41 protein-coding genes are annotated in these 56,729 nt (G+C 66.1%); 18 read left to right on the forward strand and 23 right to left on the reverse strand.

Annotated elements, in window-relative coordinates:
- On the forward strand, positions 1–1,327 hold a 1,327-nt coding region (locus HMPREF0975_RS03515; RefSeq protein WP_009232759.1), incomplete at its 5' end, for an L-serine ammonia-lyase.
- A 114-nt stretch (positions 1,328–1,441) separates the two neighbouring features.
- On the opposite strand, the gene HMPREF0975_RS15430 is transcribed toward HMPREF0975_RS03515, so the two are convergent.
- The 6 genes from HMPREF0975_RS15430 to HMPREF0975_RS03540 all read right to left on the reverse strand — a co-directional run bounded on the left by HMPREF0975_RS15430 (position 1,442) and on the right by HMPREF0975_RS03540 (position 9,738).
- On the reverse strand, positions 1,442–3,694 hold the full coding sequence (locus HMPREF0975_RS15430) for a hypothetical protein (RefSeq protein WP_156808159.1): 2,253 nt from the start codon (positions 3,692–3,694) through the stop codon (positions 1,442–1,444).
- A gap of 139 nt (positions 3,695–3,833) precedes the next feature.
- A complete protein-coding gene (locus HMPREF0975_RS03520; protein WP_009232761.1) occupies positions 3,834–5,627 on the reverse strand; it encodes a carbohydrate-binding domain-containing protein in 1,794 nt (597 codons plus the stop codon).
- Positions 5,628–5,689: 62 nt separating this feature from the next.
- The gene (locus HMPREF0975_RS03525) at positions 5,690–6,688 is read right to left on the reverse strand and encodes a polyphosphate polymerase domain-containing protein (RefSeq protein ID WP_049939415.1); all 999 of its coding nucleotides are present in this window, start codon (positions 6,686–6,688) and stop codon (positions 5,690–5,692) included.
- 60 nt (positions 6,689–6,748) lie between these two features.
- Positions 6,749–7,582 carry a DUF4956 domain-containing protein gene (locus HMPREF0975_RS03530; RefSeq protein WP_009232763.1) on the reverse strand — a complete coding sequence of 278 codons (834 nt, stop codon included), beginning with the start codon at positions 7,580–7,582 and terminating at the stop codon, positions 6,749–6,751.
- A 361-nt stretch (positions 7,583–7,943) separates the two neighbouring features.
- Complete coding sequence (locus tag HMPREF0975_RS03535) at positions 7,944–8,765, reverse strand: polyphosphate polymerase domain-containing protein (protein ID WP_009232764.1); 822 nt, start codon at positions 8,763–8,765, stop codon at positions 7,944–7,946.
- Positions 8,766–8,853: 88 nt separating this feature from the next.
- Positions 8,854–9,738 carry a DUF4956 domain-containing protein gene (locus tag HMPREF0975_RS03540; protein WP_009232765.1) on the reverse strand — a complete coding sequence of 295 codons (885 nt, stop codon included), beginning with the start codon at positions 9,736–9,738 and terminating at the stop codon, positions 8,854–8,856.
- 675 nt (positions 9,739–10,413) lie between these two features.
- Here HMPREF0975_RS03540 and nrdH point away from each other — a divergent pair.
- The 3 genes from nrdH to nrdE are packed head-to-tail and all read left to right on the forward strand — an operon-like array spanning position 10,414 to position 13,227.
- Positions 10,414–10,659, forward strand: coding sequence for a glutaredoxin-like protein NrdH (gene nrdH, locus HMPREF0975_RS03545; RefSeq protein ID WP_003788409.1), 246 nt, complete (start codon positions 10,414–10,416; stop codon positions 10,657–10,659).
- Positions 10,660–10,675: 16 nt separating this feature from the next.
- Positions 10,676–11,086, forward strand: a complete 411-nt coding sequence (gene nrdI / locus HMPREF0975_RS03550) for a class Ib ribonucleoside-diphosphate reductase assembly flavoprotein NrdI (protein WP_009232766.1) — start codon at positions 10,676–10,678, stop codon at positions 11,084–11,086.
- On the forward strand, positions 11,071–13,227 hold the full coding sequence (gene nrdE, locus HMPREF0975_RS03555; RefSeq protein WP_009232767.1) for a class 1b ribonucleoside-diphosphate reductase subunit alpha: 2,157 nt from the start codon (positions 11,071–11,073) through the stop codon (positions 13,225–13,227). Before nrdI ends, nrdE begins: the two co-directional genes overlap by 16 nt.
- A 364-nt stretch (positions 13,228–13,591) precedes the next feature.
- Here nrdE and HMPREF0975_RS03560 read toward each other — a convergent pair whose 3' ends face one another.
- Together HMPREF0975_RS03560 and HMPREF0975_RS03565 are read right to left on the reverse strand one after the other, a co-directional pair.
- A complete protein-coding gene (locus HMPREF0975_RS03560; RefSeq protein ID WP_009232768.1) occupies positions 13,592–14,689 on the reverse strand; it encodes a bile acid:sodium symporter family protein in 1,098 nt (365 codons plus the stop codon).
- Positions 14,690–14,873: 184 nt separating this feature from the next.
- Complete coding sequence (locus tag HMPREF0975_RS03565; RefSeq protein ID WP_009232769.1) at positions 14,874–15,587, reverse strand: NB-ARC domain-containing protein; 714 nt, start codon at positions 15,585–15,587, stop codon at positions 14,874–14,876.
- Positions 15,588–15,971: 384 nt separating this feature from the next.
- On the opposite strand from HMPREF0975_RS03565, the gene HMPREF0975_RS03570 reads away from it, so the two are divergent.
- Complete coding sequence (locus tag HMPREF0975_RS03570) at positions 15,972–18,578, forward strand: DUF7926 domain-containing protein (protein ID WP_009232770.1); 2,607 nt, start codon at positions 15,972–15,974, stop codon at positions 18,576–18,578.
- 365 nt (positions 18,579–18,943) lie between these two features.
- Entirely contained in the window at positions 18,944–20,431 is a 1,488-nt protein-coding gene (locus HMPREF0975_RS03575; protein WP_009232771.1) for a sugar porter family MFS transporter, read from the forward strand.
- A gap of 13 nt (positions 20,432–20,444) precedes the next feature.
- Here HMPREF0975_RS03575 and HMPREF0975_RS03580 read toward each other — a convergent pair whose 3' ends face one another.
- Together HMPREF0975_RS03580 and HMPREF0975_RS03585 are read right to left on the reverse strand one after the other, a co-directional pair.
- The gene (locus tag HMPREF0975_RS03580) at positions 20,445–21,515 is read right to left on the reverse strand and encodes a HigA family addiction module antitoxin (RefSeq protein WP_009232772.1); all 1,071 of its coding nucleotides are present in this window, start codon (positions 21,513–21,515) and stop codon (positions 20,445–20,447) included.
- A gap of 29 nt (positions 21,516–21,544) precedes the next feature.
- Complete coding sequence (locus tag HMPREF0975_RS03585) at positions 21,545–21,838, reverse strand: type II toxin-antitoxin system RelE/ParE family toxin (protein WP_009232773.1); 294 nt, start codon at positions 21,836–21,838, stop codon at positions 21,545–21,547.
- 299 nt (positions 21,839–22,137) lie between these two features.
- Here HMPREF0975_RS03585 and istA point away from each other — a divergent pair, with 299 nt between their 5' ends.
- Together istA and istB are read left to right on the forward strand one after the other, a co-directional pair.
- Positions 22,138–23,805 (forward strand): IS21 family transposase, encoded by a 1,668-nt coding sequence (gene istA, locus HMPREF0975_RS03590; protein ID WP_009232774.1) that lies wholly within the window; start codon positions 22,138–22,140, stop codon positions 23,803–23,805.
- Positions 23,802–24,617 (forward strand): IS21-like element helper ATPase IstB, encoded by an 816-nt coding sequence (gene istB, locus HMPREF0975_RS03595; protein ID WP_009232775.1) that lies wholly within the window; start codon positions 23,802–23,804, stop codon positions 24,615–24,617. The genes istA and istB overlap by 4 nt, the downstream gene beginning before the upstream one ends.
- Positions 24,618–24,642: 25 nt before the next feature.
- On the opposite strand, the gene HMPREF0975_RS03600 is transcribed toward istB, so the two are convergent.
- From HMPREF0975_RS03600 to HMPREF0975_RS03630, 8 genes are all read right to left on the reverse strand, one after another.
- Complete coding sequence (locus HMPREF0975_RS03600) at positions 24,643–26,955, reverse strand: copper-transporting P-type ATPase (protein ID WP_009232776.1); 2,313 nt, start codon at positions 26,953–26,955, stop codon at positions 24,643–24,645.
- 45 nt (positions 26,956–27,000) lie between these two features.
- Complete coding sequence (locus HMPREF0975_RS03605) at positions 27,001–27,294, reverse strand: hypothetical protein (protein ID WP_009232777.1); 294 nt, start codon at positions 27,292–27,294, stop codon at positions 27,001–27,003.
- 187 nt (positions 27,295–27,481) lie between these two features.
- Positions 27,482–28,966 carry a multicopper oxidase family protein gene (locus tag HMPREF0975_RS03610; RefSeq protein WP_009232778.1) on the reverse strand — a complete coding sequence of 495 codons (1,485 nt, stop codon included), beginning with the start codon at positions 28,964–28,966 and terminating at the stop codon, positions 27,482–27,484.
- 56 nt (positions 28,967–29,022) lie between these two features.
- On the reverse strand, positions 29,023–30,078 hold the full coding sequence (locus HMPREF0975_RS03615) for a sensor histidine kinase (protein ID WP_049939419.1): 1,056 nt from the start codon (positions 30,076–30,078) through the stop codon (positions 29,023–29,025).
- A 50-nt stretch (positions 30,079–30,128) separates the two neighbouring features.
- A complete protein-coding gene (locus HMPREF0975_RS03620; RefSeq protein ID WP_003780993.1) occupies positions 30,129–30,845 on the reverse strand; it encodes a response regulator transcription factor in 717 nt (238 codons plus the stop codon).
- 31 nt (positions 30,846–30,876) lie between these two features.
- On the reverse strand, positions 30,877–31,596 hold the full coding sequence (locus HMPREF0975_RS03625) for a DUF6803 family protein (RefSeq protein ID WP_008733373.1): 720 nt from the start codon (positions 31,594–31,596) through the stop codon (positions 30,877–30,879).
- A gap of 265 nt (positions 31,597–31,861) precedes the next feature.
- Complete coding sequence (locus HMPREF0975_RS15435; protein ID WP_156808160.1) at positions 31,862–32,308, reverse strand: hypothetical protein; 447 nt, start codon at positions 32,306–32,308, stop codon at positions 31,862–31,864.
- Positions 32,301–37,373 carry a DEAD/DEAH box helicase gene (locus HMPREF0975_RS03630; protein ID WP_232212448.1) on the reverse strand — a complete coding sequence of 1,691 codons (5,073 nt, stop codon included), beginning with the start codon at positions 37,371–37,373 and terminating at the stop codon, positions 32,301–32,303. The genes HMPREF0975_RS15435 and HMPREF0975_RS03630 overlap by 8 nt, the downstream gene beginning before the upstream one ends.
- A 366-nt stretch (positions 37,374–37,739) precedes the next feature.
- Between HMPREF0975_RS03630 and HMPREF0975_RS03635 the strand changes: the two genes are divergently transcribed.
- On the forward strand, positions 37,740–38,774 hold the full coding sequence (locus HMPREF0975_RS03635; protein WP_232212449.1) for a hypothetical protein: 1,035 nt from the start codon (positions 37,740–37,742) through the stop codon (positions 38,772–38,774).
- A 40-nt stretch (positions 38,775–38,814) separates the two neighbouring features.
- Here the strand turns inward: HMPREF0975_RS03635 and HMPREF0975_RS03640 are convergent, their stop codons facing one another.
- The 3 genes from HMPREF0975_RS03640 to HMPREF0975_RS03650 are packed head-to-tail and all read right to left on the reverse strand — an operon-like array spanning position 38,815 to position 41,002.
- Entirely contained in the window at positions 38,815–39,588 is a 774-nt protein-coding gene (locus HMPREF0975_RS03640) for an ABC transporter permease (protein ID WP_009232782.1), read from the reverse strand.
- A complete protein-coding gene (locus tag HMPREF0975_RS03645; RefSeq protein ID WP_009232783.1) occupies positions 39,588–40,397 on the reverse strand; it encodes an ABC transporter ATP-binding protein in 810 nt (269 codons plus the stop codon). Before HMPREF0975_RS03645 ends, HMPREF0975_RS03640 begins: the two co-directional genes overlap by 1 nt.
- Positions 40,394–41,002: a TetR family transcriptional regulator gene (locus tag HMPREF0975_RS03650; RefSeq protein WP_232212451.1), complete on the reverse strand. Its 609-nt coding sequence runs from the start codon at positions 41,000–41,002 to the stop codon at positions 40,394–40,396. Before HMPREF0975_RS03650 ends, HMPREF0975_RS03645 begins: the two co-directional genes overlap by 4 nt.
- 185 nt (positions 41,003–41,187) lie before the next feature.
- On the opposite strand from HMPREF0975_RS03650, the gene nrdF reads away from it, so the two are divergent.
- The 4 genes from nrdF to HMPREF0975_RS03670 all read left to right on the forward strand — a co-directional run bounded on the left by nrdF (position 41,188) and on the right by HMPREF0975_RS03670 (position 45,594).
- Positions 41,188–42,162, forward strand: coding sequence for a class 1b ribonucleoside-diphosphate reductase subunit beta (gene nrdF / locus HMPREF0975_RS03655; protein ID WP_009232785.1), 975 nt, complete (start codon positions 41,188–41,190; stop codon positions 42,160–42,162).
- Between the two features lie 210 nt (positions 42,163–42,372).
- The gene (locus tag HMPREF0975_RS03660; protein WP_009232786.1) at positions 42,373–43,128 is read left to right on the forward strand and encodes a hypothetical protein; all 756 of its coding nucleotides are present in this window, start codon (positions 42,373–42,375) and stop codon (positions 43,126–43,128) included.
- Positions 43,129–43,297: 169 nt separating this feature from the next.
- A complete protein-coding gene (locus tag HMPREF0975_RS03665; RefSeq protein WP_009232787.1) occupies positions 43,298–44,749 on the forward strand; it encodes an LssY C-terminal domain-containing protein in 1,452 nt (483 codons plus the stop codon).
- The gene (locus HMPREF0975_RS03670) at positions 44,746–45,594 is read left to right on the forward strand and encodes a hypothetical protein (protein WP_009232788.1); all 849 of its coding nucleotides are present in this window, start codon (positions 44,746–44,748) and stop codon (positions 45,592–45,594) included. The genes HMPREF0975_RS03665 and HMPREF0975_RS03670 overlap by 4 nt, the downstream gene beginning before the upstream one ends.
- A gap of 25 nt (positions 45,595–45,619) precedes the next feature.
- Here the strand turns inward: HMPREF0975_RS03670 and HMPREF0975_RS03675 are convergent, their stop codons facing one another.
- Positions 45,620–46,606: a LacI family DNA-binding transcriptional regulator gene (locus HMPREF0975_RS03675; protein ID WP_009232789.1), complete on the reverse strand. Its 987-nt coding sequence runs from the start codon at positions 46,604–46,606 to the stop codon at positions 45,620–45,622.
- 246 nt (positions 46,607–46,852) lie between these two features.
- Here HMPREF0975_RS03675 and HMPREF0975_RS03680 point away from each other — a divergent pair, with 246 nt between their 5' ends.
- Positions 46,853–50,020 (forward strand): glycoside hydrolase family 2 TIM barrel-domain containing protein, encoded by a 3,168-nt coding sequence (locus HMPREF0975_RS03680; protein ID WP_009232790.1) that lies wholly within the window; start codon positions 46,853–46,855, stop codon positions 50,018–50,020.
- Entirely contained in the window at positions 50,017–51,567 is a 1,551-nt protein-coding gene (locus tag HMPREF0975_RS03685) for an MFS transporter (protein WP_009232791.1), read from the forward strand. The genes HMPREF0975_RS03680 and HMPREF0975_RS03685 overlap by 4 nt, the downstream gene beginning before the upstream one ends.
- Positions 51,568–51,828: 261 nt before the next feature.
- Here the strand turns inward: HMPREF0975_RS03685 and HMPREF0975_RS16045 are convergent, their stop codons facing one another.
- Positions 51,829–51,972 (reverse strand): hypothetical protein, encoded by a 144-nt coding sequence (locus tag HMPREF0975_RS16045; protein ID WP_198009137.1) that lies wholly within the window; start codon positions 51,970–51,972, stop codon positions 51,829–51,831.
- A 526-nt stretch (positions 51,973–52,498) separates the two neighbouring features.
- On the opposite strand from HMPREF0975_RS16045, the gene efeU reads away from it, so the two are divergent.
- The 3 genes from efeU to efeB are packed head-to-tail and all read left to right on the forward strand — an operon-like array spanning position 52,499 to position 56,346.
- Positions 52,499–53,428: an iron uptake transporter permease EfeU gene (efeU, locus tag HMPREF0975_RS03695; RefSeq protein WP_009232793.1), complete on the forward strand. Its 930-nt coding sequence runs from the start codon at positions 52,499–52,501 to the stop codon at positions 53,426–53,428.
- 49 nt (positions 53,429–53,477) lie between these two features.
- Positions 53,478–54,806, forward strand: a complete 1,329-nt coding sequence (efeO, locus tag HMPREF0975_RS03700; RefSeq protein WP_009232794.1) for an iron uptake system protein EfeO — start codon at positions 53,478–53,480, stop codon at positions 54,804–54,806.
- A 34-nt stretch (positions 54,807–54,840) separates the two neighbouring features.
- Positions 54,841–56,346 carry an iron uptake transporter deferrochelatase/peroxidase subunit gene (efeB, locus tag HMPREF0975_RS03705; protein WP_009232795.1) on the forward strand — a complete coding sequence of 502 codons (1,506 nt, stop codon included), beginning with the start codon at positions 54,841–54,843 and terminating at the stop codon, positions 56,344–56,346.
- The last annotated feature ends 383 nt before the right edge of the window (positions 56,347–56,729 follow it).

Consider the following 56,729-nt stretch of genomic DNA (forward strand, 5'->3'; position numbering starts at 1 on the left):
ACAGGTCCCCGGCGCCGGCCTGCCGCAGCCCACCCGCATCACCGTCGAGCTCTACGGCTCGCTCGGCGCCACCGGCCGCGGGCACGCCACCGACCGCGCCGCCGTCATGGGAATGGCGGGCTACGAGCCCGAGACCGTTCCCGCCGTCGTGTGCGAGTCCCTCATGGAAGAGGTCGAGGCCGCAGGTGAGCTGGTGGTCGACGGCGTCGGCCCCGTCCCCTTCAGTCCCGGCGCCGACATCCACTTCCTGCCCGGCCGGGTCCTGCCCTACCACGTCAACGGCATGACCCTGACCGCCTACTGCGCCAGCGGTGCCGAGATCTTGCGCCGCACCTACTACTCCGTGGGCGGCGGCTTCGTCATGGAGGACGTCGGAGCTCCCGGATCGCCGTCGATCCAGGCCCTGGCGACCGCCTCCGCCAGTCAGGCCCACGCCACCCCCGCGCCCTTCCCCTTCACCACGTCGGCCGCGATGCTGGCGATTTGCGAGCGCGAGGGCCTGGGCGTGTCCGAGGTCGTCCTGGCTAACGAGCTCTCCGCCCGCAGCCGGGAGGAGGTCATGGCCTACCTGGACCGCCTGCGCGCCACGATGCGTGCCTGCATCGAGGCCGGCATGAACGCCGAGGGCATCCTGCCCGGCGGGCTCGGGGTGCGCCGCCGCGCCAAGGCCCTCCACGAGCGGCTGCGCGCCCAGTCGACCGGCCCGGCCGCCGCCTTCACCATGGCCGACCCGTTGCGCGGCATGGACTGGGTGGACCTGTTCGCGCTCGCGGTCAACGAGGAGAACGCCGCCGGGCGCCGCGTCGTCACCGCCCCCACCAACGGTGCGGCCGGGATCGTCCCGGCGGTCCTGGCCTACTACGAGCGCTTCATCCCCGGGGCCGACGACGATGGCGCCCGCCGCTTCCTACTCGCCGCCACCGCTGTGGGCGGGCTCATCAAGACCAACGCCTCGATCGCGGGGGCCGAGGTGGGCTGCCAGGGCGAGGTCGGCTCGGCCTCCTCGATGGCGGCCGCCGGCCTGGCCGAGGCCCTGGGCGGGACGCCGGCCCAGGTAGAGAACGCCGCCGAGATCGCCATGGAGCACAACCTGGGGCTCACCTGCGACCCCGTGGGCGGACTCGTCCAGATCCCCTGCATCGAACGCAACGCGGTGGCCGCCGTCAAGGCCATCAACGCAGCCCGCATGGCCCTGTGGGGCGAAGGCCGGCACGCGGTCAGCCTCGACACGGTCATCGAGACAATGCGCCAGACCGGCGAGGACATGCTCGCCAAGTACAAGGAGACCTCCCGCGGGGGACTGGCCGTCAACGTCGTGGAGTGCTGAATAGGTCGTGCTGCGGAACGTAGGGGCGATCACAGGGGTGCGGGCAAGTGCCTGGTTCGTCGGGGACGCACCTTAGGTCGCACGGGCTGTACCCACGAGGTGCGTCGTCGGGAGCTAAAGTGCGTCCTCGACTCCTTGGACGTCACTGCGTCCGATATTCTTCGGGGTAGGAACACCAAAAGAATACCGCAACTTGTCCGCCTCCCTTTTCTTTCCAAGACTATCGAGAACCTTTGCGGCCCGCCCAGATTCTTCGCGTAGATGTGCCAATTGGTAGTCCTCGATATCTGGGTTAGCGTCCTGTACGTGCACCGGTGGGACAGGATTGAAATCATCGCCCGCCATGATTCTCCAGAGCAGAACCGTGCTGAATTCCACACGTATTCCTTTGACGTCCCACAGCTCTAAGTATCTAGAGTAAAAGCGACAGTCGACATCCTCCTCCAGGATGCTAAATAACCAGTCAACGCCTTCTGAACCCAATCCAGTCAGACTGGAATGAAGGTAGTGTTTGAAGTGTTCGAGATAGTGGTTTTCCGAGATTTCTACAGAGATCGAGTAATATGAGTGACGCGTTAAGTGCTCGTCAAAAAATGACAGAATATCCAGATCTAGTCCACGCCCCTGATAGGTGTTAAATGTTAGAAAATGTAGGAAAGTTGGACGCACATCACTGGCAGGGATCATCCTCAATAGTTCACCATAAACTTCCACACACATATCAGGGTATGTGGCGAATGCACTCCACACATGATTGAAGACAATATGTTTAAGAGTGTCCTGGGATGCGTCACCATATTCGTTCTTGGTCGCATTATCTGTCAACCGTGATACGTGATATCTGGGTCTTCTGCTTGCTCCGGCAAGAATGCGAAGCGACAATCGCGAGTCTTGGTTAGAGCTGGAAACTGCCGCATGCGTGGAGGCCTCTATTACCTTATTGACAGAGTATAGGCGTGTCGCGGGGTGTGAGATGTTATCGGCGTCGTCAATGATAGTCTTGACGTATTCTGTTGATGAGTCGCTGTCAGTTAAGCCAACTCGCTTGCGAATCAAGTATGCGAGATCTCTGAATGTGATTGCAGTTAGCGCTTCGAAGACCTCAGTACCGCTTTCTGCGTTTGTTCCAGTGGGGCGCGAAGCAATAAACTCTAGGTGACTTATTGAAACGGGATCAGGGAACTTACTTTCAGTCGAAAGCAACCTTGATTCGAGTAACTGTCGACGCTTTTCTCTCTTAATGTTTGACATTGATTTTGACAGTAAAACTGCCTCGTTTATTAAGGTCTTGGTGAGTGTGGAACGAAGGGAAACGGGGAGTTCAGGATTGCACAATGCCCTAATCATTTCGGCGTTCCGCGACTGCATCACTGAGTATATCATACTTAATGAACGTGAACAGTAACATTGTATAATTTTCTGTGAAATTGTCCCAAATAATGTATTATCGCGCGGCAAGATGTATTTGAGTGTAAGTGCCCGATTAACTGATTTTATTCGATTTCTGAGGGAGCCTCTCAAAACCAATGTATCGAATGCGCTGTGAATGTAGTCTTCCTGTTGCTCTTTAGGTAGACACTGCATTTCCTGCAGGCGATCGTGAACCCACTCTCTAGCAGAAACGGCCGTATCTTCAAATATTCCGAGGAGAGGCGAGAAATGTCCTTGAAGCTCGCTAGCAGAACGACGCCGTATTGCTTCCCCGATCATCCATTCCACGTCAGAGGGTTGAAGAAGTCGATTCATAGATGCTCTGAGTAGAGTTAATAGAGTAACTATGAGTGTGGCGCTAACAACAGTGAAGCAGGCACTCCACAAAGACGTTACGAAAAGATGTGGATTGATGCCCGTTTGCAATATTTCACGTGCAGTGATTGAGTTGATTACAAATGGGACTATGAATACAATCAGTGTGAATACAGAGAATTCTGAAGTCGAAAGCACTCTACTCACCAAGGACTCAGAGAAAATGTAAGTTGAGACAGATTTCCCCAGATACTCGGGGCTGTCGGTCTTTTCCTTTGCTGCACTCGCCATGCTCGCAGTGACGAAGGTCAGCAGCGCTATTATCGAAGTGGCTCCTATCATTGTGTTTTTTGGGCTTTCGTGAGACTGTGTAATATAACTCCAGAAACTCCAGGTTGGATGCGTAGTGATCCACATGGTCAGGAAACCTGTAGTTGACAGCATAAATGCTTGCTCGATAACTCCCTTGTGCGGTAAATGCTCTTCAATCTTCTCGAAAAGCTTTCTTGTGTGCGGATTGATAGTGAGCGCAATTTTCGCTCGCAGTCGTCTTATGAGGCAGCCAATGACTAAGAATATAGTGGCGCACGCTAGCGGGAGTGTCTGTGGATCCTTCAGCACATTTGTATTGTAGGGGTCAGTCCATAAGAAAGTGGGCGTTTAAGTCGAACGTATTGCTTTACTGGTTAGTGAGAGTAGTTCCAACAGGTGGGGGCTGCAGCGCAACGCTGCGGCCCCTGCCCTCAGTTCTTGGCCCGGTTCAGCTGCTCTGGGCAGTGCTCGACTGACTGCTCGACTGGCCGTTCTGGTTGCTCTGGTTGCCGGGCTGCTGGCCACCGCTGGGCGGCTGGCCCGGATCCCCACCGGGCTGACCGCCCTGCTCGCCGGGGCCTCCCTGACCGCCCTGGCCACCACCCATGGGGCCGCCCATTCCGGCGGACAGCGCCGAGGCCGTCCCCGTGGCCGAGCCACCCGACGACGTCGCCACCGTGTACTGCTGGCCTTCGGTGAGCCCCAGCACCGTGATCGCCGCGGCCGTGAAATCGACCTTGACCGAGGCCACTTGCGACCCGGAGGAGTCCGTGACGGTGAGCGTGTCGCCCGCGCTCACCGATGGCGACCCCGTCACCCCCACGAGCTGGGTCTCGCCGTTGGCGTCCACCGCCCCATCCATCTCGCCGGCCTGCCCCGAGACCACCACGATCCCGCCCTTGACGTAGGCCGAGCCGTTGGAGTCGATACCGTCGGAGGAGGCGTAGGAGACCTCGACCTCACCCCCGCTGATCGTGAGCACCGAGCCGTCGTCGGACTCGGAGTCGGCGTTCTCGTGGCCCTCGATGACGTGGTCGCCGTTGGAGGCGTTGATGCCGTCGTCGCCCGCTGCGATGGACAGCTCGCCGCCGGCAACGTTGATGAACGGCGCCTGCAGCCCCTCGTCGGCCGCGTTGATGGTGACCGTCCCGGAGTCCTGCGTGTAGCTCACCCCGGCGTTGATGCCCTTGGGCGAGGGCGTTGTGGAGTCCGCGGTGGACTCCTGCCCGGGCGGTGCCTGCTCCTCAATGGTGGCGTTGGCCTGACCGCCGCCGGCCGTGATCGTCAGGGTCGTGTCCTTGACGGTGACATCCGTGGTCGCGGCGATCGCGTCGTCGGAGGAGGTCAGCGTGATACTCGCCTTGCCCAGGGAGATGAAGCCCTTCGTCTCATCGTTGTCCTCACTGGACTTCAGCGCGTCGCCGCCCGCCTCGACCGTCAACGTCCCGGACTCGACCACCAGGTAGTCCTTGCCGCGCAGGCCGTCGTCGGCGGCCTTGACGTTAATGGTGCTGCTCCCGGTGATGATGAGGCCGTTCTTGGAGGAGATGCCATCCTTGTAGGAGCCGGTCACGTCCAGTTGGCCGGTCCCGGTGACGGTGAGCGTATCGGAGGAGAACAGGGCCGCGGTGGCCTCCTGCCCCGAGGCGTAGCTGGCACCGTCGGTCAGCGTGTTCTTGGAGTCTTTGGCCAGGACCACGATCGCGTCGCCGGCGTCCTGGATGTCGATGGCCGGGCCGTCCGAGCTCGTGATGCTCGCGCCACTGAGGACCAGGCGCACGTCGGCCTTGGGGGCGTTGACGACGATCCGCCCGTTGCTGAGCTCGCCGGAGATGACATAGGTACCGCCGCTGTTGATGGTCACGGTCCCCCCATCGACCTTCACGTTGCCCGACGACGACCCGCTGGCCGAGGCCGATGACCCCGACAGGGTGATCGTGGTGGCCGACGACGTGTCTGTGGTCCCGGCGTCGTCCTCGGAGCTGGAGGCCTTTTCCACGGAGGCGTTGGCGCCCAGGATGTCGGAAACGCTTGCACCGGTCGACGCCGTGGCCACGGTTGAGGAGATCGTCGTCCAGGTCGTTTCCGATCCGTTCGAGCCGGAGGCGCTCGCCTTGCCGGAGGCCGAGGAGGTCGAGCAGCCGGCCGCCAGGGCGAGCGCGGCCAGGAGCGCTACGGCTCCGGTCGCACGACGGCGGAGTCGGTTGAGGGGCTTGGTCGTCTTCGTCTTGGTGGGCTTCATTGTTCTGTCTTCTCTTCTTGTCGGGTCCGGAGTCGGATCGGTGAGCGGTCTGGGCGCCCAGCTCAAGCGGCGCTCGCGGTGGTGTGACTGGCGTTGATGCTTTCGAGGCTGGAGCGGTCGGTGCCGAACAGACCGGCCAGCTCGTGGGTCAGGGTTCGGTACCACCTGTTGGCGGGCAGTTCGGGATGGAGCAGTGCCATGCCGGTGGCGTACTTCGAGATGCGGGCCGGACGGTAGCCGGCGTCCCATAGGGCGCGGTCCGCGGGAGAGGGCGTGGCCGGGTTCTTCGTCTCGACGACGGCGACGCCCGAGACCTCCACCGGCTCGCCGCTGCTGATGGCCGCGGCCAGGTGGGCCGGACGCAGCGCCTGCGAGCCCGCAACCATCCCGGCGAAGGGGCCGGCGGAAACCACTGCGGTCCCCGGGCCTGCGACCGGTCCCAGGTGCTGCCAGGTCAGGGCCGTGTCGATGGTGGCCCGGGCCTCGGCGCGCGGCAGGTGCAGGGTGGTGCGCTCGTAGGTGGTGGCCAGCACCGGCCTCAGCGCGGCGGCGACCTCATGGGCTGCGGCCGAGCCGGTGACCCCCGTGCTTGCCAGGCAGGCCGCCACGAAGGCTCGTCCTGGACCGGTGAGGCGGGAGGCGTCGTCGGCGTGGTAGCCCATGCGCCGCTTGACGGTGGTGCCGCGCGCGCCGCGGGTCTTGACCTCCAGGAAGCACAGGCCGGAGTCCAGGTAGGTGCGGGTGCGCACCTTGAAGCGCCGACGCCGCTTGCGGGCCGCGAGCATGAAGGCCTCCAGCCCCGGGGTGTCGAAATAGGTCGAGGCGTAGGAGAAGCGGCGCTGTTCGTCAATGGCCAGAACCCGGGCGTCGGGCGCGAGCCCGTCCACAAGCTCCTGCGCGCAGTTCAGGGGTACCAGGTACTTGCGGTCCACGCGGGTGAGCAGGCCCGCGGCGCTGTTGAGCTCGGCGAGGGTGGTGGTGGCCAGGTGCTCCGTGTTCAGACAGATCGGGGCCGTCCCGTGGGGAGCCGACGCCGCAGCGCTCGGGATCGCGGCGGGCATCATCGTGCAGGTCGTGGAGGCGGTCGTCATCGCGGTCCTTTTGGTCGGTGCGGGCCGGCGTCAGCGCGCGGCCATGACTGTCTGAGTGGCCGGTTGGCTGCTGGACTGGGCCGCGGAGCGGGTGACGTACTGGGCGGCCGGTTTGATGGTGATGGGCTGGGCCTCGGCCCGGTCGGCGGGTGCGGTGGTCTGCACGGTGCTCTGGCGGGTGCCGGCCCAGGACTGGGCGGTCGGGGCGGTGGGTGCGCCGGCCGCCGGCTCGGTCGCCAGTTTCGAGGTGGGGACGTCGTCGTCGGAGAGCCTGGAAAGATCGGAGGTCTCGGGCTCCAGCTCGGCGGGGGTCTGTCGGGGCGCCCGGAAGCGGACGTCGACGATGGTGGTGTCGTTGACCAGATCGAGGCGCTGGACCTCGACCGAGCGGACCTGCCCGCCCAAGGTGTGCTCCAGGTGGGCGATGAGAGCGGTCTCGTTGGTGATGGCGTGGTCGAGGACAATCACCTGGTGGCGGTTGCGGCGCATGAGCGCGGGGTGATCGCCGATCCACAGGGCGGCGACGACGGTGCCCGTGAGGGCGGCCACCATCCCGATGGGTGCGGTCTGGATCCCGCCGAGCAAGCCGAGGGCCAGGGCTGCGAAGAAGTAGGCCACCTCGTGCTGGGCCAGCTCGGTGGAGCGCAGGCGGATGATGGACAGGACGCCGAAGAGCCCCAGGCCCAGGCCGGCCGCGACGCTCGCCGTCGACAGCAGCAGGGTGACTGCCAGGACGCCCACGTTGACGCCGATGTAGGCGGCCATGAGGTCCTTGCGGGCGTGGCGGGGGGCGTAGAGGGCCCCGACCAGGATGGTGAGGGCGATCAGGTCGGCGGCGATGTAGGTCAGGGTGGTCAGGCTCATCGGGAGGCTCCTGTCGGGGTTATTTCGGACCGGCGACGGGGCCTGCCGTGAGATGGGCGCTTAAAGACCGAGCATGTACTCGGGGCGCGCCGCGGCGGGTGACTCCGTCCGGTGAATAACAGTCAAAGAGCGCATTCCATGAGCCGGCTGTGAACGCGGCATGGGTGAGGCATGACTTGTTCCGCCACCGATGTGAAGCAGCAAACAGCGCCCCCCGGGGCCGGGCGGGGCCCGTTACTCCCGGAGGCGCTGGTGATGAGGCGAGGTCTCGGCTGAACGACCGAATGTCAATGGGCGCCGGCAGCCGATGAGATACAGACGCGGATCGGCCCGGCCGACCTGCGACCGGAGCGGCGCTCGCTCAGGCAGCCACCTGACGCAGTGGGGCCTGCCGCTTATAGCGGCCCAGGTCCCGGTTGATGGTGCGGTTCCACCGGTTGGTGGGCAGATTCGCGTACAGCAGTGCCATGCCGGTGGCGTACTTCGAGATGCGGGCGGGCCGATGCCCCCGCCTCCACAGCAGCCGATCCGTGGGGGAGGCCGTGGACGGGTTCTTCGTCTCGATGACATTGAGGTGCCCCACCGACACGCCCCGTTCGAGGCGCCGCCCGTCGGGGTCGAACAGGTCCCAGGTCAGCTCGGTGTCGAAGGTGGCCCGGGCCTCGTCATGAGGCAGGTGCAGGGTGGTGCGGCTGTAGGTGGAGTCCATGACCGGGACGAGGGCCTTGGCGATGGCGCTCGCCTCGTCCAGGGAGCAGGTGGAGGACTCGACCAGCCGCTCGATGACGAACAGATGACCGTCGGGCGTGATGCGGTCGGCGTCGTCGGGATCGTACTTGAAGCGGTCCTTGACGGTGGCCTCGCGCGAGCCGTTGGTCTTGACCTCCAGGAAGCACAGGCCGGAGTCCAGGTAGGTGCGGGTACGGATCTTGAAGCGCCGGCGCCGTTTGCGGGCAGCCAGGAAGTAGGCGTCCAGCCCCGGGGTGTCGAAGTAGGTTGACGCGTAGCGGAAGTGCCGCAGGCCGTCGATCTGGAGGACCTGCGCTCGCGGGGCGAGGTAGTCGACGACGTCCTGGGTGTCGCCTGGCGGCACCAGGTACTTGCGGTCCATGCGGGTGAGGAGACTCGCCTCGGAGTTGAGCTCGGCGAGGGTGATCGTGTCGATGCCTTCGGTGTTCGGCACGGTGCGGTCCTTTCCGGGGTCGGGAGTCGCAGGGTGGGGCGGGTCGGTTGCCAGTGGCGCGGCGGTGCGGTGGGGCCGTTGTGGTCGGTCAGTTGTAGCGAGGGTTGGCCACAGGAGGTGGTGGAGCACTCGGCTGGCTGTGCCGCTGGGGAGTGTGCTGCTGCCGGTTGCCAGTGATCCAGTCGTGCCGGGGCGGGGCGGTGGCCGCTGAGGCGGCGCTGTCGTGAGAGAGCGCCCCGGGCCAGGCCTGCTGCCCGACGGGCTGGATCGGAGTGGGAGTTTGAAGCGGGACTTCCTGAATCAGATGAGGAGCCTGAGGGGTGCTCTCCTGAGGAGCTTGCCGGACCTGTTGCGCCCCGGTCCCGGTGTCCTTCGGCTGGGCGGCGGGTGGTGCCGTGCGGGCCCGACGGCGCAGCCGGTAGTGCACCTCGACGATGGTGGTGTCGTTGACCAGGTCCAGGCTCTTGAGGTCGACACTGCGTATCTGGGCGCCGAGCAGGTCCTCGAGTTCGAGGATGAGCTCGTCCTCGTTGCTGATGGCCCGATCGATTACGACGGTCTGGTTGCGGTTGTTGCGCATGAGCGCGGGGTGGTCGCCGACCCACAGGGAGGCGAGGATGAGGACCATGAGAATGGCGACGATGATGAGGTGGCTCTTGATCCCGCCGAGCAGGCCGAGGGCCAGAGCCGCGAAGAAGTAGGCCACCTCGCCTTGGGCCAGGGAGGAGGAGCGCAGGCGGATGATGGACAGGACGCCGAAGAGCCCCAGGCCCAGGCCGGCTCCGACGTTGTTGCTCGATGACAGCAGCAGGGTGACTGCCAGGACGCCCACGTTGACGCCGATGTAGGCGGCCACGAGGTCACGACGCCCGTGGCGCGGGATGTAGAGCACCCCGACCAGGAGGGTGATGGCTAACAGGTCGGCGCCGATGTAGGCCAACGTGAGTGGCAGTTCTTGCAACGTTTGCTGCATGTCGAGTCCTCGTGGGAGATGGATGGGAACCGGGAGATAACGATCTTGTAACAATAACGATAATTCGACCGTTGTAAAAAATGCTAGAGCCAAGTCCTCTTGTCGGGTGTGAGACTGCGTACTCCTGCGGATTTTCCAGGCGGTGTCGTTCGTCCCGGATGTGCAGATGGGTCGCCTTCAGTCGCCTCTGATCGTCTCCTAACTTCTTGACGACTGCATGCTGATTGTTCGCTGGGAGGGGCGACACGCCGAGTGTGTGCGTGTTCGGAGGCGATTCTTCGTCCTCCGTCCCCAGGGCTGGGGGCGGACTGCCGGTCTTGGAGGGCGACCCCTGTGGTTAAGGGGGCCGGATGGATGTCACGCCCTTGTGAGACCATCGTCCTGCGGATCGGGGGGCCGGGCTCGAACGTCATCGCGGAGATGCTCGTGAGCCGTTTCCACCGGGCATCCACAGCCTAGCGGGTGTTTTCCACAGAAGGGAGGGGTGGTGTGCACAGGACCACGGCTGACACAGCATCTTGGGGTAGTGGACCCGGACTACCCCAAGGGGTAGTGTCTTGTTCTGCGGGGCCGTTCTGGCCTCCCGTGAATGACAAGCGTGTGGTGCCGCCGGTTCAGTCCCCCTTCGGGGACGGGCCGCAGTCACCGCCACCGGACCCTGAGGAAGAGACGGCCATGGCGATCACCATCTACAGCAAGCCCAACTGCGTCCAGTGCACGGCCACCTACCGCGCCATGGACAAGGCCGGTCTGTCCTACGAGACGGTGGACATTTCTCTGGACGCTCAGGCCCTTGAGCAGGTCAAGTCCTTGGGATACGCCCAGGCTCCCGTCGTCGTCGCCGGGGAGGACCACTGGTCCGGCTTCCGCCCGGACAAGATCAAGACCCTCGCGCTCGCCGTCGAGTCCGTCGCGGTCTGAGGCCGCGGGGCGCGCCGTGAGCAGCAGGCCCCTTCTGGTCTATTTCTCCTCCACCTCGGAGAACACGCACCGATTCGTGGGCAAGCTCGGCTTCCCGACGGCGCGCATCCCCCTGCGGCGCATGGACCCACCGCTGAGGGTGGATGAGGAGTACGTCCTGGTCGTGCCCACCTACGGTGGTGGCTCCGTCAAAGGGGCGGTGCCCAAGCAGGTCATCGCCTTCCTCAACAACCCGGACAACCGGGCCCTGTGCCGGGGCGTCATCGCCTCGGGCAACACCAACTTCGGCCGGGCCTACTGCCTGGCGGGTGACATCATCGCCGGCAAGCTGGGGGTGCCGTTCCTGTACCGCTACGAGCTGCTCGGCACCCCCACGGACGTCGCACGCGTCAAAGAAGGATTGGAACACTTTTGGCAGACACGCTGACGGACACCGGCTCAGAGACCGTGTCCTCCCCGGAGCTGGACTACCACGCACTCAACGCGAAGCTGAACCTCTACGACGCGGACGGCAAGATCCAGTTCGACGCCGACCACGAGGCGGCCCGGCAGTACTTCCTCCAGCACGTCAACCAGAACACCGTCTTCTTCCACGACCTGGAGGAGAAGCTCAAGTACTTGGTCGAGGAGGGCTACTACGAGGGCCACATCCTGGACAAGTACTCCCCGGAGTTCGTCAAGTCCGCCTTCAAGGCGGCCTACGCCCACAAGTTCCGTTTCGAGACCTTCCTGGGCGCCTTCAAGTACTACACGTCCTACACGCTCAAGACCTTCGACGGGAAGCGCTACCTGGAGCGCTTCGAGGACCGCGTCACCATGGTGGCCCTCACCCTGGCCGACGGCGACGAGCAGCTGGCCCTCGACCTCATCGACGAGATGATGTCCGGCCGCTTCCAACCAGCCACCCCCACCTTCCTCAATGAGGGCAAGGCCCAGCGCGGCGAGCCTGTCTCCTGCTTCCTGGTGCGCATCGAGGACAACATGGAGTCGATCGCCCGCGGCATCAACTCCGCCCTCCAGCTTTCCAAGCGCGGCGGGGGAGTGGCCCTGCTGCTGAGCAACCTGCGGGAGATGGGCGCCCCCATCAAGCGCATCGAGAACCAGTCCAGCGGCGTCATCCCCGTCATGAAGCTGCTGGAGGACTCTTTCTCCTACGCCAATCAGCTGGGCGCCCGCCAGGGCGCCGGGGCCGTGTACCTACACGCCCACCACCCCGACATCATGCGGTTCTTGGACACCAAGCGCGAGAACGCCGATGAGAAGATCCGCATCAAGACCCTCTCACTGGGTGTCGTCATCCCGGACATCACCTTCGAGCTGGCCCGCAACAACGAGGACATGTACCTCTTCAGCCCCTACGACGTCGAGCGCGTCTACGGCATGCCGTTCGCGGATGTCAACGTCACCGAGAAGTACCGCGAGATGGTGGACGACGGGCGCATCAAAAAGAAGAAGATCAACGCCCGCACCTTCTTCCAGACCCTGGCAGAGATCCAGTTCGAGTCCGGCTACCCGTACGTCATGTTCGAGGACACGGTCAACAGGGCCAACCCCATCAAGGGCAAGGTCGTCATGTCCAACCTGTGCTCCGAGATCCTCCAGGTCTCCGAGCCCAGCGAGCTCAACGAGGACCTCACCTTCGCCCACGTGGGCAAGGACATCTCCTGCAACCTGGGCAGCCTCAACATCGCCAAGACGATGGACTCCCCGGACTTCGCCCGCACGATCCGCACCGCTGTGCGCGGCCTGACCGCCGTCAGCGACCAGACCCACCTGCCCAGCGTACCCTCCATCGACCGCGGCAACCACGAGTCGCACGCCATCGGCCTGGGGCAGATGAACCTCCACGGCTTCCTGGCGCGCGAGCGCATCCACTACGGCTCCGAGGAGGGCCTGGACTTCACCAACGTCTACTTCGCCAGCGTCCTGTTCGCCGCTCTGACGGCGTCAAACGAGATGGCCGTGGAGCGCGGGGAGAGCTTCGTGGGCTTCGAGGACTCGACCTACGCCACCGGCGAGTTCTTCGAAAAGTACGTGACCCAGGACTTCGTGCCGGTCACCGAGCGCGTCAAGGAGATCTTCGCGGCCTCCAGCGCGCATGTGCCCACCCGTGAGGACTGGGCCGAGCTGGCCGCCAAGGTCAAGGAGGGCGGCCTATACAACCGCAACCTGCAGGCCGTGCCGCCCACCGGCTCGATCTCCTACATCAACAACTCCACCTCCTCGATCCACCCGATCGTGGCCAAGGTGGAGATCCGCAAGGAGGGCAAGATCGGCCGCGTCTACTACCCGGCGCCCTTCATGACGAATGACAACCTCGAGTACTACCGGGACGCCTACGAGATCGGCCCGGAGAAGATCATCGACACCTATGCCGCGGCCACCCAGCACGTGGACCAGGGGCTGAGTCTCACGCTGTTCTTCCCGGACACGGCCACCACCCGTGATGTCAATCGCGCCCAGATCTACGCGTGGCGCAAGGGCATCAAGACCCTCTACTACATCCGCCTGCGCCAGGCCGCCCTGACCGGTACCGAGGTCGAGGGCTGTGTCTCCTGCATGCTGTGAGCCGGTCGCCGTCGGCTGCCTGCCTATGACCGCCGTCGGGGTCAAGAGGACATGAGTCCTCTTGGCCCCGACGTCGTGCTGAGTGGAGGAGTGATCGGCCAGAACAATCCCGATGGTGCGCGAAACCCGGCTCGCCCACCGTCCGGAAGGCTGCCGGGTCCACTTCGCAGGGCTACTGCCCTGAGCGGGTTGAGCATACCCGATGACCAGAGTAGTAGCGGGTGCGACGCAAGCGCCGGGCCCACATGACGACACGGGTGCACCGGCGCTTACTTCCACTCCGCGCCGTAACGCGGCGGCACGTTAACTATATGCCAGCAATAGCGGCATGGGTCGCACGTCCCCGCCCCTCCTTGCGGTGCTGTCAGTCGCCTGCAGGTGAAGACTCCTCGGTGCGACGGCGCAGCTCGCGCATGGTGGCGTGCGGGTCCTCCCCGGCCGGGAACCCGCGCAGGCGCCAGTACATGGCCAGAAGGGAGCCGGTGATCGTGTGCCAGAAGGTCGCCACCGCACAGGGCGCAGCCACCGCCGCGCTCAGGTACTGCAGGGCGAGGGTCGAACCGAGCCCCGCGTTCTGCAGGCCCACCTCGATGCCGATCGTGCGCCGGTCGGCCCACGAGACCCCGAAGGCTCGTGCCACGGCGTAGCCCAGGGCGTAACCGGTCGCGTTCTCCAGAGCGATCGCGGCGAACATGAGCGGCCCGGCGGTGGCGATGAGTGGCTGACTCTTGGAGGCCACCGCTGCCACCACCGCAGCGATGGCCACGACCGAGACCCACGGCATCGCCGGCTGGATCCGGGCCACCTGCCTGTGGAAGAAGACATTGCAGGCCAGGCCCGCCCCCACCGGCAGCAGCACGATCTGCACGATCGACAGCGCCATCGACCCGGCCGGTACCTGCATGTAGGTTCCGGCCAGCCACAGGGTCAGCAGCGGGGTGATGATGGGTGCGAGCATCGTGGAGAAGGCAGTCATGGACACCGATAGTGCCGTGTTTCCCTTGGCCAGATAGCTGACTACGTTCGACGTCGTCCCGCCGGGCACGCAGCCGATGAGGATGATGCCCACCTTGAGTTCGGGGGACAGCGGCAGCAGGTTCGCCACGCTCCAACCCACCAGCGGCATGACCGCGTACTGGCTGAGCACGCCCAGAATGACTGGCTTCGGGTGACGGGCGATCATCGTGAAGTCCGGGATGGATAGGGTCATTCCCATCCCCAGCATCGTGATGGCCAGTAACGGCGTCATGTAACCGGCCAGTGGCACGAAGGTGGAGGGCGAGAAGAAGGCGGCGAGGAAGGCGCCAAACATGATGAGCGGGAAGACCGTCACCGCGATACGGGCGCTGCGATCCTGTCTCTTCTCGGAGGCTGCGTCGGCGGATGCCTCGACGCCGGAGGCCGCAACTGCGGTCGGCTTTTCGGAGCGCGGTGCGGTGGCGGCGTCAGTAGGGGCTGTCATGGGATGCCTCGGATCATCGGTGGAGCATCAGCGGGGATATGCCCGGCGACAATAGTCCGAGGAGTGAAAGATCGTCGTCTCAGTCCACCGTACGGACGCGCCTGAGGCCCCGGAGCAACCTGTCAAACGTGACGTGCATCTGTGAGCCCCGGGCCGCCGACGCCGGTGCGGACCTACCGAGACGCTACTCGAGCTCGTCGTCAGCGTCGACATCGTCGTCGGAGTCGGGGCCGTCCTCGGGCTCGCGCCACACCTCGTCACAGCGGTGGACGCTCGTGGCGATGAGCCGGGCGTTGGGCAGGTCCACCGTGCGCACCCAGTGACCGGCGTCGAGCGCGTTCTTGCCGAAGTCCTCGTGCCGGTTGATGAGCCGCACCACGAGTACCTCCTCGGGCACGTCGATATGGATGAGCAGGTCGATCCGCTCACGCACCGCACCCCAGCCGCGCGTCTCCAAGGCCAGGTAGTTCCCCTCGGTGATGACGATGCCGGTCCCGGAGACGATGCCCCCAGCCGCCACCGGCTCGTGCAGATCGCGTCGGTACACCGGGACGAGGACCTGATGGGCGCCGTCGGCTCGCACCCGGTCCAGGGTCGCCAGGTAACCCTCGACGTCGAAGGTGTCCGGTGCGCCCTTGCGGTCATGGCGACCCAGCTCGTCGAGGACGGCGTCAGACAGGTGGAAGCCGTCCATGGCGACGAGCCCGGCGAAGATGCCGGCCTCCTTGAGTTGGTCCTCCAGATCCGCAGCAATCGTCGATTTCCCTGATCCGGGCGCCCCGACGAGCCCGACGACGAAACGCTCGGGCGCGGCGTCGTCCGTCAACCGCTGTGAGAGCTGGTCGACGAGGCTGCTGACAAGGGTGGCGGTTTCGCCCACCCGCACCGTAGGGCTCATGGAACTATTATCTCAGTCAACTACCTGACTGAGATGCGGATACTGTATCTGTATCCATTGTGATGCCTTGATGACAGGGTGCCGGGGAGCAGATGCAGCGACGTAGGGAAAAAGGGGTGGGAGAGTGCTGGTTCGCCCGTGGCCTTGCCCGGGTGTGCGGTGCGGCGGTCATGTTCGTCGTCGTTGGGCTGGGGGCGTCGGGGTGGAGGTCTTTGACGGCGATGCGGGGGAGCCTGGAGACGGTGGTGCGCTTTAGCAGGTTGAGACCTGATGGCCGCACAGTCGTGACTGTAGATGAGACCTGTGCTACTGAAGCTCGGCCCCGGGGAATCTAGATTCAGGTAAACGCCAGCCTATCTTCAGAATCTTCTCGAAAGGTCGCCCGTGTCTGCTATCCCTATCCCCAGGGTGCTTGGCACTCCCGCGCGTGCGATAGGTGCGCTTGTCGCACTTGTCGCGCTCGTTGCCACGCTCCTGACGGTCCTGCCCATGCAGGCCCGTGCCGCCAACAACCCGTCGATTGCCGTCTCCGGCCTGTCGCTCGTGGTCTCCAACGCCAACGGAGTCGAGGAGCCGGACAACACCTCGGTCAAGGTCGATGACATCCTCAAGCTGAAGTTCGCCTGGGATGCCCGCAATGCCAAGGTCAAGAGCGGCGACTCCTTCCAGATCCAGCTGCCCGAGCAGCTCCGCAACCGCGAGCGCCTCTCCGAGCCGATGAAGGTCTCTCACCAGGGTGCGGAGCATACTATCGGTGAGTGCGCGATGGACGAGCGCACCATCACCTGCACCTTCAACGGCACTCTCGACACCATCGTTGGCCAGGGCTTTAATGAGCTGCGGGGTGACGGTTCGGCGCTGGTGGTGGCTTCTCAGGCTAGCGATTCGGCCAATGTGACCATCGATGCCAACGGCAAGCAGACCGAGGTGCCTGTGCCCGGCGGCAAAATCTCTGAGAACGTTGGCCTCAACTACACGCCGGAGAGGCTGCGCAAGTGGGCTTTCGACGTCACCAGCACCTCCAAGGCGGTGGACTGGGAGCTGACCTTTGGACCGGACCAGGTCAAGGCTGCCCTCGAGAAGAGTGGTGGCTCCCTGACGGTGGACGGCAAGACTCGCTCGACCGTCACCTTCACCGATCAGCTTGGCCCCGGCCAGGCCTATGTCCCGACTAAGAGCGAGTGGAAGCTGAGCGTCGGCACCTCCCAGGGGAGGAATAGGGTCTATGGCCAGGTCACGGATGCCAGTGGCACCGACCAGGACACCAGCCAGGGCGACTTCGACCTCGACGTCACCATCCAGGGCAACACCGCCACCATCACTGTGACCGGCCCCTTCGCCCCACAGACCAACTACCACGTCTACTACGCCTCGACCCCCACCACGGCCGACGGCGTCGTTCAGGCCGGCGTGGAGTACACAAACAAGGCCTCCGTGGTGGGTGCCGACATGGAGAGCTCCTACTCGGTGTACTACTCCAAGTCCTTCACCATCAACGTCGTCATGAAGCCGGGATTCGGCGGACTGGACATTACCAAGCTCCTCACCGGGTCCGAGACGGCCAAGGTGCCGGCCGGCACCACCTTCGAGGTGGGCATCAACTACACCCTGCCCGGCGGTGCCGACGTGGACACCTACCCGGGGTGGAAGGCTCCGGGGACCGTCAACCAGGCCCGCACCGGTGGCGACACCTCCATGACCGTCACCGTCGGTGAGAAGGCCGTGTACAACGGCACCTTCCCGGTCGGAACAGTCCTGGCCCTCAAGGAGGACACGACGACGGCCTCGACTACTCCTGCCGGCGTGGCCTGGGGCAGCCACACCTTCGCAGTAGGCGACCAGAACACCAACAGCCTGACTATCGAGGACCAGAAGTCCACGGCCGTGACGCTGCGCAACTCCGCCGACCCCGCCGCTGTGGAGGAGGGTGACTTTACGGTCACCAAGGCTCTGGCCGGCGACGGCGACTTCGGCAAGTCCACCTTCGAGTTCACCTACACCTGCACCGATGGCACCGAGGGATCGCTGACGGTGACCGGAGCCGCGACCTCGGAGAAGTCCAAGAAGGTCAAGGCCGGATCGACCTGCACCGTCACCGAGGACAGCGCCAAGGCCACCCAGGGCGGCTACACCCTGACCGCTCCGACTGCGCAGACCGTGACGATCGCCAAGGACCAGACGGCCCAGGTGACGATGACCAACACGTACGCCCGTGACATGGGCACCTTCTCGGTGACCAAGGTCGTCACCGGTGTCGAGTCGGTGGACAATGAGTTCGCTTTCTCCTACACCTGCGATAACAACGTGAAGGGCATGGTGAAGGTCAAGGCCGACGGCGCTGCGGTTTCCGGCCCTCAGCTGCCCGTGGGCACCAAGTGCACCATCGAGGAGGACGCACAGTCCGCCGCGGTCAAGGGGTACACCCTGGAGGCGCCCGCCTCCCAGACGGTGACCATCAGTGAGAAGAACCAGGTGGTGGCCACGACCTTCACCAACACCTACACGGCCAAGCCCTCGCCTTCTCCGTCGGCGAGCGAGTCCCCGACGCCCAGTGCCTCGCCGACCCCCAGCGAGTCGGCGACGCCGAGCACCTCGCCGTCCGCCAGCGAGTCGGCGACGCCGAGCGCCTCGCCGTCTCCGTCCACCAGTGAGTCGGCTTCGCCTTCTCCGTCGGCGAGCGAGTCCCCGACGCCCAGTGAGTCTCCGACGCCTGGTGACACTCCGGACCCGAGCGAGTCCTCGACGCCGTCGCCCAGCGAGTCGCCGTCTCCCGATCCGAGTGACTCCCCGAACCCGAGCGACCCAGCCACACCTGGCGACCCCTCCTCGCCGAGCGATACTCCGCCGGCCGTACCCAGCGATCCGGCGACGCCCGAGGATCCCTCTGGGGGTCCTCTGGCCAGTACCGGTGTCAGGATCGGTCTGCCGTTGGCGGTCGCCATACTCGCCGTCATGGGAGGTGCCCTGCTGGTGAGCCGCCGCCGCGCCTGAGGCCGGACGCCACCCCCCACCTCCCATAGGGGCACGCCCCCGAGTTCGCCTGAGTCCTAGGACCAGGTGGGCTCGGGGGTGTCGTCGGCAAGCCGCGACATCAATCGGACGCCTTCACCACAGGCCGGCGCCGGTAACGGCTCCGGTCCGAGTGAAGACTCCAGCCCCTCGAATCAATCGACCGAACGTCAAGGACTTGGGTCCCGGCCGTGCGCCGTCGAACCGGGGTGGAGGCGAGGGTGGGGAAGAGGGCGGCGAAACAGTCGCTGTGGCGTCAGACACGGCCGTAGCCTGAGAGGGCCCGCCATGCCGCACAGCACGAAACGAGTGCCGTGCGCGACTCTTCCGACGTCAGGAAACACACCATGGCAGAGCCTTCCCCGTCATCGCAGTCGTCATCCTCTCAGCCATCAACCACCTCCTCCCCAGCGTCGACGAACTCGGGCGATCCGGTTTCGACCGTCAGCCGCATCAACGCCCGGATCATCGGCATCTGTGTGGCCGCGGCCCTGGGCGGGTTCCTCTTCGGCTTCGACACCGCCGTCATCAACGGCGCCGTCGACGCCCTCTCCGACCAGTTCGCCCTCAGCGATGCCCTCAAGGGCTTCTCCGTCTCCTCGGCACTCATCGGCTGCACCGTCGGCGCCTGGTTCGCCGGGCCGGTCTCCAACCGGCTGGGCCGAGTGCCGGTCATGCTCATCGCCGCCGTCATGTTCCTGGCCTCCGCGCTCGGATCAGGGCTGGCCTTCGGCGTCATCGACTTCATCGTGTGGCGCCTAGTGGGCGGCCTGGGAGTGGGGGCGGCCTCCGTCATCGCCCCGGCGTACATCGCCGAGGTCTCCCCGGCGAGTGTGCGCGGTCGCCTGGGCTCCCTCCAACAGCTGGCCATCGTCATCGGCATCTTCTCCTCCCTACTGGCCGATGCCTGGTTCTCCGGACAGGCAGGCGGGGCTGCCAAGGAGCTGTGGCTGGGGATGGAGGCCTGGCGGTGGATGTTCATCGCCGAGGGGCTGCCCGCCCTCGTCTACGGACTCTTCGCCTTCCGTCTACCAGAGTCCCCGCGGTTCCTTGTGGCGCGCGGTGACTATGACAAGGCCTCCCAAGTGCTCTACGACTTCACCGGCATCATCAACGTCAACCTCAAGATCGAGGAGATCCGCTCCACCATCGACTCCGAGAAACGCGAGTCCCTGTCCGACCTGCGCGGCACTGCGCTGGGGCTCAAACCGATCGTCTGGGTGGGTATCCTGCTGTCCGTCTTCCAGCAGTTCGTGGGTATCAATGTCATCTTCTACTACTCGACGACGCTGTGGCGCACCGTGGGCTTCGAAGAGTCCGACGCCCTGACCATCACGGTTATCACGTCGGTCACCAACATCGTGGTGACGATCCTGGCGATCCTCCTGGTGGACAAGGTGGGGCGCCGGCCCATGCTGCTGGCCGGCTCGTTCTTCATGACCATCTCCTTGGGGCTCATGGCGCTGGCCTTCTCCTTCGCCAACATCAGCGGTGGCGAGGTGACCCTGGAGGCGCCCTGGTCGTCGATCGCGCTGGTGGCGGCCAACCTGTTCGTCGTGGCCTTCGGGGCGACGTGGGGGCCGCTCGTGTGGGTGTTGCTGGGCGAGATGTTCCCCAACCGGATCCGTGCCGGGGCACTGGCTGTGGCTGCCGCCGCCCAGTGGGTGGCGAACTTCTTCATCTCCACCACCTTCCCGACCTTCTCCAGCATCAGTCTGACCTTCGCCTACGGCTTCTACGCCGTCTTCGCGCTGCTGTCCCTCATCTTCGTCTTCTTCCGGGTGCCCGAAACCAAGGGCAAGGAGCTCGAGGAGATGGAGGACCTGGCGGTCTGAGGTGAGCTGGAATCTACGCAGCCAGGCCTGTGATCGTTACCTTCCGCTTGAGGCAGTGCCCCCAGGCGTAGTCACCGGTGCGATGCTGTGCTTGTCCCAGCACGATGCTGGGGGCGATCCCTAGCTCCTTGGCAAGTGCTTTCACCTCGTCGAGGTTGCGATGACGAGGGAGCCTGTCCTCGTAATCCTCCGGAACGAGGAAGCGGGAGGCGTAGGCGTTGGCCTCCTTCTCAAGGTTGTCATGGTCGTTGTTGAGGTAGAGACCATTTGACTCGTGGAGAAGGACGTGAGCGATCTCGTGGAAGAGTGTGAACCAGAGCTGGTCATCGCACTTCCACAGGTCCGAGAGCTGGATGAGGGGGTGTCCTTGGATCCAGCGGGTGGCACCGTGGGTGCCGAGCCCCGGCACCGCTGGAACCAGCGTGAGCGCCACCCCGCAGTCCCGCAGAAGAGCCTGGGCCTTCTGAATGGCCTGCACAGGATCTTCGACTGTGAGTGAGCGGAGCTCGGGAAGGGCTGCTTCCAGGTTTTCACGATCGTAGATGGGGAAGTCTCCTGGAGTACAGCTTCGTTCCGCGGCCCGGAGCCAGGTGGCCAGGCGGTGGGGGTCGTGGTGCCCGACGGCGGAGCGGCGATACGCGACAGCGCCCTGATTCCAGGTGGCTTGGAAAGCGTCCATCGAGGAGATGCCGAAGAACTGGAGTAGTCCTCGCACTGTCCCGGCTTTGTCGCTGGCAGGCGCGGTGATGAATGAGTGCTTGCGAAGGTAGCTCAGGGGGAACTCCTTGGCGCGGTCGTACTGGGTGACTAGCTTCGCGTCCGCAGCCTGGCGAGCCAGAGCCGCCTGGTATCCGGTCTCATGGAGGTTCCAGATGCGGGCAGGGACACCGGTGGTGTTCTCCAGCCTGAGCGCCATGTCATGGCTGAGTGGGGCTTTGCCTCGGAGCAGTTCGCTGACGTGCTTTCGGCTCACATCAAGTCGGCGGGCAAGCTCAGCGGCATTGATGCCCTCCTCTTCCATCCACTCCTCGATGAAGTCCCCGGTAGGCACGACGTAGTCGGGGTGTGCGGCGCACGTGGCCATGCCTGCTTTCCTTTCAGGTGCGTGGTGGTCTAGTGGTAATCGATGATCTCGATGACGCAGGCGACGACAGGAGTGCCACCTTCATCGGTGACGATGAGTCGCCAGTTAGCGGTGAGCCGGGCTGACCACTGACCTACGCGGTCGCCGCTCAAGGTTTCCCATCGGCCGGTGCCCTGGAGGAGGTCATCGAAGGACTCGGCGTTATAGAGCTCCGCGATGCGCAGTCGTAGCCGTTTGGCCACGTCCTGGCTCAGCTTGCGCTTCATCTCGCGCTCGTTGATGCAGATCTTTTCGATCTTGCGGTCGATGTACCTCACTTCCATGACTTTATGTTACCTGGTACGTAACAGTTACCTAGATCGTAACACTGTTTCCACCTGGGCAACGAGAGTGTTGTGAGAGTCATGTCATGTGGAGGCAGGGGTGGGGGCAGCGCAGTGCGTCTCAGCTTCGGAGTGCTTGGGGATTGGGGGGTGGTTGTGACAGCTTGGTTCGGCCCCGTTGTGACGGCCTGATCTGGCCCCGCGTGCGACTTGCCGGGGTGTTGACGGTCTGAACTGGCCCCACCCCTTCACGCTGGTCCCCATCACTGGGAACCAGTCGCGAGGGCAAGGGAGCCAAGATGGGATCACGAGTGCAGCTGTACGCCGACATCCGCCACGACGCGCGAGTCGATGGCCTGTCCATCCGCGAGCTCGCCCGCAAACACGGAGTCCACCGCCGCACCGTCCGCCAGGCACTCGCCGCAGCCGAACCCCCACCCCGCAAGAAACCGGTCCGCACAGCACCGCGCCTGGACCCGTACAAGCCGGCGATCGACGAGATGCTCACCTATGACCTGACCGCGCCGCGCAAGCAGCGCCATACCGCGACCAGGATCCTGGCCCGGCTGCGCGACGAGCACGGCGCCACCGACCTGTCCTACTCCACGGTGCGGGACTACGTCCGGGTCAGGCGCGCGCAGATCGATCTGGAGGCCGGGCGCCGGGTGGAGGCGATGGTGCCGCAGGACCACGCCCCCGGCGCGGAGGCCGAGGTCGACTTCGGCGAGGTCTACGTCATCCTGGACGGCGTCAAGACCAAGTGCCACATGTTCGTCTACCGCCTGTCCCACTCCGGCAAGGCCATCCACCGCGTCTACCCGACCGGCGGACAGGAGGCCTTCCTCGAAGGACACATCGAGGCCTTCCACGCCCTGGGCGGCATCCCCACCCGCCACATCCGCTACGACAACCTCACCTCCGCCGTCGTCCAGGTCATCCACGGCGGCGACCGGCTACGCGACGAGAACGAACGCTGGGTGCTGTTCCGCTCCCACTACGGCTTCGACGCGTTCTACTGCCAGCCCGGCATCGACGGCGCCCACGAGAAAGGCGGCGTCGAGGGCGAGGTCGGATGGTTCCGCCGCAACCACCTCACCCCCATGCCCGAAGTCGCCACCCTGGACGAACTCAACGACAAGATCCGCGCCTGGGAGCACGACGACAACACCCGCCGCATCACCGGCCACGCCAACACGATCGGGCAGGACCACCACGCCGAGCTGCCCCACCTGGCACCGTTGCCGGCCGACGACTTCGACCCCGGCCTGATCCTCCACCCCCGCGTCGACCGCTCCGCCCTGATCACCGTCCGCATGGTCAAGTACTCCGTCCCCGCGCACCTCATCGGCCAACGCGTCCGCGTGTCCCTGCGGGCCTCGTGCGTGGTCGTGTTCGAGGGCCGCACCGTCCTCGCCACCCACCCTCGCCTCGGCACCCGTGGCGTGACCCGGGTCGAGCTGGACCACTACCTCGAAGTGCTGCGGCACAAGCCCGGCGCGTTCCCCGGCTCCACCGCCCTCGCGCAGGCCCGCGCCGCCGGAGCATTCACCGCGGCCCACGACGCGTTCTGGGCCGCGGCCCGCAAGACCAGCGGCGACGTGGCCGGGATCCAAGCGTTGATCGACGTGCTCCTGCTCCACCGATCCCTCCCGTCCGACGCGGTGATCGCCGGCATCACCTCGGCCCTGTCGGTGGGCGCGATCAGCCCCGACGTCGTCGCCGTCGAAGCCCGCCGCCATGCCACCACCCACACACCCGCCCCAGCCAGCCAGACCAGGGGCGGGACGGTCGTGAACCTGCCACCCCGACGCCCCACCAACCCGCACCAGGTCATCGCGCACCTGCCCGAAGACACCCGGCCCCTGCCCACCGTCACCGCCTACGACGAACTCCTGTGCCGACGCCAACCCGATCCCGCCCCGGCCCCCGCCGAGACTCACCACCACACCCCGACAGGAACCCCATGACCACCACCAGCACCAGCCGTCCCGAGAGCCTTCGCCGTCGTCAGGGCCTCACCGAGCAAGCCGCGCAGGCCGCGATCGACCAAGCCTGCCGCCGGCTTCGGCTGCCCACGATCCGCGCCGTCGTCGACGACGCCGTGACGGCCGCCACCAAGGAACAACTCACCTACCAGGGCTTCCTCGCCGAACTCCTCCTGGCCGAGGTCGACGACCGCGACCGCCGCTCCACCCTGCGTCGCATCAAGAGCGCCGGCTTCCCCCGCGAGAAATGGCTCGCCGACTTCGACTTCACCGCGAACCCCAACATCAACCCCGCCACCATCAACGAGCTCGCCACCGGCGACTGGATCCGCCGCGGCGACCCGCTGTGCCTGATCGGGGACTCCGGCACCGGCAAGTCCCACCTGCTCATCGCGCTCGGCACCGCCGCCGCCGAGCAGGGCTACCGCGTCCGATACACCCTCGCCACCCGGCTCGTGAACGAGCTCGTCGAAGCCGCCGACGAGAAACAACTCACCAAGACCATCAACCGCTACGGCCGCGTCGACCTCCTCGTGATTGACGAGCTCGGCTACCTGGAACTCGACCGGCGAGGCGCCGAACTGCTGTTCCAGGTCCTCACCGAACGAGAGGAGAAGAACGCCATCGCGATCGCCTCCAACCAGTCCTTCTCCGCCTGGACCGACACCTTCACCGACCCCCGCCTGTGCGCAGCAATCGTCGACCGCCTCACCTACAACGCCACCATCATCGAAACCGGCACAAACTCCTACCGCCTCGCCCACACCCGAGCCCGGGCATCTGTGATGGGGTGAACAACGACCGGCTGGGCTCTTGGGGTCAGCGGTGACGGCGCAACCGCAGCGAGTTGGTGATCACGCTGACCGAGCTGAGGGCCATGGCGGCGGCCGCGATGACGGGCGACAGCAGCCAGCCAAAGGCCGGGTAGAGGGCGCCGGCGGCCAGCGGGATACCGAACACGTTGTACACGAACGCGAAGACCAGGTTCTGGCGGATGTTGCGCATCGTGTCGACCGACAGGTCGCGGGCCTTGACCAGGGCGGCCAGGTCACCGCCGAGCAGGGTCACGTCGGCGCTCTCGATGGCCACGTCGGTGCCGGTGCCCATGGCCACACCCACGTCGGCCACGGCGAGGGCGGGGGCGTCGTTGACGCCGTCGCCGGCCATAACGACCGTGTGGCCCTGGGCCTGCAGGGCCTGCACGTGGCCGTGCTTCTGGTCGGGCAGGACGTCGGCGACGACCTGGTCGATGCGCAGCTCGTCGGCGATGGCCCGGGCGGTGGTGGCATTGTCGCCGGTGAGCATGACGACCTTCATCCCGCGCCGACGCAGGTCCTCGATCGCGCCGGCGGTGGTCGCCTTGAGCGGGTCGGCGATGGCCAGCACACTGGCGGGCCTGCCGTCGACGGCCACGACGATCGCGGTCGCGCCACGGCGACGGTAGGCCTCCACCACGGCGTCCAGGGCATGGGTGTCGACGTGCTGGCTGCCCAGGAAGGCGGGGCTGCCGACGAGCACGTGCTGACCGTCGACGGTGGCGCTGACACCGCCACCCGGGTGGGCGGCGAAATCGCTGGCCGCCGGCACCGTGCGTCCCGTCTGGCGGGCAGCATCGACCACCGCCCTGGCGAGAGGGTGTTCGGAGCCGGCCTCCACAGCCGCGGCGAGCAGCAGTGTCCGGGCATCCTCGTGGCCGTCGACGCCCTGCTGGTCGACCAGGCTGGGGCGGCCCTGGGTGAGGGTACCGGTCTTGTCGACGACGACGGTGTCGACCTTCTGCAGTCGTTCGAGGGCCTCGGCGTTCTTGACCAGCACGCCCTCGCTGGCGCCGCGCCCGACCCCGACCATGATCGACATTGGCGTGGCCAGACCCAGCGCACACGGGCAGGCGATGATCAGCACGCTGACGGCGGCCACGATCGCGAACGGCAGCCGCGGCTGCGGCCCGATCGCCAGCCACAACCCGAAGGTGGCCAGGGCGACGGCGATCACGACCGGCACGAACACCGCCGAGATCTTGTCGACCAGTCCCTGGATCGGAGCACGGGACCGCTGCGCCTGGGAGACCAGGTCGACGATCCGGGCCAGGGTCGAGTCGGCGCCCAGGCCAGTGGCCTCCACCACCAGGCTGCCGCCCTGGATGATCGTGCCGCCGATGACCCGGTCACCGGGGCTCTTGTCGACCGGAACCGGCTCGCCGGTGATCATCGACTCGTCCACATACGCGTGACCATCGACCACGGTGCCGTCGGCCGGCACCTTCTCGCCCGGCCGCACCCGGCACCGATCGCCCAGCTGCAGCTCGGCGGCCGGCACGTCGGTCTCGGTGCCGTCGGCCCCGATGCGGTGCGCGGTGGCCGGTGACAGGTCGAGCAGGGTGCGGATCGCACCGGAGGTCTGGTCGCGGGCCCGCAGCTCGAGGACCTGGCCGAGCAGCACCAGGGTGATGATGACTGCCGCGGCCTCGAAGTAGGTGCCGACCCGGCCGTCCATCGCCCGCATCCCGGACGGGAACAACCCCGGCGCCAGCACCGCGACCACGCTGTACAGCCACGCGGCACCGACACCCAACGACACCAGGGTGAACATGTTCAGGTGACGGCTGACCACCGACTTCGCGCCGCGCACGAAGAACGGCCACCCAGCCCACCACACCACCGGCGTCGACAGGGCCAGCTCGAGCCACGGCGCGACGCTGCCGGGCAGCGCACGCCCCAGCACCATGGGAACCATCACCATCGCCACCAGCGGCACGCTCAGCACCGCCGCCACCCAGAACCGGCGACGCATGTCGACGAGCTCCTGGTTCGGGCCGTCGTCGAGCCCGGCCGAGACCCGCTCCAGCGCCATGCCACAGATCGGGCAGTCACCGGGGCCGTCGCTGCGGACCTCGGGGTGCATCGGGCAGGTCCAGTCCCCTGCAGCGACCGCACCGGCCACCACCGCCGGCTCGCCGGTGGGGTGCTGGTGGTCGTGGTGCTGTGCGGCCGGCGCGTCCCCACCGTCGGCGGGTTGCAGGAACATCCCGCACTTGGGGCAGCGTCCTGGGTGGTCGCTGGTCACCTCGGGGTGCATCGGGCACGTGTAGCGGGTGGTGTGGTCGTGAGTGGCGGTGGCTGCCGGGTGGTTCATGGGTTGCTCCTCGAGACGGTGCTGCCGGTGGATGGCGGGCGGTGGTCAGTGCTGGGATCCGTGGTCCATCATGCGCATCATCAGCCACATCATGAGCATGCAGCTGATGGCGGGCACGAGGGCGGCCAGGACACCGCCGGCGGCGAGGCTGGCACGTCCGGCCCACAGGTAGCCGGCGACCACGAGCAGCATCGGTGCGCACATCAGCAGGTGCATCCAGTGGTGGGACTTGCCGTGCTGGTGGGAGTTGCCGTGCTGGTGGGTGGTGCTGGTGGGGTCCTGGTCGGTCATTGGGCCGGTCAGGGGCTGGCGGGGGGCCTGGTCGGGGCTCGTGTACATGGCGTGTCCTTGTCTGCTCGGGGAAGGGGTTTTCCTTCCACTTCCACGGTGACGGGGCGAGGTCAATGAGCTCGCGAGGTTTGGTGAAGGTCTGGTCAAGCTCTGCAGACGGCGATGGTGAGGCTGCCGCAAGGGGGCAGCCGCGCCATCAGGGCAGGCGTGGGTGGTCGACATCGGCCGGGAGATGTCAGTAGCGCAGGGTCGTCATCATGCCGAGTTCGGCGTGGTAGATGTTGTGGCAGTGCAGCATCCAGGTGCCGGGGTTGTCGGCCTGCAGGTCGGCCTCGACGGTCTCCATGGGGCGGATCAGGACGGTGTCCTTGCGCAGCCCGTCGCTGCCGGGCAGGGCCCAAGTGTGGCCGTGGATGTGCATGGGGTGGGCCATCATCGTCATGTTCGTCATCCGCAGCCGCACGCGCTGGCCGCGGCTGAGCGCCAGTGGGGTGTCCTCGCCGAAGCGTTTGCCGTTGAGGCCCCACGCGTAGGGCTTCATCTGGCCGTTGAGTGCCACGTCGAGGGTGGTGTCGGGCTTGCGGTCGGGCAGTCGGGCGCTGTCGGCGGGCTTGAGCGGGGTGGTCAGCAGGGCCTTGCCGTCGAGTTCTGCGATGCGGGTGTCCGGGGCCGGGACGTTGCCGGAGCCGGTGCGCACGATGGCGCGGGCCGGGGTGCCCTTCTTGCCCTCGGGCGCGGCCTGCAGCACGAACACGCCGTCGCCGAGGGTGATGGTCGCATCCAGTCGTTCTCCCATCGCGAGGTAGACGGCGCTGGCCTGGGTGGGGGTCACAGGGAACCCGTCGGTGTGGGTGACGGTGAGTCGATGGCCCTGCAGGGCGAGCTTGAAGATGGTGTCGGAGGAGGCGTTGACGACGCGCAGTCGTACCTTCTGCCCGGGCTTGGCGGTCAGGGTGCGGGGCGCGGCGGGGACGCGGCCGTTGACGAGGTAGTGGGGGTAGGTGACGTCCCCGGCGTCACCCAAGGGTGACATGCCGTGGTCCATGCCGCCCATGTCGTGGTTCATGCCGCTGGACACGGTGCCGTTCTGGGCCTTGAACGCGGCGAGGATGTCATCGGGTGAGGTGCCCACGCCATCGGCCCAGTCGTCGAGGGTGATGATCCACTCGTGGTCGTAGCGGCCGGGTTCAGCGGGGTCGTCGATGACCAGCGGCCGGTACAGGCCGCGGTCGATCTGCACCCCGGTGTGGGGGTGGAAGAAGTAGGTGCCGGGGTCGGGGGCGACGAACTGGTAGGTGAAGCTGCTGCCGGCCTCGATGGGTTGCTGGGTGACGCCGGGCACGCCGTCGCTTGGCTGGCGCAGCGCGATGCCGTGCCAGTGGACGGAGGTGCTGGTGGGAAGCTTGTTCTCGACGCGGACCTGCAGCAGGTCTCCGGCGCGGGCCCGCAGGACGGGGGCGTCGAGGGTCTCGTCGTAGGCCCAAGTCCTGGCCGTGACGCCGCCCAGATCGAGGGTGACCGGCCGGGGCGTGAGGACGTGGTTGACGGTCTTCGTGCCGGGGGCTGCGACCAGCGGGGTCTGGCTGGGGATCGTCAATGGGGAGTTCGGCGCGGCGGGTGCTGCGGCCGGGGTGTTCTTGGCGCCGCAGGCGCTCAAGGCCCCTGCCGAGGCCAGGCCGAGACCGGTGAACAGGACGTGGCGGCGGGAAAGTGTGTTCATGTCCTTGAGCCTGTCGGGCCCGGATGAAGCCCCGGCAGGGGTTGGTCAAGATCTGGTCAAGAAGTCACGGTGGGCAGGGTCAGCGCGAAGGTTGCGCCGTGGCCGGGGCCGTCGCTGTGGGCCGTCAGGTCACCGCCGTGGGCGCGGGCAATGGCCCTGGAGATCGCCAGGCCGACACCGGTTCCACCGTCGACGTCGCGAGTGCGGGTGCCCTCGACGCGGTAGAAGCGTTCGAAGACGTGGGTGAGGGCCTCGGTGGGGATGCCGACGCCGTTGTCGGTGACGCGGACCACGGCCCGGTCGTGCTCGTGTCTCATCGCGACCTCGACCCGGTTGCCGCCCACCGTGTGTTGCAGGGCGTTGCGCAGCAGGTTGTCCAGGACTTGCCCGATGCGAGCGGCATCCACGTCGACGCGCAGGCCGGGAACGGTCTGGGCGTGCAGCGTCACCCCGGCGGCGTCGTAGGCGTGCCGGGCTGCGGCGACGCTGGCCGTCACGATCTGGTCGAGGTCCTGGTGGCTCAGCGACAGTGGGATGCGGCCTTCCTCGGCGCGGGAGACCTCAGAGATGTCGGCGGCCAGGGCGGCCAGCCGCTGGTTCTGCCGTAGCAGGATCTCGACGTTTGCGGGGGTGAAGTCGACCACACCGTCCTGCAGTCCTTCGAGGGTGACCTGGGTGGCGGCCAGCGGGGTGCGCAGCTCATGGCCCAGGTCGGTGAGCATGCGTCGTCGGGTCTGCTCCGTGGAGGCGATCTGGCTGGCCATGTGGTTAAAGGCGTCGGCGACCTGGGCCAGCTCGGGGCTGGCCGAGGTCATCATGACGGGTTGGTCGTAGTGTCCGGCGGCGACATGTTGGGCGCCGTCCACGAGGGCTTCGACCCCGCGCGACAGGTTCCGGTTGAGGACGGTGGCGACCCCGAGGGCGGCGAGCATCGCGGTGCCCAGACCCACGGCCAGTGACACCAGGCCCGCGTCGTGGAAGGCCTGCTGAGCGTGCTCGACGACATCGGGCTGGGCGTGGCCGGCTTCGAGCATGTGCATCCGGAACCATGCCGGGCCGACCAGCAGTGCCGTCAGCACCGTGGTGGCGGCCATCGCCGCCACCACGGCCATCTGGGTCCACAGCAGTCGGCGTCCCCAACTGCCGCGCGGGTTGCGCGGCATCACTGCCCTTGGCCCATCCGGTAGCCGACGCCGCGCACCGTCTGCACGAACCGGGGCTGGGAGGGGTCGTCACCGAGCTTCTTGCGCAGGTGCGCGATGTGCACGTCGACCAGGTGGTCGTCGCCGACCCAGTCCTCGCCCCACACGGCGTCGGTGAGCTGGCGGCGGTTCAGCACCCAGCCGGGGTGTTCCGCCAGGGCCTGCAACAGGTCGAACTCGGTACGGGTCAGCTCCACCGGTGACGCGTCGAGCTCCACCCGACGCGACGACGGGTCCAGGGTGAGGGCGCCGATGCGGTGCACCACCGCGGCCGTGGCGCCCGTACTTCCGGCGCGGGGGCGTCTCAGCAGCACCTGGATGCGAGCCACCAGCTCACGCGGGCTGAACGGTTTGGTCATGTAGTCGTCCGCGCCGACCGACAACCCGATCAGCTTGTCGACCTCGTCGGCGCGGGCCGTGAGCATCAACACGTAGCAGTCGCTGAAGGTGCGCAGCTGGCGGCACACCTCCACCCCGTCCATGCCCGGCAGGCCCAGGTCCAGCACCACCACGTCGGGGGCCGTGGCCCGGACAAGGTCAAGCGCGGCCAGCCCGTCCCCGCAGGTCTGGGCCGACATGCCGGCCCGCTCGAGGTAGTTCTTCACCGTGCCCGACAGCACCGGCTCGTCGTCGACGACCAGGACACTCGGTACAACCGCAACAGAAGCGCTGTTCATGACACCACCTCACCACGGACCCGGCCGGGGATCAATTCGACGGGGCGGAGCTGGGCATCATCGTCGAGTGGTCCATGTCCGTCATGCCACCCATGTCGTGGTTCATGCCGGACATGCTGCCCATGTCGTGCTGCACCGAGGCCGGCGCCTTCGGCGAATAGCCCATGACGGCAGGGTCGAGCATGCCGAAGATCATCGCGACGTGGGCCACCACCAGGAACACCGCCACCATCGCCACGTGCAGGCGCAGGCGCCCGGTCTCGTCGCGGCCCAAGAGCTCGGCCTCCAGCAGGCTGATCACCAGCATCGGCACGCCACCGGCCAGGTACGACAGGACAGCGATCACGTCCGCGGGGCCACGCCAGCCACCATTGACCGTCAGCGGAACCACGGCAGTGATAAGCAGGTGCAGGCCGATGAACACCCACACCGGCCCGGCCAGCAACCCGGCCCAGTGGCCCACCTTCGTCACCCATCCCGGCGCCGGACGCTCACCCCGACGAGCCAACAGCATCACCAACTCGGTGATCGCGAGCGTCTCGGCCAGCACGACCGGAAGCGCCATGAACAACAGCAGGTTCCACGGCTGACGCACGGCCAACAGCCCCATGTAGTGGGTCATCGGCATGCCCTCCATCCCCGACCCGGAGGTCAGGTCAGGGGCGGCCAGGGCCAGGGCGGCAGCTGCGATGGTGCCGACACCCAGGGCAACCAGCGGCACGGTACGGGAAGAGTTCTCGTTCGAGGTCATGGCCACAAGCCTCGAAGCCCCACACCAAGGTCGGGGCAAGGGAATGTGAAGATTCGGTCAAGCCGGTCTCCGGGTAGACATGGGGCCAGAACAGACCGTCACCATGGGGCCAATCGAAGTTGACAGAGCCAGCCCGCAATGACATCTTCCCTGTGCCCTACTGGACCTGTGTCGCCCGCTCCGCAGGTGCTCTTCGATGGTGTGGGCAGTTATGGAGATGCTCTCAAGACTCAGAGCTCACTTTGCGTTTTGTGGCGATACGGCTTCAGGGCTCCCTGGCGTAGAGCCTCATAAAGTGCTTCGTTTCGCCGTCCTTGCGGGGGTGCCACGTCCATCCGATTCCGCTCCAGAAATCGTCTGCTTCTGATGAAAAGGCTACTAGGTATGGATCTGGATGCAATCCAGACAAAAGAGAAATTGCTTGCGCGCCAATGCCCTGGCGTCGATGGTCAGTTCTCACTTCCAGAAACTGGATGAGCCTAGCCTGACATTGTTCTGGGATTCCTATGTAGGAGTCTTGGAGGGTCTGATAAAGTATCATCGCACGAGCCACTTCGTTCTTTCCAAGCCTGAATGAGAAATATTCAGTAGGAGCACGAAAGGTGTTTTCCCACCAGGAATTATTAAAGCCGATGACGTCCAGGTTGTAAGGTGGGTTGCCCAGATTCTGGGGGTTGAACTGTGTGAGGCGGAGAAGAGTTGGATCAGACATCCGTCTTGACCTCAAGGCTCGGCAGAGAGGTCACGATCTGTTGGGTGCCGACGGATACGGTGGTGATGCGGGCGATGAGGTCCAGGAGGTAGCGGGGCTGCGCCGAGGCAGTGGGGCCGCCACCCGCGCCCTCCGCCATCCAGTCGTTGGGGTCGTTGACGATCCCGGAGGCCTTGTGGGTGCTCACGCGGTAGCGTTCTAGCAGCCAGTCCAGGCCGCTGCGAGAGCCCAGCAGGTATTCCTGTGCCTGGGCGGGAATACCGGAGATCGTCACATGCTCGTTGTAAACGATCGAGGTCTTGTCATCCTGCCGCTTGCCGTCCTGGAGAACTCGGTCATAGCGCATCTTCTCCACATGCAGCAGGCTCGGGGAGATTGTCTCCCGAAGATCCCAGGGCACCTCCTGGCCATCGACCATGAGACTCAACGGTGCGGGCTCCACGGACTCGTAATCCAGGTGCAGGTCGGCAAGACCGCGCCCGGCCGTGGTGAAGGCGACGAAGTCGTCCCGGGTTGCCACCAACGGGATATGAGGCAATGACTTCTTCAGATCCGCGCCATACCGCGTCCGATACTCCGGGGAGTGCAGGAGGGCGTACACGTAGTAGAAGACGTCATCCTTGGTCACCTCCGGCCCGTAGGCGGCCTGGTAGCTGCGCAGCGTGGCGTCCGTGATGTTGTCCACCCGGCGGTAATCGCCCAGTACCTCACCCTCCTGTCCGACGGCGGTGCTGGACTCCTCCGTATCCTCGCCACCGGAGAGGTCCAGCATGCCTGACTCGGCCGCATGACGACCGCCCACCGGCTCCCACGTCCAACGCGGAAAGAACTGCCCTCCGCTGCCGGCGCCTGTGACATGGAGGTTCGGCGCCGCATCCGTCATAACGGTGGAGAAGGGAACGTCCGAGCCTTGACCAACAAGATAGAAACCAACATTGTCGTGCCCGGGTGTCGGGAAGTAGCGGCGCAAAACAGCGGGACGGTGGATGATGCCGTCGGAGGCGTTGAGCCACTGCTTGCAGAAGGGACGGTACAAGCCGCAGTAGGCGGCTCCCGCGTTATAGGTGATGACACGGTTCTTGGCCAGGTCGCTGTAGAGGCCCGACGTCCACTTGATCCGCGTCTCGTCGTTCGTGACAAGATCGCGCACCTTTGCCCCGGCCTTCAGGTCAGCCGCCCGGGTGCGGTGGACGCGCTCGCGCTCCTCGTTGTACGTTTCAATGAGCCGCTGCGCCGAGTCGCGCAGCCCCGGCAACGAGAAGTTGTAGACCCACGCGTCGCGCCCAGTTTCGGCGCCACGAGAGTATGAGGCGAAGACCGGCGCCTGCCCCTCGCCGATGGACTGCCAGGACTCGTAGCTCGGGTCGCGCTGGTTGATCCAGTCGCCCTGGGCGTTCGGAGTGAGGGTCTCCCACTCCAAGGTGTCGATCTGCGACTCCTCGACGATCCGCAACTTGTCCTCCCGGGAGAGGTAGTCGCCGATATCCCGATAGTGCAGAACAGCCGGCCCCTCATGCGCCGGGTCCTTGACGAGGAAGGTGACGGCCACGGTCGCGCGAGAACCGGAGTCGAAGACCTTGCCTCCCTCCCGCCGAGAGAGCTCACCCGCAGTGCGCTGGTTGCCCCGCAGGTTGTAGACGTAGAGGTGGGAGAACTCCTCAGCCAGGGTGAGGCGCACGCCGTCGGCCGTGTTGCCGTCGATGAAGCCGCCGTTAGTGACGAAGCCGATGACCCCGGCCTCCCCGACGCGATCCGAGGCCCAGCGGATGGCCCGAAGGTAGGAGTCGTACAGGGAGTTCTTGTTGGTGCCCGTGGAGCGAGCCGCGTAGGTCGCCTCGATCTTGTCGTCCAGGGACGGGTAGTGCTGGTTGGCGTTGTTGTCATTGGCGGACTCCTGCCCCACCGAGTAAGGCGGGTTGCCGACGACCACCTGAATACTCTTCAACTCCAGCTGGGCCGTAGCCCGGTCGTTGTTGGCTACAAACACGCTCTGATCCAGCGTGTCCCCGTCCTCGGTCATCTGGAAGGTGTCGGCCAGGACGATCCCGTCGAAGGGCGTATACCCCGCCTGCGCCGGGTCGCTCTCTCCACCGCCGGCCGGTGGCGCGTCGCTGCGCATGAGGTCGCGGTAGGTGACCTCGATATTGGCCGCCGCAATGTAGTAGGCCAGCAGCAGGATCTCGTTGGCATGCAGCTCGCCCGCGTACTTGCGTGCCAGGTCCGCCTTGCTGATGAGGCCGGACTGCAGGAGCCGGACGATGAAGGTCCCCGTCCCGGTGAAGGGGTCGAGTACGTGCACACCCTCATCTGTGATGCCGCGCCGCAGGTGCGTGCGTGCCAGCCAGTCCACGCTGCGCAGAATGAAGTCCACGATCTGCACCGGCGTGTAGACGATCCCCAGCGACTTGGCCGTCTTGGCAAAGGCCAGGGAGAAGAACCTCTCGTAGAGTTCGGTGATGACCCGCTGCTTGCCGGCCGCATTGTCAATGCCCGTGCAGCGCTCGCGGACCGACTCGTAGAAGCCCTCCAGCTCCTCGGTCTCCGCCTCCAGGTTGGATCCATCCAGTACCCGGAGCATCCGGCCCATCACCTGCGCCACCGGGTTCTCGGCCGCGAAGTCGTAGCCGTCGAAAACCGCATCGAAGACCGGCTTGGTCACCAGATGCTGGGAGAGCATGTCGATCGCGGACTCCGAGGTGATCGAGTCGTTGAGATTGGCGCGCAGAGCCGCCAGGAAGCGCTCGAACTCGGCCGCCACCTCCGGGTCCTGCACCCGCTTGGCCAGGCGCTTACGGTGACGGGCCGCAATGTTGGCCACGTCATTGGCCCACTGCTCCCAGTAACGCCGCGAGCCGACCTTCTGGACCAGACGGGCGTAGATCGCCTCCCGCCACTTGCCGAGCGCCCCCAGGTCGAAGGCCGCTTGCTGATGCGCCGGAGCACTGGAGGAGTTGCTGTCGTCGGCGGCAGCCCCAAAGGGGTCGATGATGGCGATCTTGTCCGGCTTGGACTGGTTGAGATCGATCTTGTTGACCATGGCGTCGAAGCGCTCATCGTGAGCGCGCAGCGCCTGAAGCACCTCCCACACCACCCGGAAGGTGTCATTGTCAGACAGGACGTCCTCGGGCGACATTCCCGAGGGGATCGCCACCGGCAGGATGATGTAGCCGTACTGCTTGCCCGGCGCCAGGCGCATCACCCGCCCCACGGACTGGACGATGTCCACCTGGGACTTGCGCGGGGACAGGAACATGACCGCGTCCAGGGCGGGGACGTCCACACCCTCGGACAGGCACCGGGCGTTGGAGAGGATTCGGCAGGACACGGATGTCTCCTCCGACTCCGATGCTGACGATGCCTGCCGGGTCGGCGCCGGCGCGCCCAGATCGCCCGAGAGCCAGGACAGCAGACTGGTGCGCTCCATGATGTTCATGGAGCCGTCCACGTGGCGAACTTTCACGGATCCCAGCCGCTTCTGAGACGGGGTATCGGAGTCGACGCCGTCCGCGTCGTCGGGCAGTTCAGGCACCTCCGGCTCATCGGTGAGCGTGAGCCGGTAGTCCTCGGCCACGTTCCTGAAGGACGAGGCGAAGCGCTTCGAGGTCTTGATATCGCGGGCGAAGGCCACCGCCGTGCGCATCGGCTGGATGTCTTTGCCGTAGTCGGCCGTATCCACACTGCGCTTGGCTAAGGCGTTCCAGCAGCCGACGATCCGGGCGGCGTCGTCGAGCGTGAGCTGGCCGTCCTGAGCCAGGGAGGACTGCATCTGATCGGCGATCTGGTCCTCTGAGACCGTGAGGACCAGGACCTTGTAGTCGGTCAGGAGGCTACGGGAGACCGCCTCACCGAAGCCCAGGCGGAAAAGCTCCTCACCGTAGGTCTCGACGTCGTCCATGGAGGCGAGGATCGCGTTCTTCTGACCGGCGCGCGCCTTGGTTGTGTCGTCATAGATACGGGGAGTCGCCGTCATGTAGAGGCGCTTGGAGGCGTGGATGTAGGCGTTGTTGTGGACGCGGACGAAGGCGGACTCATCCGTGCCCAAAGGAGTGGCGCCGGTCGTGCGATGGGCTTCGTCGCAGATCACCAGGTCGAAGCCGGGGGCGCCGAGTTCCTGGGCCTGGGCGACGGCGTCGATCGACTGGTAGGTGGAGAAGACCACCGTCATCGGGGCCGTCCCGTTGACCGGGGCGGGGCGACGCGTCAGGCGGTTGGCGAGTGCCGCGCCGTCCGTGGTGGCCGGGATTGCCAGGTCCACCACCGAGATGTCCTCGCTCAGGCTGGTGCGCTTGCGCCCCTTGCCGACCTTCGCATCCGAGCAGACCGCGAAAGAGCGCAGCGGCACCTCCGACTCGGCACTCCATTCCATGAGCGTCTGAGACAGCAGCGCGATGGAGGGCACGAGGAACAGCACCCGGCCGCCGGGGCCCGCCATGGCCTCCGCAATGCGCAGGGACGTGAAGGTCTTGCCGGTGCCGCAGGCCATGATGAGCTTGCCCCGGTCCGCCGTGGACAGGCCCGCGCTCACCGCGTCCAAGGCCCGCTTCTGGTGCTCGCGCAGGCTCTTGCCACCGGTGCGAACCATGACCTCGGGGGTCTCCAGGCTGAAGGAATCCCAGTCGATCGTGGAGTTGAACAGGTCCTCCAGGCCGACCCGGGAGACCGAGATAGCCTGACGGGACACCGTCTCCTCCGCAGCCGAGTTCCAGCGCTCCGTGGTGGACACAAAGAGCCGGGAGGTGAACTCGCCCGTCCCCGACTCCGCCAGGAAGGAGTCGACGTCGTTCTTGGTGATGACCCCTGTCTGCGGGTCATAGAACTTGCACTGGACGGCGCACAGCTCGCCGGTCTCGCGCTCGCGGGCCACCAGGTCGATGCCGTGGTCCGGGCGCGTACCCCGGTCCGGCCAGTCGCTCCACATCCACACCTCGTCGAAGCGCTCGGCGTAGCGCGGATCCGTGAGAAGGAACTGGCGCACCAGGCGCTCGAAACTCGTGCCCTTGCCCCGCTGCGTCTTCGCCTCGAAGTACAGGCCGTCCAGAATCTCTGCGATGCGCGACTGACTCACGAGGAGAAGCATACGGTGAGAAAGGCGAGATGCTTCCACGGTGAGATGGTGCGCGGTGGACGAGGATCCTGACGAGACGTGGCCGGTGCCTGCGGAACGGGGATTCCTCCCCGTTCCGTGTGCGGGGCTGGGAACTTACGGTGATGTCATGGCTCATCGTCGACGCAGCGTCTTCCGTGTCCTTCTGACCGCTCTCGCCCTGGCTAGGTCCAGCTGAGTCAGTCGGCCTGGGAGTCGGGGCGCAGACTCCGGAGATGATGCGAACCGGTCCACTCTTTGCGGTACGCCCCACTGTGAAGCAGCTAGAAATATGGGGTGGATGCGCGCGTAGGGAAGGCCCGTCCGGATCCCGGAAGATGAAATATAGTGAACGCTGCAATCCTGGGGATTCTGTGGCTGTCATTGGTGATACTCATTGCCATTGATGCAAGTTTCTTTAATTGCCGTATTCTGGGTCCCGCGAGTCGGGTCGGTAGGCGGTTTTCGTCACTCCCTGTATTTGCTGCCATTATTGTGTACTGTTCGCTTCTTGAGTTCAACAGGAAACGAAGAGTGCGAAGATATCTTCGCCGCCTGAAAGGCGTTGACTCGGTTGAAGTGCATGCCAGGTTTTGCGGTGATGCCGGTATTCGCTGGACGATTCGCGTGGGACTGGAAAACGAACCGCCCGTCAATACCTTGATCGCCATAGTCGGCGATTCTTTCAATAAAGTCGAGGAGATCTCCGGGTCGTCCACGTCGGCCGTGGATATGGAGATCGCCTGGATGCGAGGATCCACCAGTGTCAGATGGAGCAGGAAGGTGGGCGATGCGACGGAGGCGGTCAAGGCGATTACCGGGCTATGTATCCCCGCGATTGAGAGCATCGAGGTTTCTTCGTATGGAACCTCGGTGCGGTATCGTGGAGCTGAAAGTTTTCCGGATAGCTGGATGGTTGCCCTCGGCTCCGATGTGTTATCGATCGATCTCCTGCCTTTCAAACAGTACGTGCGCGTCGGCGAAGTGAGTGTGACGGTTCGGTGCACTGGAGGCGCTGATCTCGGCTCTGTTCCGTTGAAGCAAGTATTTGAGGCGATTTCCCCGATTTACAGGAGTAGAGAGGGGGTGTCGATTAAACTGGATGAAATGGATTTCGTGTCTTGTCAGATCCAGCTGCGTGTGGCTGCCTTCGGGAGCTACGAAGACGGTCTCGACTCCGATGCCGCTGCGAAGGTGCTGGCTGTTGTCTTGGGGAATCGGGTCCTTCAGGGCGTTGAGCTCTCAACGGCCTGGGAGAGGGCCGGTTTGGATCACGTTCGCTTCGACATGAAGAATGGGAGCGTTGTCGGGCAGGGCTGGCCTCCAAAGAGGGGTGCAGCGATCCTCGCGGCGGCGCAGCAGGCTGCCTCCTCCTCGTCGTGAAGGCCGAAGATCGGCCTTCCGATGGGGCAATGTCCCGCGGTCAGTCGGCGCCCAGCTGCAGCCGATCCCAGGAGCGGTAGGTGATCCAGGCGCCGATCGCGGCGGTCATCACCGGAACCGCCAGCAACGGCGTGCCGACCTCCGCTCGGCGCGCGGCCCACACGATCGGGATGGACCACGGGATGCAGGAGCCGAGCCCGAAGCCGGCGGCCAGGTTGGTGATGACCAGGATCGCCAGCGTGAACCCGATCCCTGCCAGATAGCCGCGCCAGCGGGTCGCCGCCCACATGACCGGCAGGACACTCGCGCTGAGCAGGACGGCGATGAGCGCCAGCACCGCGAAGCAGCCGGCCGCCCCTGCCGGCCCCAGGCCGAGCATCAGCCCCGCCGTCGTCAGCATGGCCGCCTCGCCGACTCCCAGCAGTGCCGCCCAGCTCAGGGTCGCCACCATCTTCGCCGCGGCAATGCTGCGCAAAGTCGGTGGAATGGCGAACAGCCCCACCATGGTGCCGTCGGTGAACTCCCGGCCGACGCTCCACGACATCACCACGCCCACCGCCAGGAGCGTCGTTGCGCTCACGCTCGTGGCGCCCAGGGCGGTATAGCCGTCCCAGCCGGGTGAGGTCACCATGGATGCCGCCTTTCTCCCCAGATCGGTATCGCCGGCGTGCATCGCGGCGGCGTACCCACCGGCGGTAGCGACCGTGACGAGGACCAGGCCGGCGAGCGTCGCCACGCGCGTCACCATCGCCCGGGCCAGCTTGCGAGCCTCAAGACCGAGAACAACCGGGAAAGCTCCACGTTCGGCGATCATCATGACTCCTTTCGCTCGTCCTGTAGCCGCCTCGCTCGGGAGGACCCACCGGAGCTGGGGCCCAGGGCCGCCTGGTCTGCTGCCAGGACGGCGTCGAAGAAGACGCGCTCGAGGTCTGCGCCTCCGGGGCGGCCGGGTTCTTCGGGTGCGATCGTGTCGATGATCCGCCCCCGGTGCAGGACGTTGACACGGTCGGCGATGCGCGTGAGCTCATCGAAGTGGTGCCCGGTCACCAGCACCGCGCCGCCGCGCCTGGTCACCTCCCGCAGAAGATCCCTGAATCCGACGACGGCCAGCGGATCGAGCCCATTGGTCGGCTCGTCGAGGACGACGACGTCCGGCTCATGTGCCAGGGCTCCGACCAACCCCACCTTCTGACGCGTGCCCAGCGACAGGCGGCGCACAGGCGTATCGAGCCATCCGGTCAGCGCCAGCATCTCACTCATCCGCTCCGCCGCCCCCTCGGCTCGCTCGGGATCGGCCCCGTGCAGGCGGGCGGTCGCCCCGATGTTCTGCCGGGCCGTGAGCTCTGGGTAGGACGACGACGCCTCCACCAAATGGCCCACCCGCCGCCACACGTCCCTGGGGCAGGAGGCGATATCGCGGCCGCACAGGAGGACCCTGCCGGCGTGGGGGTGGAGCATGCCCAGAATGACGCGCAGCGCTGTGGACTTCCCGGCGCCGTTGAGGCCCACGACGGCGCGGCACTCGCCTTGCGCGACGGACATGGAGAGTTCTCGCAGAACAGGCTCTCCCCGCAGGCTGACGCTGACGCGATCAACCTCCAGGGCTGACGCCGCACCCTTCACGGTTCCTCCAGCAGGCTAAGAAGACCCCGGCTGAGCGTGGTCGCGGCGCCAACGACTGCCTCGGTGCGGGATGCGGTACCGATCTCGGTCACCTCATCGGAAACGGTGGTCTCCTCCGCCCAGGTGAGCAGGAGGCTGCTCGCCGCACCCATGACGGCCCCGGCCGCGGCCCGCGCCGCCGCATCGTCGACGCCCGGAACGACGAGCGCCGCGGCGATGGCGCGCTCGGTCTCCTGACCCGCGGTTCGCACGGCGGCTGCCAGCGACGGGGTGAGGGCCGCCAGTCGAACGCGTTCGTAGAACTCCCGGGAGGACATCTCCTCGCGCGCCGACTCCTCACTTATGGCAGCAACGAGGCCTCGCACCGCCCGGGTCAGCGGACGCCATTGCCGCGGCTGGGCGCGCACGGCCGCGGCAATGAGCGGATCGAACAGGTCGTTCACCACCACGGCCTCCTTGGTGGGGAAGTGGCGGAAGAAGGTCATGTGGGAGACCCCGGCGGCCTTGGCGATTGCGGTGACCGGGACGGCGTCGAACCCCTGATCGGCGAACATCCTCAGTGCGGTCCGCCGGAGCAGGTCGGTCGTCGAAGCGCGTGGACTCATGACCAAGATGTTAGTCACTAACGAAATGTTAGTCAATAACGTCTTGTTGGCGGCGCCCGTGTCCGGGCATCCCCAGTGCCGGGAGGGCGGCAGGTACCACAGTCGCGACCCGGTCGGGCATCACAGCCGGTCGGCACCGTCGTCGGTAGCATGAGGCCAGCTCACCCAAACCCCGGGAGGAACCGATGCACGAGCCCATCAAGCTGGTCGACCGCGTCCAGGCCATCAACTGGAACCGCCTGGCCGACGACAAGGACCTCGAGGTCTGGGACCGCCTGACCGGCAACTTCTGGCTGCCCGAGAAGGTGCCGCTGTCCAATGACGTGCAGTCGTGGGCCACCCTCAATGAAGCCGAGAAGAACATGACCACCCGGGTCTTCACCGGCCTGACCCTCCTGGACACCATCCAGGGCACGGTCGGCGCGGTCTCCCTCATCCCCGACGCCCGCACCCCCCACGAGGAGGCGGTGCTGACCAACATCGCCTTCATGGAGTCGGTCCACGCCCGCTCCTACTCCTCGATCTTCTCCACCCTCATCTCGACGGCGGAGATCGACGAGGCCTTCCGCTGGAGCGAGGAGAACGAGAACCTCCAGCGCAAGGCCCGCATCATCCTGGACTACTACCGTGGCGACGACCCCGAGAAGCGCAAGGTCGCCTCCACCATGCTGGAGTCCTTCCTCTTCTACTCCGGCTTCTACGCCCCCATGTACTGGTCCAGCCACGCCAAGCTGACCAACACCGCCGACCTCATCCGCCTCATCATCCGCGACGAGGCCGTCCACGGCTACTACATCGGCTACAAGTACCAGCTCGCCGTGCGCGAGTCCTCGCCCGAGCGCCAGACCGAGCTCAAGGAATACACCTTCGACCTCCTCATGGAGCTCTACGACAACGAGGAGCAGTACACCGAGGACCTCTACGACGAGCTCGGTCTGACCGAGGACGTCAAGAAGTTCCTGCGCTACAACGCCAACAAGGCCCTCATGAACCTGGGGTACGAGGCGCTCTTCCCGGCCGACGCCGTCGACGTCAACCCGGCGATCCTCGCCTCCCTGTCCCCCAATGCCGACGAGAACCACGACTTCTTCTCCGGTTCGGGCTCCTCCTACGTCATGGGTACGGCTGAGGCCACCCAGGATGAGGACTGGGACTTCTGACGGCGCCCCGGCGCATGCGGTAAGGAACTTCCCCGGAGACCTCCAGGACGCCCCCGATTCGTAGCGGACTGCCCGGTAAGCACCGGGACGACGGGTGTGCGCCGCAACCGGGGGAGGTGGGGAGGACTTCCCCAGGTGCGCTCCCCATGGTGGAGAATCCGTGGGCACCGCATAATTTCGGTGTTCGCAGCGCACCAGAAAGGAACTCCCATGCGCTCCACCGTCAAGGTCCTCTCCGTCGCCGCCGCCCTTGCCATGGCTGTTGGACTGTCCGCCTGCGAGGAGCAGGAAGGCCCCCAAACCCCGACCGACGGGGCTACCGCAAGCGCCTCCGCTGATGAAGACGCGGGCTCCTCGTCGGACCCGACTGCGTCCGAGGACGAGAAGGACTCCAAGAAGGACGAGAAGGATGAGAAGGGCAAGAAGGATGAGAAGGACAAGAAGAAGGACTCCAAGGGTGGTGAGACCACCAAGTCCGGCTCCAAGATCCAGGACATCAACACAGTGACCTTCAGAGACGATGAGATCGGTCTCACGCAGACCTGCGACAAGGTGGTCGAGGACTACGCCGCACCGAAGTACAAGCAGGGCAAGAGCGATGAAACCGTCTACCTCCTCCACTGCACGCTTGACTTTGATGGAGATGTCGGCTATAGCTCTGGCGTCGCACACACTACGTCGCTGCAGGACAAGAAGGACTCCTCCCTCAAGGCGGACGAGTACGGATCGCTGCTGGCCAACGACCTGAAGGCCGACGGCCTTGAGACCTTCGACATCGCCGAGGACTCCGGGGTCCCGAGCGTCGAGGGCTGGTTCGCCTTCGTCTCGCTGGGCAAGTCGACCACGCTGAAACCGTTCTCCGATGGCTCCACCAACATCGTCTACGACCGTGGAGAGGGTGAGAACACGCGGACGGGCAAGCACTACGGGCCCTACTCCGACACCCAGGAACTGGTCCTCAAGTAAAACCGATTCCGCTCCCCTCCTCGGCGATGCCATGTTCTCGGGTGACGCCGTCCATCCCCCGCCGCGCCTCACGATCCCACCGGCTCGTGAGGCGCGGTGCTGTGCGAGGCCGCGGTCCGCGACGGCGCGGCCGGCATCCGGCATTCGCCCCTTTCGGTAGCGTGACGCCATGACGACACCCGAGGCGACTCGCCCCCGCCCGACGACGCCGCCCGTCTACCGGGCCGGCCCGTCCAAGATGTCGGAGGTCGATGCACGCTCCTGGAGCATCGACGACGTCCTCGATTCCGTCTTCTTCGCCATCGCCGCCGTCGCCACGCTGTGGCTGGCCTGGCTTCTCATCGGTTCGGGCTGGCACCTCGAACCTGCGCTCGTGGTTAACTCCCTACTGTTCTGGGCGGTGCTGGCCTACCTCGCCCTGCCGCGCCTCCACCAGGTCCTCACCTGGCTCTACGTTCCCGACTACTTCATCGGCCGTACCCGCACCCCCGACGGGCTCCTGGGCGACCCCGTCAACCTCGCCGTCAAGGGCGACGAGGAAGATATCCATGAGGCGATGACGGCCGCCGGCTGGGTGCGCGCCGACCCCATCACCCTGCGCTCCTCGTGGCGCATCGTCATCTCCTCACTGCTGCGGCGCTCCTACCCGGCCGCCCCCGTCTCCAACCTCCTGTTGTTCGGACGCAAGCAGAGCTTCGCCTACCAGAAGGAGGTCGAGGGCAACCCCGCCCAACGCCACCACATCCGCTTCTGGTACTGCCCGCCCGGTTGGGTCCTGCCCGGAGGGGGCCGTGTGGACTGGCTGGCCGCCGCCACCTACGACCGTGCCGTCGGTCTGAGCGCCCTCACCCTCCAGGTCACCCACAAGATCGACGCGGACATCGACATCGAGCGCGACTATGTCGTCGACGACGTCCGCTGGGCCAATGAGGCCGCCGAACTCGAGATCTGGCCGGACTTCTTCACCTCCTACCATGACAAGAACGGGGGAGGCGACCGGGTGGTCACCGACGGCGCTCTCCACGTCCTCGACCTCAACGAGGTGGTGCCCGGGTCCGACTCCGGGCTCTCCCTGCGCCTGGCCCACCTCGCCGATCTCGAGGCCCGGCGGCGGCGCCCCAGCCAGCTCATCATCGCCCTGGTCCTCATCGGGATCATGATCGTCGTCGAGCTCATGCGTGTCACTCGCATCGACGTCACTGACCTTCTGGACGCCACTCCGATCTCCGGCATGAACCAAGGGATGATCGCCGCGGTCATCGCCGTCATCGCCACGGTGTCGGCCGTCCTCACGCTGACCACCGCTGCCCTGGGCGCAGCGGCCTGGCACGGGCATCCGCGCGGCCGTATCGCCCTCATGGCCACCCTCGTCCTGAGCATCCTCACCGACATGGTGCAGGTCTCCAGTCTCGGGGTCCGACAGGCGACCTTCGGCCTGGTCATCACCAGCGCGCTCCAGGTTCTGGCCCTGCTGGCCCTCTCGGCCCGGCAGGTCCACGAGTGGGAGCACGCCCGCAAGGAGGAGCGTCGCGCAGTTCGGGCCGCGGCGCGAACCGGCGGGCGAATCGGTGCGCAGAGCGACACGCGGCCCGACTCTCCCGCCGATAGGGTGGATTCATGAGCGAGTACCTGGCAGGACCGCAGGACGGCAGCGCCGACGGCGGAGGTCCGGCGGGCCGGGCCGGCGGGCGCGTCAGCCACGTCGATGCCTCCCGGCCCGTCGATGGCGAGCGCGAGCACGTGCGCTTCGGCATCCCCTTCAACGGCGTCGTCCCCATCTGGCACGACGACGCCACCATCACCTGGCACCGGCCCGCCGACGGCACCGACCTGTCCAGCGTCCTGGGCATGGGCCTGGTGGAGTCCGAGCCCGGCCCCGCCCAGGCCCCCGCCGGCTGGCAGGAGCAGGTGGAGACCGGCACTCTGACCGACTCAGGCCGGCTCCTGCTGCTCAGGGCCGCGACGCCGTCGGGCCGCCGCGCCATCAACGACCCCGGCGACGGCGCCCCGATCCCCCTCCAGGAGCCGCTGAGCTACGAGCAGGCCATGGAGGGGATCTTCGACGTCGTCAGCTTCGGCATCCACATCGGCCGCATCATGCTGCGCGCCGCCCGCGACGGCGGGATCATCCTGTTCACTCTGCGGGCGCCGCGCGACCCCGAGCCGCACCACATCCTGTCCGTGCCCGCGCAGGTAGACGACCGCGGCGTCATGAGCTTCCACCTGGGCACTCTTCAGGAGATGGAGGGCGGCGCCTGGGATGCCGCCACCCACCAGGACGGCATGGCCCTGCTCGACCTCACCGTCCCCTACGCCGACCTTGTGGCCGAGGCCGGTCCCGACGGCGAGGAGGGGCTCGACGCCGACAGTGTCCTGGAAATGGCCCAGCCTGTCATCCAGTGCATTCTCAAGCCCGGATTCCCCTTCGCCCTGGGCGCCTCCATGCTCCTGCCCCAGGAGGACTGAGCCGGGCCGACGCCGTACTGCGCACTCAGGGCGCCGGCGGGGCGGTTGAGCCGCGTACGATGAGCTCGGTGGGGATGATGATGCTGCGGCTGCGGTCCAGTTCCCCGGAGGCCGCCTGCTCCAATACGAGCCCCACCATCTCTCGGCCGTGCCGCTTGAAATCCTGGCGCACCGTGGTCAGCGGCGGGAAGCTGTACTCGCCCACGGCCAGGCCGTCGAAGCCGACGACCGAGACGTCCTGCGGCACGCGCCTGCCCTGCTCGTGCATGGCCCGGATGAGGCCCAGGGCCAGCTCGTCGTTGGCGCAGAAGACGGCCGTGGCCTCCGGGTCGGCCGACAGGCGCAGACCGGCCTCATAACCCGCTGCGGCCTCCCAGTCGCCGGGTACCGGCTCGGGAACCTCCCGCCCCGCCTCCTGTAGGCAGCGGGTCCAGGTGGCTCTGCGGATGAGGCTGGACTGGGAGTCCTCGGGTCCGCACACGTGGTGGACCGTGCGGTGCCCCAGCCCCAGAAGGTGCCCGACGGCGTCGCGCACCCCGCCGACCTGGTCGGCGCTGGCCGAGGGGTAGTAGTCCACGAGCGTGGAGTCCGAGACCGCCACCGGCATCGAGGGCGGCAGTACCAGCTGCTCGCGCCCGGCCCGCCCGGCCTGCACGACGACAAGCCCATCGATGGCCTGGTGGGAGAGCCGGTAGACGGCCTCGCGCAGGTCGTCGGAGGCGGGGTGCTCCACCTGGACGAGGTTGACGGCGTAGTCGACGGCGGTGGCGGCCTCTAGCACTCCCGCGGTGGTCAGGGCCTCACCGGTGCGTTGGATCTGCTGGGTCAGCACCCCGATCGTCTTGAAGGAGCCGCGGCGCAGGGCCTGGGCTGCGCGGTTGGGGGAGTAGCCCAGTTGGTTCATCGCGCGCAGGACTCGCTCGCGGGTATCGGGCCGGACGTGCTCCGAGCCCGCTGCCACGCGCGAGACCGTCTGGGCTGAGACGCCGGCCAAGCGAGCCACATCGCTCATTGACGGCGCTCCTTCCGCGCCCCGGCGCTGCCCTGGCATGAGGTTAGCAGGGGCGGCAGGAGTACCCGCATCCTGACGATATGGTGACGTTACCATAATGTTTCTCCTCAGTGTTTGGTGGAGTCCAGATTGGGTCGATAGATCTGCCTCACTAGAGCGGGGCTCGTCTACTATGTTAACGTCAACATAAAGACGTTGCACTGCTGCGCGTCCCCCGTTCCCGTCCACACCTGAGGGAGCCGAACAATGATCGTTCCTAGATACTTCGAGGACCTCGGTGTCCTCCACGAGCACACGCTTCCGCCGCGCGCCTACTACGTGCCCGCATCCCGTCCTATCGCCACCAGCCCCTGGAGGCGGGAGGACTCCGACCGCTTCCATCTGCTCAGTGGCGAGTGGGCCTTCCGCTACCTGCCCAGCATCCACGAGCTGACCGAGGCCTTCTGGGAGCAGGAAGCCCCCGAGAGCGCCGGCGACGACCAAGACCCCGATTCCGCCCGCGTCCCGGAGGGCTTCACCCGGATCCAGGTGCCTAGCACCTGGCAGCACCTGGGTTACGACCACCATCAGTACACCAACGTGCGCTACCCCATCCCCTTCGATCCGCCCCACGTCCCCCAGGACAACCCCTGCGGCGCCTACATCCGCGACTTCGAGTACACCCCGGACGCCGCCGCCCCCAGCACCTACCTGACCTTCGAGGGTGTGGACTCCTGCTTCTACGTGTGGCTCAACGGCACCTATGTCGGCTACAGCCAGGTCTCCCACGCCTCCGCCGAGTTCGACGTCACCGAGCTCGTCCGCCCCGGTGCCAACCGCCTGGCGGTCTTGGTCCTCAAGTGGTGCGACGGCACCTACCTGGAGGACCAGGACAAGTTCCGCACCAGCGGCATCTTCCGCGACGTCTACCTCCTGAGCCGCCCCGCCGCCGTCCTGTTCGATTACGCCACCACCACCTCGCTCGGTCCGGTGGTCGGCACCGGCTTCGACGCCGGTCCGGGCACCGCCCTGGTCAAGATCCAGGGCGCCTACCGGGGCGGGGCCGTACCCACCTGCGTCGAGCTCGTGGACCACGGCGGCACGGTCGTGGCTGCCGGCGACCTGGAACCCTTCGCCGGCGACGACGGCTACACCCACCGGGTCCGCCTGACCCTTGACGCCCCCTACCTGTGGAGCGCCGAGAACCCCTACCTCTACACCCTGGTCATCACCACCCCCGACGAGGTCATCACCGACCGGGTCGGCATCCGCGAGATCGAGACGAGTGACGCCGTCGTCCGCCTCAACGGCCGGCCCATCACCCTGCGGGGCGTCAACCGGCACGACTCCGACCCGACCACCGGGCCCGTCGTCGACCTGGAGCACATGCAGTGGGACCTGCGCCTGATGAAGGAGCACAACATCAACGCGGTGCGCAGCTCCCACTACCCCAACGACCCGCGCTTCTACCAGCTGTGCGACGAGCACGGCTTCTACGTCATGTCCGAGGCCGACAACGAGAGCCACGGTACCCAGAGCCGCTTCCTGGCCGACCCCTCCTGGGACAACCAGGTCGAGCACTGGAACGAGCCCATCGCCGACAACCCCGAGTGGACCGAGGCCACCGTCGACCGCATGAAACTGTGCGTCCACCGCGAGAAGAACCGCCCCAGCGTCATCTCCTGGTCCGCAGGAAACGAGTGCTCCTACGGCTGCACCCTCGAAGCGGCCCTCATGTGGGCCAAGGACTTCGACCCCACGCGGCTGACCCACTACGAGAGCTCCTACTACCGCGACTCCAAGCGCCGCTACGACTACTCCTGCATCGACCTGTACAGCCGCATGTACCCGGCCATCGAGGAGATCCGCCACTACCTGGACTCCGACCCGGACAAGCCCTTCATCCTCGTGGAGTACTGCCACGCCATGGGCAACGGGCCCGGCGACCTCGAGGACTACTGGGAGATCATCCGGGCAGACGAGCGCATGTGCGGCGGCTTCGTGTGGGAATGGTGCGACCATGCGGTGACCGCCGGAACCAGTGACGACGGCCGGCCGATCCACCTCTACGGCGGCGACCACGACGAGGCCGTCCACGACGGCAACTTCTGCGTCGACGGCCTCGTCTCGCCCGACCGCGTCCCCCACCCCGGCCTGGCCGAGCTCAAGAACGTCCAGCGCCCCGCCCGCGTCCTCGAGTACGACCAGGACGAGGGCCTGCTGACTATCCACAACGACCTCGACCACACCGACCTGTCCCAGTACCTGCGCATCTCCTACGAGGTGCGGTGCGACGGCGTCGTCGTGGACCGCCAGGACCTCGACCTTCTCGAGCCCGTCCCGCCGCACACGAGCGTCATGCTGCGCTGCGAACCGAGCGTTCCGCCCACCGGACGCTGCCACCTGCTGGTCACCTACCGGCTCGCCCGCCCCGACTCGCTGCTGGCAGCCGGGCACATCCTGGGCTTTGACGAGATCCCGCTGCGCAACGCCGACAGGCGCCACCGGTGGGTCGCGGCGCTCGCCGGCCGCCCCATCGGGGAGACCCGCCTGCCGGTCAAGCGCGAGGGCACCCGGGTCGAGGTCGAGGCCGCGGGCCTGCGCTGCGCCATCGACACGCGCACCGGCCTGCCCGTGTCCCTGGCCGCGGAGGGCCGCGAGCTCCTAGACCGCCCGGTCGAGCTCAACATCTGGCGGGCGCCCACCGACAACGACCGCCACGTGCGCCTGGAATGGGAGCGTGCCCACTACCACCAGGCCGCGGCCCGCGCCTACGGTGTCGACGTCGACGAGGAGCCCGGTCGCGTCACCATCAGCGCCGACGTCGGCCTCGTGGCGCCCTCGGTCCAGCCCGCCCTGCGCGGACGACTCATCTGGACCCTCACCGACGACGGCGTCCTGAGCCTGAGCCTGCGACTGCGCCGGACGCTGGGCTTCCCCAGCCTGCCGCGCCTGGGACTGCGCCTCTTCCTGCCCGAGGTCATGAACCAGGTCGACTACTACGGCCTGGGCCCGCAGGAGAGTTACATCGACAAGCATCGCGCCAGCCACCACGGGGCCTTCAGTGCCGACGTCGTCGATCTCCACGAGGACTACATCCGGCCCCAGGAGAACGGCAGCCACGCCGACTGCAACAAGGTGATCGTCTCCGGGGACGGCCTGAGCCTGGCCGTCGTCGGGCCGACTCCCTTCTCCTTCAACGCCTCCCGCTACACGCAGGAGGAGCTGGCCGCGCGGCGCCGCAACACCGATCTGACGCCGTCGGGCAGCACGGTCCTGTGCTTGGACGCTGCGATGGCCGGCATCGGATCCAACAGCTGCGGGCCCGCCCTGCGGCCCCGCTACCAGGTCGACGGCCAGGAGCTGGGGATGGAGCTCCATCTCCTGCTCAACACCCTTACCCACACCAATACTCACAATGAGGTGAAACCATGAGCAGCGAGTCTGCCGGTAAGAAGGCCGGCGCCCCCACCGCAGGAATCGGGCTCGAAGCGGCCAGCGAGAGAAAGTACCTGAAGTGGTACAACAAGGTGGGCTACGGCTCGGGCGACGTGGCCGGCAACGTCGTCTATGTGCTCTTGTCCGCCTTCGTCATGATCTACCTGACGGACAGCGCCGGGCTCAACGCGGGCGTCGTCGGCACGCTCATGATGTTCTCCCGACTCTTCGACGGCTTCTCCGACATCATCTTCGGGGCGCTGCTGGACCGCACCAACACGCGGATGGGTAAGGCCCGCCCGTGGATGCTGTGGGGGTTCGTGGGCTGTGCCGCCATGCTCATCGCGATCTTCGCGATCCCCACGAGCCTGGGGGATACCGCCAAGTACGCCTGGTTCTTCATCGCCTACACGCTGCTCAATGCCGTCTTCTTCACGGCCAATAACATCGCCTACTCCTCGTTGACCGCGCTCATCACCCGCAATGGCTCCGAGCGCGTGCAGATGGGCTCCATCCGCTTCATGTTCGCCTTCGGGACGAACCTGCTCATCCAGAGCGCCACCGTGGGCGGTGTGGCCCTGTTCGGCGGCGGCGCCGTCGGCTGGCGGACGATGGCGATCATCTACGCGCTACTCGGCCTGGCGGTCAACACGCTCTCAGTGCTCTCGGTCAAGGAGCTGCCGCCCGAGGAGCTCGAGGGTGAGGAGGAGCCCCAGGAGGACAAGCTCTCGGTGGCGGAGTCGGCCAAGATGCTGGTGTCCAACAAGTACTACCTCATCATCCTTATCGTCTTCCTGCTCACCCAGATCTTCACGGCCATGCTCAACATGGGCATCTACTTCATGAAGTACGTCCTGGGGGACGAGGACCTGCTGAAGACTTTCTCCTGGGCCATCAACATCCCGCTCATGATCGGGCTCCTCATTACGCCGCTGGTGGTGCGCCGCTTCGGGGGCATGTACCGGATCAACGTCGTCGGCTATATCATCGCGACCCTTGGGCGGCTCGGGGTGCTCGTGGCCGCTTACATGAACAGCCTCCCGCTCATGCTGATCCTCTCCGGAATCGCGGCCCTGGGCATGAGCTCGCTGCAGGGCACGCTCAACGCCCTCATCGCCGAGGCCTCGGAGCACACCTGGCTGCGCACCGGTAAGCGCATTGACGGGCTCATGTTCTCCTGCACGTCGCTCGGCGTGAAGGTGGGCGGCGGCCTCGGCACGGCTCTCTCCGGCTGGCTGTTGGCCGCCTCCGGGTACGACGGGGACCTCAAGGTCCAGCCGGAGTCCGCCATCCAGATGATCTACATCATGTACGTGTGGTTGCCGCTCGTGGCTAACGCGCTCATCCTCTTCCTGCTCACGCGGCTCGACGTCGAGAAGGTCAACACCCGACTCAAGGAGGAGGCTGACGCGCGGGCTGAGATGGAGGCCGGCGGGGAAGCCGGGGGCGCCGTCGCCAGTGAGGGCGGCGTTGATGACCTCGACACCGTCGAGAGCCTGGGTACCGCGGCCGGCATCGAGGAGGACGACGGCTCGGTGAGCTGAGGCTGTGCGAGCCGCTTGACTCAAGGGTGGGGGCGAGACGGGGGGCGAAGCGGACGGTGACGCCATTGCCCTCATCCGTGTTCCGGGGGCGGTGTGCAGGCTGGTTCCACCTGCCTGCACACCGCCCTTTCCCGACGGCGTCAAGCAGGACGTTGGCGTCGATGATCACCGGGTGCCTTCGGCATTGGATTGATCGAGTAGTTCAAGAGTACTGGCGATATCGGTGACATCGATTTTCAGTCCGACGTCGGCCGTCCGCTGCTAGAAGTGCGCGGGTGTCTTCTTCTGGGCCAATCCCGCGCGTGCGAGCTCGTTGACGGCCTCACCCAGGCCAATGTGGTGCTTGCGGCGCAGGTGCTTTGCCGCAGCCGCGACCTCAGGGTCGAGACGCATCGTTGTCCTCATGGCGTCATTGTTGCACCGTAGGTTTAGCCGATATGCGTCACTGATGCGCTTCGGGCGCAGGGGGATATCTTCTGCTGGTGCGGCCACCCGCTGTCTTTCGTCGTCGAGGATGTGCTTCCTGCTTGAGGACGTACTTTCCGTTCGGGAACTGCGTTTTCTCGCAGAATACTGGGATCTGCCCGTAGTCGTTTGCGGGAAATCGCAGTCCTGGCGGCAAAAGTACGTTCTCGATCGGTATCGAATGCGGGTGGTTGTGTGTGAGGGCAAGTGTGCAGGTCGGGTGATTGAAGTCTGTGGCGCTGTGAGTGCGAGTTCGGCCGCGAAGGTGCGGTGCCGGACGGTCGCCGGCTCCCGGCTGGGTGAACGTGCAGGTCAGCCCATAGGTAATGCTGACCGTCACGATCGGCAAAACCTGGGTGCGCCCGATACGGATGCGACAAACGTGAGGTCTTGGTGATCAGATCACCATAGGCTAGCCTTGCCTTGCTTATTGCGATCCGAGACGAATTCATGACATGGAGGCTGAGTGTTTCTCGCCAACCTGCTGATCGCCCTACGGGAGGGTTTAGAGGCGGCTCTTGTCGTCAGCATCATCGTTGCCTACCTGGTCAAGGCCGACCGCCGTGACGCTCTGCCCAAGCTGTGGATTGGCGTCGGACTGGCCGCCCTCCTACCTCTGGCCACCGGAGCCATCCTGACCTGGGGGCCCAAGACCCTCACCTTCCAGGCCCAGGAGATTCTCGGCGGCACCCTGTCCTTCGTTGCTGTCGGCCTGGTGACCTGGATGATCTTCTGGATGGGCAAGAACGCCCGTGAGCTCAAGGGTGACCTGGAGGGATCACTGTCCAGGACCCTCGCCGAGGGCGGCTCCGGCTGGGGTGTTGTCTGGATCGCCGTCGTCGCCGTCGGGCGCGAGGGCGTCGAGACGGCCCTGTTCATCTGGGCCACCGTGCGCTCCAGCATCGAAAGCTCCACCATGCAGACGACGGCGGGCGTCGTCACCGGCCTCGCCCTGGCCATCGTGCTGGGTGTCCTCATCTACCAGGGCGCGGTGCGCATCAATTTCCGCATCTTTTTCGCTGCCACCGGGTACTTCCTCGTCGTCGTCGCCGCCGGCATCGTCGCCTATGGCGTCGGCGATCTCCAGGAGGCCAGTGTCCTTCCCGGCATCATGAGCCACGCCTGGGATCTGTCCGCCCACCTGCCGGGCAGCACCTCGCCCCTCTACTGGCTCTATGTGCTGCTCCAGGCCATGTTCCAACTCAACCTCCAGCCCACCGTGCTGCAGGTAGTGGGCTGGTGCCTCTACATCATGCCGGTCCTGGTACTGCTCACCCTTCAGATCCGGGGACCGCGGCCCTCGCCGAGCCAGGAAATCGCCGCTGACGAGACCCATGAGAGCACCGATGACGTCAGCGACGCCACGTCCGACGTCGATACGAGCAAGGTCTCCTGACCGTCATAAGACCCTCATCCACCACCGCCTCCTCACAAAGGAAAGACAGATGCCGATCATCAAGCGACGCAAAGTGCTCACCCTGCTCCCTCTGACCGCCATGGGCCTGGGCCTGGCCGCCTGCGCCGACAACCCCAAGAACGCCAAGGGCGGTGCCTCGGGATCTGGCAACGCCCAGGAGATCACGGTGACCCTCACCGATGATTCCTGCCAGTTGTCCTCCACCTCCTTCCCCTCGGGCGTCGTCACCTTCACCATCACCAACTCCGGCTCGGCGCCCAACGAGCTGGAGATCCTCACTGAGGACAAGCTCCAGATCATCTCCGAGCAGGAGAACATCGGCCCCGGCACCACCGCGAAGCTCACCACCTCCCTCAAGGAGGGCACTTACTACGCCGCCTGCAAGCCGAACATGGTCGGCGAGCTCAAGGGTGTCACCCAGCTGACGATCACCAAGGGCGCCGCCGTCGACGTCAGCGCCGACGAGGCCAAGGCGCGCGAGGCCGCCGTCACCAACTACACCGCCTACGTGCGCGACCAGACCGGCCAGCTCCTCACCGCCACCCAGAGCTTCGTCACCGCCTACACCTCCGGCGACACCGCCACCGCCCAGAGCCTCTACCCGCTGGCACGTCAGTACTACGAGCGCATCGAGCCCACCGCCGAGTCCTTCGGGATCAAGGAGGCCGGAGACCTTGACGCCTCCCTGGACACCCGCGTCCAGGACCTCGCCTCCGGCGCCGGTAAGGCTGTCACCGACAAGGAGGTCATCGATGGCTGGACCGGATGGCACCGCATCGAGGCCGACCTGTGGGTCCAGGACCCCGCCAGCCCCTTTAAGTTCACCGACGACGCAGCCCGCCAGAAGGTCGCCGACCAGCTCAACGCCGACACCAAGTCCCTCTACGACCTCGTCTACGGCAACATCAACGGCACCGGCGGCAAGAAGTTCGAGCTCGAGCTCGAGGACGTCGCCAACGGCGCCGCCACCCTCCTCGAAGAGGTCGCCACCACCAAGATCGTCGGTGAGGAGGAGACCTTCTCCCATACCGACCTCTACGACTTCCAGGCCAACGTCGAGGGCGCCAAGGTCGCCTACGGCAACGTCGAGGACCTCATGAAGAAGAAGGACTCCAAGCTCGCCGAGAAGATCACCACCCAGTTCAAGGCGGTCGAGGACCTCGTTGCTGCTCAGGCAAGCGGTCAGACGGCCGACGGCCAGAAGACCTACGTGGACTACTCCACCATCGCCTCGGTCCAGAAGGACGCCGGCGAGACCCCGGACAAGAACTCCTACACCGACGTGCAGCGCAAGTTTTCCGACGCCGTCAACGCCCTGAGCGAGTCCCTGTCACAGGTCGCCGGAACCATCCTCTGAGCGCCGTCGTCGTCACCCCCGGAAGGAGCAGACAGTGAATGGCAAGCCGGCTGACGAGTCGGATGAGACCCAGGTCGCGGCCGACGCGACCGGCCCGGAGGCATCACAGGCGTACGAGGAGTCGGGAGCCCCGACGTCGGAAAACCCGGGCGGTGGCTCGGAGGCATCCGGTGCTTCGGGAGATCCCGAGACCCCCGGCGCCCCTGAGAAGCTCGGAAAATCGGACGAATCCAACAAGCCCGACAAGCCCGGTGTCAAGGGCACGAGCCGCCGCGCCATGTTCACCGGTGCGGGCCTGGGGGCTGCGCTCGCGGGCCTGGCCGGTGTCGCTGGTGGGCGCGCCTGGGAGGCCTCCCGGCGACCCGAGGAGGCCATCCTCACGACCTACCCCTTCCGCGGTGACCACCAGGCGGGGATCACTACCCCCGCTCAGGACAACATGTTCACCGCGGCCTTCGACGTCTCCACCACCGACGTCGAGGAGCTCAAGACCCTCCTGGCCGACTGGGCCGTGGCCGCCGAGCAGATGACCGCCGGCGAGCTCATCGGCGGCCAGCCCCGTTCCAACAAGCAGCTGCCGCCCAAGGACACCGGTGAGGCCTGGGGCTACAAGCCCAACGGCCTGACCATCACCTTCGGTGTGGGCAAGGGCCTGTTCGTCGACGCCGAGGGCAACGACCGCTTCGGACTAGCCGCCAAGATGCCGGCCATCCTCAAGGAGGGCATGCCCTCCTTCTCCGGCGACCAGCTCCACGCCGCCCAGTCCGACGGCGACCTGCTCGTCCAGGCATGCTCCAACGACGCCCAGGTCTGCGTCCACGCGATCCGCAACCTCACCCGTATCGCCTTCGGGACCGCCACCCTGCGGTGGAGCCAGGTCGGCTACGGGCGGACGTCGTCGACCTCCGTGGACCAGGAGACCCCGCGCAACCTGTTCGGCTTCAAGGACGGCACCAACAATATCAAGGCCGAGGATCCCGCCGATCAGCTCAACGAGCACCTGTGGGTCCAGCCCGGTGACGATGCCGCGGCGTCCTGGATGACCGGCGGCACCTACTACGTGGCGCGGCGTATCCGCATGCTTGCCGAGGTATGGGATCGCCTGCGGCTCATCGAGCAGGAGCAGACCATGGGACGCGACAAGCGCTACGGGGCGCCGCTGAGCATCGCCAACCCCACGAAGTCCTCCGAGGAGTTCACGGCCGTGGACTACGCGGCCAAGGACGACAAGGGCGAGAGTCTTGTGCCGGCCGACGCGCATATCGCCGTCGTCTCACCAGAGCAGAACAAGGGGCGCCGGATGCTACGCCGCGGCTACAACTACACCGACGGCTCCGACTCCCTGGGGCTGCTGCAGACCGGGCTGTTTTTCATCGCCTTCGTGCGCGATCCGCGCACGAACTTCTACCCGATCCTGGACCGCATGACCAAGAGCGACGCCCTCCAGGAGTACCTCAAGCACGAGGCCTCGGCCCTGTTCGCGATCCCGCCGGGCATCAAGAAGGGCGACACCATGGTGGCCGCCTCGCTCTTCAGCTGAAGTTGAGGCGAGCGCGGTTCGGGCTGCTCCGCTGATGCGTTGGTGACTGCGGCTCGCATCGAGGACGTACTTTCCGTTGGGGAACTGCGTTTTCCCGCAGAATACTGGGATCTGCCCGTAGTCGTTTGCGGGAAATCGCAGTCCTGGCGGCAAAAGTACGTTCTTGATGGTTAAGCGGGTCGTGCAATGCGAACGGTGGGTGGGCATGATGGGCCCATGCGCGACCTGAATGACCTCACCCGTCCCACCGTCCCCTCCAGTGCCATCCAGGAGCGCATGGCCGCCGAGACCGAGGAGCGCCGCGGCGTCGTCGGCCCACCGACGGCCCTGCCCGACGACGCCGGCGCCCCCTCCGACCTGCGCGCCGCCCTGGGCGAGGCCGT

This window comes from Actinomyces sp. oral taxon 849 str. F0330, from assembly GCF_000239715.1.
Taxonomy (GTDB): Bacteria; Actinomycetota; Actinomycetes; order Actinomycetales; family Actinomycetaceae; genus Actinomyces; species Actinomyces johnsonii.

Coding starts and splice junctions, on each gene's coding strand:
- HMPREF0975_RS03565 (WP_009232769.1), bottom strand. CDS start 15,587: ATGAGCCCTACGGTGCGGGTGGGCGAAACCGCCACCCTTGTCAGCAGC.
- HMPREF0975_RS03670 (WP_009232788.1), top strand. CDS start 44,746: ATGAGCGAGTACCTGGCAGGACCGCAGGACGGCAGCGCCGACGGCGGA.
- HMPREF0975_RS03620 (WP_003780993.1), bottom strand. CDS start 30,845: ATGAACAGCGCTTCTGTTGCGGTTGTACCGAGTGTCCTGGTCGTCGAC.
- efeO (WP_009232794.1), top strand. CDS start 53,478: ATGCCGATCATCAAGCGACGCAAAGTGCTCACCCTGCTCCCTCTGACC.
- HMPREF0975_RS03650 (WP_232212451.1), bottom strand. CDS start 41,002: ATGAGTCCACGCGCTTCGACGACCGACCTGCTCCGGCGGACCGCACTG.
- HMPREF0975_RS03540 (WP_009232765.1), bottom strand. CDS start 9,738: ATGCAGCAAACGTTGCAAGAACTGCCACTCACGTTGGCCTACATCGGC.
- HMPREF0975_RS03575 (WP_009232771.1), top strand. CDS start 18,944: ATGGCAGAGCCTTCCCCGTCATCGCAGTCGTCATCCTCTCAGCCATCA.
- HMPREF0975_RS03605 (WP_009232777.1), bottom strand. CDS start 27,294: ATGTACACGAGCCCCGACCAGGCCCCCCGCCAGCCCCTGACCGGCCCA.
- HMPREF0975_RS16045 (WP_198009137.1), bottom strand. CDS start 51,972: ATGAGGACAACGATGCGTCTCGACCCTGAGGTCGCGGCTGCGGCAAAG.
- nrdH (WP_003788409.1), top strand. CDS start 10,414: ATGGCGATCACCATCTACAGCAAGCCCAACTGCGTCCAGTGCACGGCC.
- istB (WP_009232775.1), top strand. CDS start 23,802: ATGACCACCACCAGCACCAGCCGTCCCGAGAGCCTTCGCCGTCGTCAG.
- HMPREF0975_RS15435 (WP_156808160.1), bottom strand. CDS start 32,308: ATGTCTGATCCAACTCTTCTCCGCCTCACACAGTTCAACCCCCAGAAT.
- HMPREF0975_RS03530 (WP_009232763.1), bottom strand. CDS start 7,582: ATGAGCCTGACCACCCTGACCTACATCGCCGCCGACCTGATCGCCCTC.
- HMPREF0975_RS03580 (WP_009232772.1), bottom strand. CDS start 21,515: ATGGCCACGTGCGCCGCACACCCCGACTACGTCGTGCCTACCGGGGAC.
- HMPREF0975_RS03520 (WP_009232761.1), bottom strand. CDS start 5,627: ATGAAGCCCACCAAGACGAAGACGACCAAGCCCCTCAACCGACTCCGC.
- HMPREF0975_RS03625 (WP_008733373.1), bottom strand. CDS start 31,596: ATGACCTCGAACGAGAACTCTTCCCGTACCGTGCCGCTGGTTGCCCTG.
- HMPREF0975_RS03560 (WP_009232768.1), bottom strand. CDS start 14,689: ATGACAGCCCCTACTGACGCCGCCACCGCACCGCGCTCCGAAAAGCCG.
- HMPREF0975_RS03675 (WP_009232789.1), bottom strand. CDS start 46,606: ATGAGCGATGTGGCTCGCTTGGCCGGCGTCTCAGCCCAGACGGTCTCG.
- HMPREF0975_RS03665 (WP_009232787.1), top strand. CDS start 43,298: ATGACGACACCCGAGGCGACTCGCCCCCGCCCGACGACGCCGCCCGTC.
- HMPREF0975_RS03610 (WP_009232778.1), bottom strand. CDS start 28,966: ATGAACACACTTTCCCGCCGCCACGTCCTGTTCACCGGTCTCGGCCTG.
- HMPREF0975_RS03680 (WP_009232790.1), top strand. CDS start 46,853: ATGATCGTTCCTAGATACTTCGAGGACCTCGGTGTCCTCCACGAGCAC.
- HMPREF0975_RS03525 (WP_049939415.1), bottom strand. CDS start 6,688: ATGCCCGCCGCGATCCCGAGCGCTGCGGCGTCGGCTCCCCACGGGACG.
- nrdF (WP_009232785.1), top strand. CDS start 41,188: ATGCACGAGCCCATCAAGCTGGTCGACCGCGTCCAGGCCATCAACTGG.
- HMPREF0975_RS03615 (WP_049939419.1), bottom strand. CDS start 30,078: ATGGCCGTGGTGGCGGCGATGGCCGCCACCACGGTGCTGACGGCACTG.
- HMPREF0975_RS03685 (WP_009232791.1), top strand. CDS start 50,017: ATGAGCAGCGAGTCTGCCGGTAAGAAGGCCGGCGCCCCCACCGCAGGA.
- HMPREF0975_RS03600 (WP_009232776.1), bottom strand. CDS start 26,955: ATGAACCACCCGGCAGCCACCGCCACTCACGACCACACCACCCGCTAC.
- istA (WP_009232774.1), top strand. CDS start 22,138: ATGGGATCACGAGTGCAGCTGTACGCCGACATCCGCCACGACGCGCGA.
- HMPREF0975_RS03640 (WP_009232782.1), bottom strand. CDS start 39,588: ATGATCGCCGAACGTGGAGCTTTCCCGGTTGTTCTCGGTCTTGAGGCT.
- HMPREF0975_RS03660 (WP_009232786.1), top strand. CDS start 42,373: ATGCGCTCCACCGTCAAGGTCCTCTCCGTCGCCGCCGCCCTTGCCATG.
- HMPREF0975_RS03585 (WP_009232773.1), bottom strand. CDS start 21,838: ATGGAAGTGAGGTACATCGACCGCAAGATCGAAAAGATCTGCATCAAC.